This window comes from Halegenticoccus soli (assembly GCF_002844195.1).
Taxonomy (GTDB): Archaea; Halobacteriota; Halobacteria; order Halobacteriales; family Haloferacaceae; genus Halegenticoccus; species Halegenticoccus soli.
In genome coordinates, this window is record NZ_PEND01000007.1 from 53846 (window position 1) to 107870 (window position 54025).

Here is a 54025-nt window from a genome sequence, read left to right on the forward strand (position 1 = left end):
GGGGTGTTTATCACCTCCGCGCCGAGGGCGCGCATGAGCTGCTGCTTTTCGACGCTGAAGCGCTCGGGGACGACGAACACCGCGTCGAGTCCGAGCCGGCCGGCCGCCACGGCGATGCCGATGCCCGTGTTGCCGGCGGTCGGCTCGATCACCGTCCCGCCCGGTCGCAGCGTCCCCGCTTCGAGCATCCGTTCGAGCATGTACTTCCCAATGCGGTCCTTGACGCTCGCGCCCGGGTTGAACGACTCCAGCTTGGCGTAGACGGGGACTTCCTCCGGCGCGGCGTGAACCGCCACGAGTGGCGTCCTCCCGATCGTGTCCAGCACCGACGACAGCGGCTCCCGGTGGGTCGTCATCGTGCTGGCAAAAGTTGCCCCGGCCCGTTAAGTTTGTTATCCGCTACTCGTCGGCGGTCGTCGGCGCGTCCGTACCCTCCGAGCCGGTCGTCGCGCCGTCGGGGTCCGATTCGTCCGTCCCGGCGGTCGATCCACCCGTTCCGGCGGTCGTCGCGTCCGCGTCCGTCGCCGTCGCGTCCCCCGCTGTCCGCTCCGCCTCCTCGATGTGCGCCTTCGCCTTCACGGCGTCGAGGTCGACGCCCTGTTCCTCCGCGATCGCTTCGAGGATGGCGCGCTGTTCGGCGACTTCGGCTTCGAGGCTCCCGACGCGCTCTCGCGTGTCCGCGACCGTCCGCTGGGTCTCCTTGACCTGCTCGCGGACCTCGTTCAGGCGCTTGTACACGTCCTCGGCCATGTCCGTCACCTTCTGGAGCGTTCTGGCGGTGTTTCCGAGTCCCATATCCCCGCATTCGTCGCCTCCCTTGTGTGCGTTCCGCTTGCCCGTCGACGTCCACCCTCCCTCCGAGAGGCGCGCCAGAGAACTCGCGAGTGGAACGTACGGGTCTTCGAATCGCCGGTCCTTCCAACCGCCGAGACGGGTGAGACCGGAGAGATTGGAGGGAACGGAGAGAGCGGAGAGCGGAGCGCTTTTGCGCGTGCCCCCGGAGTGGGGGACATGGGCAAGCCCCGGATCCTGCTGACGAACGACGACGGCATCGGGAGCGTCGGGTTCCGCGCGCTCTACGACGGGCTCTCGGCGGTCGCGGACGTGACGGCCGTCGCGCCGGCCACAGACCAGAGCGCGGTCGGCCGGGCGCTGTCCCGCGAGGTGACCGTCTCCGATCACGAACTCGGCTACGTCCTCGACGGCACGCCGGCCGACTGCACGGTCGTCGGACTGGAGACGCTCTGCTCGGACGTCGATCTCGTCGTCGCCGGTTGCAACAAGGGGGCGAACCTCGGGGCGTACGTCCTCGGCCGGTCGGGGACGATCAGCGCGGCGGTGGAGGCGACGTTCTTCGGCGTCCCCGCGATCGCGGTCTCGCTGTACGTCCCCGGCGGCGACGTCTCGTGGACCGAAGCCGCGACCGACACCGAGGACTACCGGGAGGCGACGGACGCGACGGCGTACCTCGTCGAACACGCACTCGGCGCGGGGGTCTTCGAGGAGGCCGAGTACCTGAACGTCAACGCGCCGATGCCGAACGAGACCCCCGCGAGGATGGCCATCACGCGCCCCTCGACGCTGTACGACATGACCGCCACGCGCGAGTCGGACGGCGTCCGACTGCGGGACCGCGTGTGGGATCGGATGCGCGAGGGCGACCTGCCGGACCCGGACGGCACTGACCGCCGGGCGGTCGTCGACGGGAACGTGAGCGTCTCGCCGCTGACCGCGCCGCACACGACGAAACACCACGACTCGCTGGACAGGCTCGCCGAGTCGTACCGGTCGGAGTCGAGGGAATAACGCCGAACCGCCCGCACCACCGGGCGCGCCGCTGCGAATGAGATACGCCTTTTACCGTGTACTGATACCCTCCTCACCGTGAACGGACTCCTCGCCTATCTCGTTCTGGTGATCGCCGCGACCGCCGTCATCTGGAAGGGCAGCGAGCTCCTCGAACGGTCCGCCGAGCGCCTCAGCAAGTACTACGGCTTACCGGTCGCGGTCCACGGAGCCGTCGTCGTCGCGGTCGGATCGAGCTTCCCCGAACTCAGCTCCGTCGTCATCAGCACGCTCCTCCACGGCGAGTTCTCCCTCGGGGTCGGAGCCATCGTCGGGAGCGCCATCTTCAACCTGCTCGTCATCCCGGCGCTCTCTGCGCTCTCCAGCGAGGAGCTCGAAGCGACCCGCGACATCGTCCACAAGGACGCCCAGTTCTACATCATCAGCGTTCTGGTCCTGTTCATCACGTTCTCCCTCGGCGCGACCTACGTGCCCGGCGGGACGAACACGGCGGCGATCCTCACCCCGGCGCTCGTCCTCATTCCGCTCGCCACGTACGGCATCTACGTCTTTCTGCAGTACCAGGACACCCGCGACCACGTGACCGCCGAAGCCGTCGACGTGGATCCGCGCCGCGAGTGGGGAACGCTCGCCGTCTCCCTCGTCGTCATCGCCGTCGGCGTCGAGGGGGTCGTCCGCGCCGCCCTCGGCTTCGGCGAGCTGTTCGGCACGCCGAGCTTCCTGTGGGGGCTGACCGTCATCGCCGCCGCGACGAGCCTGCCCGACGCGTTCATCAGCGTCCGCGCGGCCAAGAACGACGCGAGCGTCACGAGCCTCACGAACGTCCTCGGGAGCAACACGTTCAACCTCCTGGTCGCGATCCCCGTCGGCGTCCTCCTCGCGGGATCCGCCACCGTCAACTTCCTCACGGCCATCCCGATGATGGGCTTTCTCGCGTTCGCGACGCTCGTGTTCGTCGTCTTCACCCGCACCCACCTGGAGCTCACCGACCGCGAAGCGTACGCGCTCCTCGGGCTGTACGCGGCGTTCCTCGCCTGGATGACGCTCGAAACGGTCGGCGTCATCGACACCGTGCGGGGCGTCTGACGGGTCCCGGGTCCCCCGCGTCAGCCCCGATCGAACGGGCCTCACTCCCGGCCGCGGGTGTCACTCGCGATCGAGCGGGCGCTACTCTCGTTCGCGCACGTCCCGCTTTCGCTCGGGTAGTGAGGATGTGAAGACTGAACTTCCGAGTCGGCGACGGTCACTTATGGGCGAAAAAGAGGCCATCGAACGGGTGGCCGACCCGGCGACCGTCTCGTCGCTCGCGGCCGATCTCCGCGATCTCGGGGTTCGGGAGGGCGACGCGCTCCTGGTCCACTCCTCGCTGAGCGCGCTCGGGTGGGTCTGCGGCGGCGCGCAGGCGGTCGTCGACGCGCTGCGGGAGGCCGTGACCGATTCAGGGACGCTCGTGATGCCGACCCACACCGGGCAGTACACCGATCCGGCGGGCTGGTCGAACCCGCCCGTCCCCGAGGCGTGGGTCGACGTGATCCGGGACGCGATGCCGCCGTTCCGCCCGGACGTCACGCCGACGCGGGGGATGGGCGCGATTCCGGAGTGCTTCCGGAACTACCCCGACGTCGTTCGAAGCGAACACCCGGAGGTCTCGTTCGCCGCGTGGGGGGCGGACGCCCAATCGATCGCGACCGGTCACGGGTTCGACTACGGACTCGGAGAGAACTCGCCGCTCGCGCGCGTCTACGAGCGCAACGGCGACGTTCTCCTCCTCGGCGTCGGGCACGACAGCAACACGTCCCTCCACCTCGCCGAGTATCGGGCCGACGTTCCGAAAGAGACGGCCGAGTGCGGCGCGCCGGTTCTCGAAGGCGGGCGACGCCGCCGCGTCGAGTACGAGGACATCGAGACGAGCACGGACGACTTCCCCGACCTCGGGGCCGAGTTCGAGCGGCGAATCGGGCTCGCGGAGGGCCGCGTCGGCGACGCGGACGCCAAGCTGGCGAGCCAGCGGGCGCTCGTCGACTTCGCGGTCGAGTGGTTCGAGGCGAACCGCTGAGAGACCGGTGCGCGGTTTACGGGGTCGCGGCGGACGGTCAGCGGGACGGAAAGCGAGCCCCTCCATCCCGTCGTCCGGAGAAATCCGCCCGAATCGCGGAAACACCAAGACGTATGTCGGAGCCTCGTTTCTGCACCGGTATGCATCGGGCATTCGTGGAGCTACTCCGGAGCAACGCGAACCACGCGAGCGAGTTCGAATCCCGGTTCGACGACGTGCAGGACGCCCAGCACCCGGACGTCGTCACCGTCTGTTGCTCGGATTCCCGCGTCCTCCAGGACCACATCTGGGTGAACGACGAACCCGGACGCGTCTTCACGTGCGGCAACATCGGGAACCGCGTCGTGCAGCGGACCGACGCCGGCGAGGCGGTCTCCGGAGACGTGCTCTACCCGGTCGAACACACCGGGACGGACACCGTCGTCGTCGTGGGACACACGGGTTGCGGTGCCGTCACGGCGACGTACGACGATCTGACGCGCGGAATTTCGGAACCGGCCGGGATCGAGCACTGCCTCGGGCTGTTGAAACCCCGCCTCGAAGCGGGCGTCGACTCGCTCCCCTCGGACGTGAGCCGAGCGGAGGCCGTGAACCGGCTCGTCGAGTACAACGTCGATCGGCAGGTCGAGTTCCTCGTTGAGAGCGACGACATCCCCGACGACGTCGAGGTCGTCGGCGTCGTCTACGACTTCCAGGACGTGTACTCCGGGCGTCGGGGGGAAGTCCACGTCATCAACGTCGACGGGGAAACGGACGTCGAGACGCTGCGAGACGAACACCCGGAAATCGACTCGCGGATCGAGCGGCTCTGGGAGTACTGACCCCGGAAGCGCCCTCCCTTCCGGAGGTCTGCCATCGACGGAATATGAACAGGACAGTCAACGTGGCGATCAAACGGAAATTCGGTGCGGTCGTGCGGTCGTGCCGCTGGTGGAAGCAGTTCCGCGAACACGTCCTCAAGTGCGTCGTTCACAACCTGGAACGAAGCCTCCTCTCTCACACGAAGACTACCAATGTCAGTGGTCTGAGATTCTCGGGCTGCTGGATGCAGAGTGGTGTATTCAGCAGCGACTCGTCTCAGTTCATCCCGCGCCCGAATCGACGAACTCCCCCAGGTCGGCGACGAAGACCTGGCGCCCACCGTTCGGACAGGCGTTAACCGTGACAAAGCGGTGCTCGGGGTCCCAGACGGGATGGGGATCGACGCGGAGTTCGTCGTGCGGCCCCGTAAACGGGGGGTCGGTGCGGATCCTGAGGGCAGTCCGTTCCGTCTGTGCCGCCACGTCGACGAGTCGTAGCGGGATCGTCCCGTCGCCTTCGGCGACGTCTTCGTGCTGATAGGCGTCGGTGACAAACGTGTGGCCGTCGGCGTGGGGGGCTGGATGGCCGCCGCCAACGATTGTATCGCTGAGCACCTCGTAGCCGCCGCCGTCAGGGTCGACCGACACGAGTCGCATCGGGCCGTCCTCCTCGAGCCGCAGGTTCATCGTGATGCGCTCGCCGTCCGGCCGCCAGCAGATGTGATGGCCGCCGCGGTTCCAGGCCTCGACCGGGAGACAGAGCCGGACGTTCGACCCATCGGCGTCGAGTGTGACCAGATGCGGGACCCAACGCCAGTAGCCACCCTCGTCGGGCCAGTAGCGGAAGTTCAACATCAACTGGTCGCCGGCGGGATTCCACATCACATGGAAGACGTAGTAGGTACCGGGACCGAACGCCGAGCCGTCGAGGTCGAGCGCCTCGACGATGTCCGCGACGGATGCGACGAGTTCGCACTCTCCGGTTTCCGTGTCGGTTACGTAGACGCCGTCGTCGTCGTCGGCTTCCTCGTAGCGGGACAACGCGTCGTCAGGGACGACGACCCCGTAGCCGTCCTGTGTCACGCGCGTCCCCAACAGGTTGGGACTGGCCGCCTTCGACCCGTCGGCAGTCACGTCGTAAATCGTCCCTTCGAGCCGAGTTTGGTCACCCGTGGTAGGGTCCAGTTTCACGCCGTACGGTGTCCAGGTGTCCGTGTTCATGTCATTGAAAAACAGCTGCGCGTCCGATTCGCCCCACTGGAGGTGGGCGCCCATCTGAGTATCCCAGCCCGTAGTCTTCGCAACCGTCTCGCGCTCGCCGGTCAGGAGGTCCACGACGGAGATTTCCGCGATTTCGCCCGGGTTAGGGAGCCGGTCCTCGCAGGGTAGTTTCGTGACCGCCAGGTATCGTCCCGAGGGACTGATCGGCGAGGTCTCGAAGAAGCGGTGGATGTAGCCCGTCTCGTCGGGCGTGACACACCAGGTCGGGACCGCCGGGTCGAACTCACGGTAACGGGGAAAGTGTTTGTCGAGGGTCTCTCGGTCAGGTGTCGGCATACCCGGGGTATGAAGACACGGGCTAAAATGGTTGCATTCTTGCGGCAATCCGGATCCTGCGAATCTGCTCGCAGTCCGAGCCCCAGAAATACCGCCTCCCGGAACGCCACCGACAGTTTATGGAAGTTACAAGGCTAAAACCCCGCCCTTCAGGGCGGGGATACAGCCGACAATTTCTACACAACCCGCCGTCGCTGTCACTGTCGGATATTCCACGTCTCAGTCGTTACTTTTAATACAGTAATTCCAATAAGTGCTTATGAATACTGTTCGATGCTGGAAACAACCCGTACATATCGAGCGAAAATCGTCAACCACTCTCAAGTGAGTGACGATCTCGATGACTGCGGGCACTCGGCATCCAAACTGTGGAACGTCGCTCGCTACCACATCCAACAAGAATGGGATGATACTGGCGAGATTCCGTCTGAGGCCGACCTCAAGCGCGAATTAAAAGACCACGAACGATACAGTGACCTGCATTCTCAGTCAAGTCAGCGTGTTCTCGAAGAACTCGCTGAGTCGTTCACCGGCTGGTTCAAAAAGCGCAAGAACGGCGACACAGACGCCAATCCACCCGGCTACCGCAAGCGAGGCGACAACCACCCACGCTCCACCGTGACGTGGAAGCAGAACGGCATCAAGCACGATTCCAAGCACAACCAACTCCGTCTGAGCAAAGGCTTCAACCTGAAGAACCACCGCTCAGACTTCATCCTCGTAGAGTACGAGACTCGACCGGACGTGACCGTGGGGAACATCCAGCAGGTGCGAGCCGTGTGGAACGGCGACCGCTGGGAACTGCACCTCGTCTGCAAGGTCGAGATTCCTGTTGAGGACGCTCCCGGCGACAACACCGCGGGTATCGACCTTGGCATCAGCAACTACCTCGCTATCGCCTACGACGATGGGGACGCTGAGTTGTATCCGGGGAACGTTCTCAAGCAGGACAAGCACTACTTCACCCGCGACGAGTACGACACTGAGGGCAAAAACGGCCCCTCTCGTCGTGCGCTTCGTGCCCGACAGAAGTTGTCTCGGCGGAAAGACCACTTCCTGCACGCTCTCGCTAAGCACGTCGTAGAGCGGTGCATCGACCATAAGGTCGGTCGCATCGCCATCGGTGACTTGGGCGATATTCGTGAGGATGAGAACGGTGACTCGCGGAGCTGGGGCAAGCGTGGGAACAAGAAACTCCACGGCTGGGAGTTCGACCGTTTCACGACCTTGCTCGAATACAAAGCCGAAGAACACGGTATCCTCGTTGACCGCACAAGCGAGCGAGATACAAGCAAGACGTGTTCGTGCTGTGGTCGAAAGCGTGACGCGAATCGTGTGGAGCGTGGCTTGTACGTCTGTGAGTCATGCGGTGTGACGATGAACGCGGACGTGAATGGAGCGGTGAACATTCGCAGAAAGATAACTCAGAATCCTCCAACAGGGGATATGAGTAACGGTCGTTTGGCACGGCCAGTAGCCTACCTGTTCAATCAAACCTCGGGGCGTTTCGCACCGAGCGAACAGGTGGGTTGCGAACCTTAATATCCCAACGCTCGGGAATCCTCGCCCTTTAGGGCGGGGAGGATGTCAACTGCCCCCTGTACCGAGCGATTCCTCAGACTGTTTCCGGTGACCCCCTGGGAACCGATACGCGCTCTGTATTCAGCAGATATCTCGACACCTATCACTGACCGAGGGTTTCAACAAGGCCGCGGGAATGGTTCTCCTCACGCGGCTGGTTTCTGCGTGGCTTCTTCCGGACGCCCGAGCCTCGATTTCGGCGAGCGCGTGACGTGTTCCCACGGCGGGATGGGCGCTCTTTACTCATCTCGAAGATCGATCCCCGACGACGAACGTTGCGTTCGCCCGCGTTGACACCGCTGGTTTGCGGAGCGTGAGCGGGCCGAGCGGGAAACGGACGGACGCGGGAAGCGGGTCCCGACGTCAGTACCCGGACCTCTCGATGGGTTACGCCCGACGCTGTCGAAGGCGCGGGTTACGTCGTGACGACGCGTTGCTCGGTTGATCAGCACCGCTCGGACGGCTGGAGCGCCAGGGTGCCGTCTGGGAACTCAAAACGTCCGATTCCGGTACCGACGGAACGAGCGCACTAATCGCGTCACAGCGGTGTTCGGCGACCGGGAAGACGCCGCTGAGCGCCGCATTGCCGATCCCACCTACGTCCCGTCCTCTCCCGGAACCCGCCCCGCCTCCTGTTCTTCAGCCCATTCGAGGATGGGATCTAATCGCTGACACAACTGTTCTCCGGACGCGGTGAGGTCGTACTCGACCCGCGGTGGGATCTCCGCGTACTGCTCCCGAGAGAGGTACCCGGCCTCGACGAGTTCATCGAGGCGAGTTGACAGCGTCGAACTGCTCACCCCGCCGAAGGCGTCCTCTATCTCGCTGTATCTAGCTGGTCCGATCGCCCCCACGACGCAGATCACCTGCATCGCGTACCGGCGACTGAGGATGTCCATCACCCCACCTAACGGACAGTAGCAGACGATCTCGCGGTTCTGCGAATTCGGGGCGTCAGTTGACGTGTCGGGTGTTTCTCCCATAGCTTTCGTTCACCGCACTTCGTTCGATACTTCGGACTTGACAGTATAAACAGTCCCGTATTCAAAGTAACAGCGTCCCATGAGTCGGAACGATACGTCACGAGATGTCGCGTGCACGCTGACTGAAGAACAGGAACGAGAGCGGAGCGAGGAGGTCCGCTCTCGTCTCATCGCCAACTACGTCGGATTCGAGGAGTCCGGAGACGGCTTGAGAATTCGGTTCGACGGAACTGACGAGTCGCTCCTGGCGGTCGCTCGATTCGCGTCTTCCGAGTTGAAGTGCTGTGCGTTCGCCGAGTACGGGATCACGGTATCGCCGCCGTACGAGGAGACGGTTCTGACGATCGCCGGCCCCGAAGGGACGCGGCAGACGTTCCGCGGCGGTCTAGTCGACCGGCTGGAGGCGGGAGCCCCGTAGACGCCATCTCGTGCGGAAACGCGGTTTCGATTACGGAAAGTCACCGACCTCGATTCCGAACCGACGGACGACATTTCCCTTTAGCTTCGGGGTCGTATGCGGAAGGGTAACATGGTTCGCCGGCGTAGTCTTCGGGTCGAAGAATAATGGAGACAATCACTTCAGCGGACGGGACTCCCATCGCGTTCGAACGGACGGGGAGCGGACCGCCGCTCGTACTCGTGCACGGAAGCGCCGGTGATCACACGCGGTGGGAACTGTCGGAAGTCCGTTCCGCCTTCGCGGAACACTTCACGGTCTACGCGGTCGATCGCCGTGGCCGCGGAGAGAGCGGTGACGCCGCCGAGTACGAACTGGAACGGGAGTTCGAGGACGTGGCTGCGGTCGTCGGTTCGATCGACGACCCAGTGGTCCTGCTCGGCCACTCCTACGGCGCCCTCTGCTGCCTGGAGGCGGCCCTGCGAACCGATAATCTGCGCAAACTCGTCCTGTACGAACCGCCGCTTCCGGTCGGCGACCACGAACTCTACTCCGAGGACGTGCTCGCCGAACTGGCGGCCCTCTTGGACGACGGTGAGAACGAGCGGGCGCTCGTTCTGTTCCTGCGCGAGGTCGCCGAGATCCCGCCGGCGGAAATCGACGTGCTTCGCTCGGCACCGAACTGGCCGGACCGCGTGGCCGCGGCCCGCACACTGCCCCGCGAGACGCGGGCGCCCGCCGAGTACGAGTTCGATGCTGCTCGGTTCGCGGATCTGGTCACACCGACCCTGCTGTTGTCCGGTGGCGAGAGCCCGAAGTGGTTCAGGGAGGCGACAGACGCGGTTAACGACGCGCTCCCGAACAGTCGGATCACTATCTTGGACGGTCAACAACACGTCGCGATGAACACCGCGCCGGACCTCTTCATCGACGAAGTACTCACGTTCGTCCGTGAGGCGAACTGACGGATCAACAATCGGTCGCCCACCAGTTCATACACTCGTTTTGAGACGAGCGGCCTCGACTGGCTGGTTTAGCGCAGTCTTTCTCAAACGAAGGGATCCCTCGAGAGATATTGTTTCTCACCACTCGCGTGTCCGTGATGACCCTCTGTAACACAACTCAGTGGAATAGAACCATTCTGGAGGAGTCATACCATCTAAAACAAGCGCCAGAGGCGATTTCACGAGCCCACATTTAAATGAGCGGTGGCCACCGGTGGTGACCCTCGTCGAAATTCTCCGTCGGTGAGGTATCACGCGGTGACACTGAATACACGGCGTATATGGAGTAGCCTTCTTCCATCGCTGTTGTGGAAGACCGAGAGTGAAAACTGGGCGCCCAACATTGATTGACCGACCCGCAGAAAACCGTACGATGGTTCAAGGCAGCCCGATTGTTCAAATTGGTGTAATTCTTCTCTCAATACTGGGATTGTGGATTGGCGCACGGCTTCTGGTCGACGCAGTTGTGCGGCTGGCTCAACGGTTCGGACTCTCAGACCTTACTATCGGACTGACGATCGTCGCGATGGGAACGTCAACACCTGAACTGGCGGTTTCGGTCGACGCTGCGCTCAAGATGTCGGGTGATATCGCGGTCGCTAACGTCCTCGGTTCGAACATCTACAATCTGGCGTTTATTTTGGGCATAATCTCCCTATTGAAGGTAATCCCGATTGCAGAATCACTCGTTCGTCGTGATGGCATCGCTCTACTGGCAAGTACTCTCATCGGCGGAATCGCGATTTTCGATCTTCGGGTTACGAGACTCGAAGGCGTACTCTTGGCAGGAGTGTTCGTCGCCTATACGGCCTATCTACTCCGCGCCAACCAGTCTAATTCGACGGTAGCCACCAATCAGTCACTCGGTGGACGAGGAATAACTCGCCCAGTGACCGAACGGGTGGCTTTCCGCGGGCGCGATGTCGGACTCCTCCTGGGCGGATTAGCGTTGGTACTGGTGAGTGGCGACTACATGGTACTGGCCGCTTCGGAGTTAGCCCGCAGCGTCGGCATTTCCGAGTGGATCATTGGCGGGACGATCGTCGCAGCAGGCACTTCGACGCCGGAATTCGCCGTCTCGCTGGTGGCGATCCAGCGGAGGAGCCTCGGTGTCTCGGTCGGTAACATCATCGGCAGCAACATCTACAATATCACGGGAATCCTTGGCGTTGCGGCGGTCGTTCGTCCACTCCTAGTGAGTGGCCTGGCACTGGAGACATTGGCATGGTTGGCCGGAATCTCTCTGCTGATGGTCGCTGCCCTCTGGACGGAACGAGTACTTTCTCGTTTGGAAGGCGCCTTATTTGCTACCTCTGAACTTATTCGGTGGATTCTGGGTATACTTGGACTGGTCGGGTAGCCCATTTACACCCGTGGCGCATTGAGCGGGTAGCGGTTCCCGCTCGTAAACGGACCCGCGACCCCGGACGGCTATGAAACCGTGTCATCTGTACCGACCGAGGAACGAAAGCGCAACTGCCGGAAGAAGAGCTCGCTACCCGACCAGCAACGAAGGCTCTGAAACAGCCGAAGTCGGCCCCCGACTCTCCGCTGTCCCACCTTGTTTAACTAGGTGAAATTCGCCATATGAAACTGCGCACTTTACCGCTTCTTTTGTTCCGTCGAGAACGTCAGCGTTACATCGTGTCGGCTGATTCGATGAATTCGCCGGTTGTGAACGCTGGAACGGAGCTCTGTTCGTCGAAGTGGGAATGGCGTTCCATCATCCGAACGAAGGTTTTTAACTGTACACACACAAGTGTGTATTGACATGGCGACCAAGACCATCTCGCTCGACGAGGAAGCGTACGAGCGATTGAAAGCTCGAAAACGGGAAGGAGAGAGCTTCAGCGAGGTCGTCAAACGGCTCGCCGGAGAGCGGTCGTGGAAGGAGGTTGCCGGGATCCTCGACGAAGAAGAAGCGGACTCCCTCGAAGCCGCTATCGAGGAGGGCCGCTCTCGGTCTCGAAAGCGGAGCGACCGACTCGCAGGCGAGTTCGACGAGGCCGTTGGGAGCGACGAGAACGCGGAATGATTCAGGACACGTCGTTCATCATCGACCTCCTGCGAGGTAACGAGGACGCCGAGATGCTCCTCAATACTATAGAGAAGGAATCACGCCCGCAGAAGGTGTCTTCCGTAACGGTACTCGAACTCTACGAGGGTGTCGCTCGTTCAGGAACGCCGAGTGAGAAGCAAGAACGGATTCTCGGCGTACTGGAGAGCAAATTCGTCGTCGCCGCCGACAACGCCGTGATGCGGAAAGCGGGGAAACTTTCGGGTGAGCTGATCACCCGTGGAGAACAGATCGAGCGGGAGGACTGCATTATCGCCGCTACCGCTCTCCTGAACGACGAAGCAGTCGTCACGAGGAACACCAAGCATTTCGAACGCATCGAAAACCTCGAAGTGCGGTCGTACTAGTCAGGGGGAGGCGAACCGACGCTTACTCGATGCGCTTGCGTGCGCCTCGTTGATTTCCGTCTTCCGCAGCTCATCGATCCCGAAAGTTCGCCGAATCTTATCGAGAATGCCATCTCTATTCTCTGAGGAGCGGCTAGAAGGTCTGCGTAGCGCGTCTTCTCAGAGGAAGTATCGGAGCCAGCTGGAGGTTCCAATGCCCGTCCTTGGGCGGCGTCTCTCGGTTCTTCGTCGAGAATCGCTGAACTCCTCCGATACTCCCTGTCAGTTACCTGCTCTCCCGGAACTTCACCTCGTTCAACTCGGAGAAATCCACCACGTTGGACGGCGCAATTTACCGCTCTTTCATTCGCTTCGAGAGGTGTCTATTCACCTCGTGTCGAACGACTCAACCACCCCACTAGTCGTGAACATCGGCACGAGGTCTTGCTCATCGAAACCAGAATCGTCGCTCCACACACCTGCGTCACGAGCGAGCGCGCAGGCCACGTACAGCACGTCGTTGGGGTCGGTATCGCCTATCGCTTCATCCGCTTCCTTGATGTACGGGTAGAACTCGCTAGCTGGTACTGTCTCGATGTACTGGAACAAAAGGTCCATGAACTGATGGACTCTTTCCGCATCCATCCCCGATTTCGTCGTGGACGACTTCGGGCGTCATTAAGTCGAGTTCGAGCGTGACGATGAGTTCCCGGGTTTTCGAATCAGCGATGAGTGCGGAGATGACGACGTTCGCATCGACGACCAACTTCATCCGTCAGAACTACTCCGACTCCTCTTCGATGCGTTTCAGTGCGCTCTCGTTGATTTTGGCGGCGATTTCGTCCACGTCGGCTTCGGAGAGTTCGCTATCGGCGGTCAGTTCGTCCATCAGTTCGAGCTTCTCGATTTTGTCTCGGATGGCCTGCCGAGTGACCTCGCTCCAGTTGATTTCCGGGTGCTTCTCCATCCGCTCTTTGAGCGCATCGTCTACGTTGACTGTGATGGTTGGCACAGAAGAACTGTGGAAGCACAGAATACTGTGTCTTCCGGTGGGCGGAAACTACGGGATAGAACGAATCTGTTACGGCCTCAATCCGTGGGCAATAGAGAGGTCTGCGGATGGCAGTTCGAGGCCACCGGGAGGAAAAATATTTTTTACTGAACTTGAATCGAAAGAATATTTTAAAGGCTAAAGGGGCGTCATACGGTCTGTATCGACAGATTACGGCTACCGCTTGCCCCTTTGCTCGACCTTGTTCAGGTCTCGGACTGACGTTACAGATTCCGTCTCCTTTGCCGCTTTCTCCCCGACACAGAGGAACGACGATCGTTTACCACCGACCCACGAATAGGTCGGTAGATGAACTCGAAGAGATGGCTTCAACGGCATCAAGTCGTCGTCTACGCAATCTTTGTTCTCCTCGCCGTCGGCGTCGGAATCGGTCGTCCGGACTCGGCCACCTTCTTCGAGCGACTCATCGACCCGGTGCTGGCCGTCCTGCTCTACGTCACCTTCCTCGAAATCCCGTTCGTTCGGCTCCGTCGCGCGTTTCGGAACGGACGGTTCATCGCAGCGGCACTGGGGATTAACTTCCTCGTCGTCCCCGTCGTCGTCTGGGGACTCACACGATTCCTGCCCCGACGACCGGTCATCCTCGTGGGTGCGTTCATGGTTCTCCTGACGCCGTGCATCGACTACGTAATCACCTTCGCCGAACTCGCAGGCGGCGACTCCGAGCAGATTACTGCGACCACCCCCGCCCTGATGCTCGTCCAACTGCTGTTGCTCCCGGTGTTCCTGTGGCTGTTCATGGGTTCGGAGGTCGCGGAGGTTATCGAGCCGGGACCGTTCGTCGAGGCGTTCCTGATAATCATCGCGCTTCCCCTGACGCTCGCGTGGCTTACCGAAATATGGGCAGAACGGTCGTCAAAGGGTGAAGCGTGGCAGGAGACGATGGGATGGTTACCTGTGCCGATGATGGGTGCGACGTTGTTCGTCGTCATCGCGTCGCAACTCCCACGGGTACAGAACTCGATCGAGCAGATCGCCGTCGTCGTTCCAGTGTACGTCGCCTTCCTCGTCATTATGCCGATACTCGGGCGACTCGCGGCGGAAGTCTTACGGATGAGTACCGGTGAAAGCAGGGCACTCGTCTTCACATCAGTCACTCGTAATTCGCTGGTCGTCCTGCCGCTCGCACTTGCGCTTCCGGCAGACTACCGACTGGCACCTGCCGTCGTCGTGACACAGACGCTCGTCGAACTGGTTGGGATGGTTACCCTCGCACGGGTCGTCCCGGCGTGGCTCGTCCCGGAGTCGCCGAAGCGAATCTCGCTTTCCGACCTAGTGACTCGAGAGTAATGTCTCGGTCGAAACTGTTTTTATGGCCGAATTGAGTTTTAATCCCGATTTGAACGCTGGTGTACTTTGTTCAGTTCGATCAACAGCCGAAAGATCGCCTTCACGAGGTTGGCGTCGACCTCGAACCGCTCGGCGTTCTCCCCCGCCCGTTCCATCACGCGCTCCTCCTGCGATTCGTCCGTCGTCGGGAGGTCGCGCTCGACTTTCACCCGCGCGATGGTGTCCGCGACGTACGTCCGTCTGGCGATGAGTTCGACGATGTCCCGGTCGATCTCTTCGATCTCCTCGCGCAGTTCGTCGAGCGTCATGCCCTCGGGTATCGGTCGGTCCTCGCTCATGGGTTGTGCGTCTCCTGATTCGCGTCGTTCATAGCGTTCTTGCCCCGTCGTTTCGGGTCGTCGTCAACCACGTCTGCCCCGGTCGCTCGTCCCAGCGTTCGCGGACCCGCGCCAGATCCGACCGCTCGCCGACGGCGACGACGCTCGGGCCGGTCCCGGACAGCGAGACGCCGTCGGCGTGGGGCATCGCCTCCACCGCCGGGTCCGTCGGGTACCCGAGCGCGGCCGAGAAGGCGAGGCCGTTCACGGTCATCGCCTCGCCGTAGCGCCCGTCGAGGGCGAGTTCGGCGACGAGGCGGGCCATCGGCGCGACCAGCTCGCACCGGCTCGCGTCGGCGTCGGCGCTGAACGCCCGCTCCGGCGGGGTCCAGACGAGCGCGTCCCACTCGACCGCCTCCCGGCTGAGTAGCGCGTCCTCCGCGTTGTCCGTGACCGTGACGCCGCCCAGCATGCTCGCGCTGGCGTCGTCGAACGCGCCCGTCACGGCGACGCCGGTCTCCCTTGCGGCCCGGACGCCGAGTCGGCACGCGTCCTCGCGGGTGATCCCGGCCGTCTCGCCGTCGTCGGCCGCGCGACCGGCGTCGTTCGCGTCCGACGCCTCGTCTGCATCGGACGCGTCGGCGACCGGAACGCCCAGCGCGTCGAGGGTCGCGAGCACCGTCGCGTTCGCCGCGGCGCTCGAACTCTTGAGCCCCGAGGCCATCGGCACGTCGCTCTCGGTCCGAACGCGTCCGCCCTCGCCGTCGCCGTACCGCTCGGTGACGAGCGAGACGCACCGCTCGATCAGCCGGGTGTCCGCGTCCGGCGCGCCGTCGATCTCGCCGGTCACGTCGCCGCCCGGCGTCAGCTCGACCGTCGCCCGCGTCTCCGCGTCGATGGCGAAGGCGGACCCGACGCCGGTCGCCAGGGCGTTCAGCACGGTGCCCGCCCCGAGGGCGGCGGCGCGGCCGTTCATACCTGGTGAGGAACGACGAGCCGTTTAGGTGTAGCGATCGCCGCCGATTTCGCTCGATTCCGGGGCTGATCGACGCGCCGGGATCGGTAGGCGCGCTGTCCTGGTCGACGCGCTGGAGGGTGGCCGAGGGCGACCGATGCCGATCGCCGTTGATCGCCGTCGACCGCCGCCGACCTGCCGATCGCGGCCGCACCCGCCGAACGCCCGCGAGACGCGACCCTTTTCCCGCCGCCGGGGGTAGGTGCGACCATGAGCGCGCGCAACGACGTGGCGCCGAGCACGCTCGGCGTCGAACTCCTCGAGTACGGCGTGCAGGTGGAGTACCTCGACGGGCGGCGGACGGTGTACCGCGGCGTCCCCGAGAAGGTGAACGGCACCCTCACGACCAGACCGGGCAAGGAGACGCACGTCCTCGTCACCGACCCGACCGAGACGGAGGGCGTGATGGTGTACGTGAACGACCTCAAGACCCACGACGAGATCCTGGAGGACACCGGCGTGGGCCGGATCATCCTGCGACAGGGCGAAGCGGAGGAACTGTTCCCCGGGGTGACCGTCCGCCGCGTCGGCGGCGAGCGGAACGAGGTCGAAGCCGACCCCGAGGTGGCTCGGGGCCGCGTGTTCGTCTTCGTCGAGGACGACTGGGGCGAGGAGAGCTTCGAGTTCGTGAGCGGGGGCGGCCCGGGCGAGAGCGGAGCGGTGTCCGAGGGCGGCGACGCGAACGAGGGCGACGACGCGGACCGCAGATGAGCCTCCGCAAGCGGTGGCGCGATCTCGACGGGGCGACGGTCCGGCGCGCGCCGGACCGATACGGCGTGTACGAACTCGGCGACGAGGAGGGGACGGTCGTCGACCTCGGCGTCGGCGTCCTGCGGGACGAACTGAAGGACGCGCTGGCGTACGGAACGGCCGCGAAGGTCCGGTGGGAGGAGGCCGCCTCGAAGGAACACGCCGAACGGATCGCGGACGAACACCGGTGAGCGATCGTTCGACGCCCCCGTCGCGTCGCAGGCCGAGCCGGCAGACCGATGCCCGCCCGAGACGACCGGGGTTCCGCCGATCGAGCTGGACCGGTCGAGTTCACGCCGAACGGCTCACGCCGACTGATCCTCTACGGGGCTCGGCTCCCGCGTCGGCAGCGCGTCGATAACCTCGTCGACCGCCTCCGTGACGATCTCGTAGGCCGTCCGGTACCGCTCGACGTCGGTGCTCGGATACGGATCCTCGATCTCGAACGCGTCGACGACGGCGGGGGCCAGGAAGTACGCCTTGTCCGCCGCCGACTCGAAGTCGCGTTCGAGCCGCCGGTAGTTCTTCACGTCCATGAGGAACACGACGTCGCTCCGACGGAGCTGTGCGGCCGTCACCCGCCTCGAAGCGTGGTCGGAGAGGTCGACCCCGTACGACCGGGCGGCTTCGACCGCAGGCTCAGGGCTCGGTCGACCCTCCTCCCTGACGAATCCGGCTGACTCGACCGACACGTCGGCCCTGCCGGCCTCGGCCAGCCGCGCTCTCGCGTACCGTTCGGCCATCGGACTCCGGCAGATGTTCCCGAGACAGAGAAACAGGAGCGTGGCGTCCGGCGGGAGGTCCCCGAGCGCCTCGGTCCCGCGGAGCGGCCGCGCGTCGGGGTCGAGGCGAAATCTCGCGCGGAGCAGTTCCCGGCGCAGCCGCTCCCCGGCGAGACGGGCGTACCGTTCGCCCCGCTCCGACGCGTTCCGAAGCGCCGTCGGGATCCGAGTTGCGACCCGCACGATCACTTCACCCGCCGATCGACGAACTGGTAGCCCGTCCGCGCCAGGAAGCCGACCGCGGGGCCGGGATCGGAGGCGGAGAGGATGTCGAAGCTCCGCGGTCCGGGGGCCGGTTCGAGGATCTCCCGGACGGCGACGCCGGGATCGGGGCGGTTGAGCACGTGCGCGAGTTCGCCGAACGCGCGGCGGGCCTGAACGCCCTTGCGGTACGAGAGCGTCCGGTCGCAGTCGCCGTCGACCGCGAGCTGGTACAGGAGGTACGGAAACTCCACGCCGGCGGCGACGGAGAGCGCGAGGCTCCCCCAGAACCGGGGGTTGATCTCCATGAGCTTCGGCACGCCCGAGTCGGCGTCCCGTCGGAACTCGACCATCGCGACGCCCTGCCACCCGATCTCCGACAGGAGCGCGTCGGCGTACTCGACGAGTTCCGGGTCCTCGTACGTCTCGCGGAGGGTGCTCGGTCCGCCCTCGGGCGGGTTCGAGCGGAGCCGACGCTGGACGGTGATGCCCGCGAGCTCCGAGGACCAGTCGTAGATCGTGTACACCCCCGCCTCGCCGCCGTTCGGGACGAACTCCTGGACGAGGAGCGGTCCGAACTGCTCGCGCGTCCGCTCGAAGGTCGATTCGAGTTTCTCGGCGGTTTCGCAGACGGAGACCCCCGACCGCCCCGCGGCGCGCTGGGGCTTTACGACCACGGGGTAGTCGAGTTCCGCCTCGACCTCGTCGAGATCGAGTTCGTCGCGGGCGAGCGTCCGCGGGACGGGGACGCCGGCCTCCCGGGCGGCGTCGATGGTGCGAGCCTTGTCGAACCCGACGTCGAGGATCCCCTTCGGGGGATACGGAACCTCGACGTCGGGTTCGAACCGATCGCGGTGCTCGACGACGGTCGGAACCGTCACGTCGGTCATCGGAACGACGGCGTCGTAGTCGCGGGCGCGCAGCTCCGCCTCGACGGCGTCGAGAAACCCCGACTCGTCGGTCCGAGGATCGGGGTACCGCAGGCGTCGGGCCGCGTACCTGGACAGGCCGCCCGGGTTGACGTGCCTGTCGGAGGCCGCGGTGACCCGCAGGCCGTGCCGGCCGAGATTCCTGACCGCGACGATCCCCTGTCTCCGTTCCGTCTCGAGCACCAGGACGCGCTGCGACGTCAACGGGCACCTCCGCGCGACGATTCGCACGAGGGCGACCGCTCGCCGCTGCCGTCGGCGTTTCTCTCGGACGACCGCGATCGACGTACCACGAACGCACACATGGATCGGGGTACCCGGTTCGCCTACCTTGTTAATCAGCCGTTATCACCGAGTACGGACACGCTACCGACGGGAGGCGTTCGGGCGCGCTCCCCGGTGGAGGCACCCCGCCGACCCCGTGAAGCCGGCAGCGCCCTACTGCAGGTACGAGGGCGAATCCGTATCGCAGTTCGCCTCGTGCTGTTTCGCGTCTTCGCGGTCGTCGAACAGCAGGCCGCACTTTTCGCACTCGTACCACGTCATCTCGTCCCGACGCGTCGTGGTGACCATAGTTCGAAGTGTGTTGCCGCGGGATAAATCGGTTACTCCGAACGCGACCGCCCCGCGCTTCGCGTGATTCTTGACGGCGACCCGCGCTCGCGGACGCCCGAAGGAAGCGTAAAGGTCCGCGCGCCCGAAGCGCGTGACATGAGCGACGAGACGGGCCTCGAACTCGCCGTCCGCGGCGCGGAAAAGCGCGACGCGGGGCGCGGTATCGCCCGCCTTCCCGAGTCCGCCCGCCGACGGCTCGGCGTCCTGAGCGGCGACACCGTCGTCATCGCGGGGGCGCGCGAGACCGTCGCGAAGGTCTGGCCCGCCCGGGGCGACGCCGTCGACGGCACGATCCAGATCGACGCCGACACGCGGACGAACGCCGGGGTGAGGATCGGCGAGGCGGTCCGGGTCTCGAAGGTGTCCGTCCGCGAGGCGACCGCGGTGACGCTTCTCGCGCCCCCGGGGCTCGGGTCCGCCGATATCGGCCGCGAGACCGTCGTCGACGCCGCGAAACGCGACCTCCTGGACAGGCCGGTCCGCGAGGGCGAGCAGGTCCACCTCGAACGCCTCGGCGGGAGCGCCTTCGTCGTCTCCGAGACGGTGCCGGACGGAACCGTCCGCGTCGTCGACGACACGGACGTGAACGTCTCCTTCCGCGAAGAGAGCGACGCCCCGGCCCCGAACCGAGGCGTCCGGGCGACGGTCGGCCGGCCGAACGCGGACGCCCGAACGGGCGTCACCTACGAGGACATCGGCGGCCTCGACGACGAACTCGACCTCGTCCGCGAGATGATCGAACTGCCCCTCTCGGAGCCGGAGGTGTTCGCCCGCCTCGGCATCGAGCCGCCGAAGGGCGTGCTCCTGCACGGCCCGCCGGGCACCGGCAAGACGCTCATCGCAAAGGCCGTCGCCAACGAGGTCGACGCGACGTTCCTCACGATCTCCGGCCCGGAGATCATGTCGAAGTACAAGGGGGAAAGCGAGGAGAAGCTCCGCGAGCGATTCGAGGAGGCGGCGTCGAACGCCCCGGCGATCGTCTTCTTCGACGAGATCGACTCCATCGCGGGCAAGCGCGACGAGGGCGGCGACGTGGAGAACCGCGTCGTCGGGCAGCTGCTCACGCTGATGGACGGCCTCGACGCCCGCGGCGAGGTGATCGTCATCGGGGCGACGAACCGCGTCGACGTGCTCGACCCCGCGCTCCGCCGGGGCGGGCGGTTCGACCGCGAGATCGAGATCGGCGTCCCGAACGAGGGCGGACGACGCGAGATCCTCGACGTGCACACGCGGCGGATGCCGCTGGCAGGCGACGTCGACCTCGCGCGCGTCGCCGCCCGGACGCACGGATTCGTCGGGGCGGACCTGGAATCACTGGCGAAGGAGGCGGCGATGACCGCGCTCCGACGGACGCGGCGGGACGGCGAGCGGGTGCCCCTCGAAGACCTCGAAGTCACGCGGGCGGCCTTCGAGGCGGCGCTCGCGGCGGTCGAGCCGAGCGCGATGCGCGAGTACGTCGCCGAGCAGCCGACCACGACCTTCGAGCAGGTCGGCGGGCTGGCGGAGGCGAAGGCGACGCTGGAGCGGGCGATCACCTGGCCGCTCACCTACGGCCCGCTGTTCGAGGCCGCGAACGCGTCGCCGCCGTCCGGCGTGCTGCTGTACGGCCCGCCGGGCACCGGCAAGACGCTCCTCGCGCGCGCCATCGCGGGCGAGAGCGGGGTGAACTTCATCCACGTCGCCGGCCCCGAACTGCTCGACCGGTACGTCGGCGAGTCGGAGAAGGCGGTCCGGGAGGTGTTCGAGCGCGCCCGGCAGGCCGCCCCGTCGATCGTCTTCTTCGACGAGATCGACGCCATCGCCGGCAACCGGGACGCGGCGAGCGGCGACTCCGGCGTCGGCGAGCGCGTCGTCTCGCAGCTGCTCACCGAACTCGACGGGCTCACCGACAACCCGAACCTCGTCGCTCTCGCGGCGACGAACCGCCGCGACGCGCTCGACCCCGCCCTGCTGCGCCCCGGACGGCTCGAATCGCACGTCGAGGTGCCGGCCCCGGACGAAGAGGCGCGGCGGGCGATTCTGGGGGTCCACACCCGCGACAAACCCGTCTCGGAGAACGTCGACCTCGATTCGCTCGCCGTCCGGACGGACGGCTACTCGGGGGCCGACCTCGCGGCCGTGTGCCGCGAAGCCGCGATGCGGGCCATCCGCGAGGTGGCGGAGTCGTACCCCGGCGCGGAGGCGAACGACCACGCCGACGAGGTGCTGCTCCGCTCGGAGCACTTCGAGGCGGCCCTGGAAACGGTCGAACCGACGCTCGGGTGAGGTCGACCGCCGGCTACCGCCGTCTCCGTCTCCGTCTCCACCGCTCCCGTTCTCGCTCCGGCTCCCCGATCGGTGTCACCTCCACTCCCCGACCGGTGTCACCTCCACTTCCCGACCGGCGTCACTCGCGCGCTTCGATCGGCGTCCACTCCCGCCCCGTCGCGCCGACGTAGCTCGACCGCGGTCGGATGAGGCGGTTGTCCTCCAGCTGTTCGAGGCAGTGAGCCGTCCAGCCGCCGACGCGGGCGACGCCGAACGTCGCCGAGAACAGCTCCCGCGGGACGCCCACGCCGTGGAGGAGGACCGCGGTGTAGAACTCGACGTTCGTCTCCAGGTCGCGGCCGGGTTTGTACTCGGCCAGCAGGTCGACGGCCGCCTCCTCGGTCTCCAGGGCGGTTTCGAAGAACGCCTCGTCGCCGCTCGAATCGGCCGCGTAGAAGCGCTCGGCGGCGTCGGAGAGGACCGCCGCCCGCGGATCGCGCACCCTGTACACCCGGTGGCCGAAGCCCATCAACCGCTCGCCGGCGTCCAGCTGCTGCCGGAGGTAGCTCTCGGCGTCGCCCGACTCGTGGACGTCGAGCAGCGTCTCCAGCACCGGTCCCGGCGCGCCGCCGTGGAGCGGCCCCTTGAGCGCGCCGACCGCGCCGGTGATCGCCGAGACCAGGTCGGACTCGGTCGAGGCGATCGTCCGGGCGGTGAACGTCGACGCGTTCAGCCCGTGGTCGACGACCGCGTTCAGGTACGTCTCAAGCCCGCGCACCTCCGCCTCGCTCGGCTCCTCGCCGGTCAGCATGTACAGGTAGTTCGCGGCGTGCGAGAGGTCGGGACGGGGATCGACCGGCTCCCCGCCGCTCCGGACGCGCCAGTAGGCGGCGACGATCGTCGGGAAGGCCGCGACGAGCAGCAGCGAGTCCGCCTCCGGGTCCTCGTCGTCCCGAGCGAGGCTCAGCGACGCCGCGCCGATCCGGAGGGCGTCCATCGCGGACTCGGATTCGTCCTCGGCCGCCGCCCGCACCGCGTCGAGCGCGGCGTCGGGGATCGACCGGAGCGACGCGAGGCGCTCGCGGAACTCGTCGAGTTCGTCGGCGGTCGGGAGCCGATCGTTCCGGAGCAGGAACGCGGTCTCCTCGAACGTCGCGTTCGGCGCGAGTTCTTCGAGCGGGTAGCCGCCGATGAGCAGTTCGCCCGCCTCGCCGTCGATCCTGCTGAGCCGCGTCTCGGCGACGACGACGTTCTCCAGCCCCTCTCTGAGTTCGTCCGTTCCCATACCCGGTATCGTTTCCGAAGGAAGGAAACAGTTCGCGTGGCAGCCCTCCCCGGTCGGTTCGACGGCGGCGTCGACGGGGTCACTTCGGGTCGGACTGTCGGCCCCGTCGGTTATATGTGGGTGGCACCCGGTGGCACGGACGATGGAAAACGGGTTGCTCACGCCGCAGGCGAGGGACAGGCTCACGCGCACGTGCCGGACGGCAGCGGGGGACAGCCTCCGGTCGCTCACGTACTTCAACCGGTTCGACTACGAGCAGGTGTACCTCCGCGAGGATCTGGAGCAGGACGCCGACCTCAACTCCTTCATCGGCAACGAGTGGCACGACTTCAAGACCACCCAGGACGCCTACCGCGGCTCCGAACTCGGCGACTACCGCTACACCATACGGGTGTTCGAGAACGGTTACCTCGTCCGCATCACGATCGAGGACTCGGGCGTGTTCGTGACGACCGACGGGATCACGATGCAGGACTTCGAGGCGCTGTCGGCGGCGGTGACGGAGGTGCTCGAAAACTGGATGTACTCCGACTGAGTCGCCGGGCGCGTCGCGGCTATCGGAGGAATCTGAGGAGACTCCTCGCCGCTGCGACCGTCCGAACACCACCGATCCCGCGGGTCCCCTTGATTCTCGTCTCTGCCAGCTGGGCAGCCGACGCAGGCGGAGCTTTCGACGTGAGGTATTCCCACTTGGCACGGAGGCTGGCTCGTCGGTACCGAAACGCCGCCTCCGAATCGTCGTCCGACCATCGAACCGACGGCGCGAGCCGTCACTCGGGGCCGACGATTTCGACCTTGATCCCCTCGGGATCCTCGCAGTAGAGCGCGTAGTAGCCCCCGGCGAAGGGGTGGCGGTCCTCGTAGAGCACGGTCGCGTCCTCGCGTTCGCGGACACCGGCTGTGATATCGTCGACCCGCTCGCGGGAGGCGGCGTGAAACGCGAGGTGGTTGATACCGGGAGCCCGCCGATCGAAGGGTAGATCAGGGCTGCCGGCCTGCACGAGCACGAGGTACGTGGGTCCTCGGACCCACGAGCGACCCCCCTCCCACTCGTCCTTCGGTTCGTACCCGAGTTCGCCAAGGAGCCAGCCCCAGAAGTCGGCCGACGCGTCGAGATCGGAGGCGTACAGTTCTACGTGGTGAAGGTGACCCGCGTGTTCGGGATCTGCGTGGTCGTAACTCATGGTACCAGTTTGACGGCCCTGCTACAGAAGTAGCTCCCGACGTCGAACGGTCCGGGACTGGACTCCGGGCAGGCTCGGCGCGGAACCGCCGAGCTTCGGCGGCTGCTACGCCTCAATCCCAGAACGACTGCGTCCGGGCGTACTGCCGCTCCTGTTCGAGGATGTCCCGGTAGAAGTCGTCCTCGTCCTCGCGGAGCCTGGCGATGATACGCGCGGCGTTCTGCGGGCCGACGCCGCGGGCGGCCATGGCGATCACCGCCCGCTTGCCGTGGCTCTGGACGAGGTTCGCGGACCTGTACGCCCGGCGGGTCAGCCGCTCCTGCTCCTCGTCTTTGTCCGGCGATCGGACGGCTTTCACCGTCTCCTCGTCCCACGGGTTCAGTGCGGCGATGCGCGTCGACCCGCACTCGGGGCACTCCGGGCGCTCGCGGACCCGCCGCACCTTCGTCTTGCGCGACCAGTCCTTGCAGTGGAGACAGAGGAGGATCACCCGGTCGTTCTCGATGCGCTCTCTCACGGTCTCGATGACGCTCGCGTCGGCGTTCTCCGGGACGAGCAACTCCCGCCCGCTCGACCGCCCGCCGCTTCCGATCGGCGTCCGGTCGCGGGCGACCGCGAGTTCGATCTCGCCCGCCCGGATCCGCCGGAGCACGTCAGCGGCCGCCTCGACCGCGAGGTCCCTGTGGAACACCTCGCGGACCGCCTCCTCGTAGACCGGCGTGTCAGAGAGCGCCGCGAGGAGGCGGTCCGCGCCGAACCGACCGCTGCCCTGGTACCGCTTCAGCGCGCCGAACTTGGCGGCGACCTGCGCCAGCGTGAACTTCAGCGCGTCGGAGTTCTTCAGCGCCAGTTCGAGCAGCGCCCCGACGTGGTCCGGCTCCGTCGTCTCCAGCGCCTCGACGAACGCCGCGACGCCCACTTTCGGCGGGACCTCGAACTCGATCCGGTACGGGTCGACCTCCATCGCGACGGACGACCCCGTGCGCTGGCCGATGAGCGCCGACAGGAGCCGACCGAGCGTTTCGTTCACCTGGTGGCCGAAGCAGGCGTTGACGACGACGGTCCGCCCCCGCCCCTCGACGACGATCCGGTCGCGCGTCGGCGTCGGCGCGCCCGCCTCGACCTGCCGCTCCAGCGGCTTCAGCGCCTCGGCGATCGTGTACTCGTCGGTCGGGTAGCGGCCGACGAACTCCCGCGCGACCGACTCGACGTCGTCGCCGCGCTCGAACTGCGGCGCGGCGACCGCCCGCATCTCGCCGACCTCGCCCGCGACCGGCTCCGGCACCGGGATCTCCCGACCGACCCACGACGGCACCTCGCCGCCGGGGTCTTCGATCGGCGCGACGTTGACCCGGCCCTCGTCCTCGTCGATGTCGTTGATCCGCCACATCTCCCCGCGCTGGACGAACACCTCCCCCGGCTCGGCGAAGTTGACGACGAACCGCTCGTCGAGGGTGCCGATCTGCCGCCGGGAGGACATGTCGTGGACGTCGTACGTCTCCTCGTCGGGGATCATCGAGAGGTTCGCGTAGAAGTACTGCCACGTTCCGCCGGACTTCTCCAGGAGGTCCTTCTCCTCGTCCAGCCACAGGAGGCGGTTGCCGGACAGCTCCCGGACCACCTCCCTGAACCGCTCCTCCGTCAGGTCGCGGAACGGGTAGGCGCTCGTGACGAGTTCGTACGTCTCGCGGGCGCTCACCTCGCCGCGGTCCATGACGACGCCGACGATCTGGTTCGCCAGCACGTCGAGGCTGCCGTGGTGGATCCGCGCGGGTTCCACCTCGCCCGCGGCCCCGCGCCGGGCGATGGCCAGCGCCTCGAAGGTGTCGTCGGGGTGGCTCGTGACGATCGTCCCCTCGCTCGTCACGCCCCGTCTGTGCCCCGCGCGACCGACGCGCTGGAGCAGGCGGGCGACTTCCCTGGGGCTGTTGTACTGGACGACGTGGTCGACCCGGCCCACGTCGATGCCGAGCTCCATCGAGGAGGTGCAGATGAGGCCGTCGAGTTCGCCCGCCTTGAACCGGTCTTCGACCTCGATGCGGGCCTCCTTCGACAGCGACCCGTGGTGGACGCCGACGGGCTCGCCGAGCGCTTTAAAACGCGACCCGAGCGCCTCGGCCGTCTGCCGGGTGTTGACGAACACGAGCGTCGAGGTGTGCTCGCGGACGAGGTCCCGGATCGCCCGGACGTGGCTCGCGATCTCGGCGTCCGTCGCCAGCTTCCCGGCGAGGCGCTCGTCCTCCTCCGTGACCCGCGGCTGGCGGACGGCGAAGTCGACGCGGCTCCCCACGTCGACCTCGACGATCTCGAACGGTCTGCCCCCCGTGAGGAACTTCCCGACCTCCTCGGGGGAGCCGACGGTCGCCGACAGGCCGATCCGCTGGTACGGGCCCGCCAGCCGACGGAGGCGCTCCAGCGCGACCGTCAACTGCGCGCCCCGCTTCGAGGAGGCGAGCTCGTGGACCTCGTCGACGACGACGTGCTCCACGTCGGCGAGCGCCTTCCGGAGCTTCTTCCCCGTCAGCATCGCCTGGAGGGTCTCCGGCGTCGTCACCAGCACGTCCGGCGGCTCCTCCGCCTGCCGCTGCCGTCGGTACTGCGTGGTGTCGCCGTGTCTGACGTCGATGTCGAGGTCGAGGCACTCGCCCCACCACTCCAGCCGCTCGCGCATGTCGCGGTTGAGCGCCCGGAGCGGGGTGACGTAGAGCGCCGAGACGCCGAACCGCGGGCCGGACTCGACGATGGAGTCGAACACCGGGAGCATCGCCGTCTCGGTCTTGCCAGTCCCGGTAGGGGCGATGACGAGGGCGTTCTCCCCCGACGCGAGCGGCGGTATCGCACGCCGCTGCGGCTCCGTGGGCGTCGAGAAGCCGCGCTCCGAGAGCGCGGCGCGGACCCGGTCGCCGAGGTGCGTGAACGCCGCCGCACCCGACGCGGGCTCGCTGTCTGCCATCGTTCCGTCTACCGGCGCGAGCGGATTAAGGACTCCGTTCTCCCCGCGGAACCGGGCCCGCTTGGCCCGCGATCGGCGGCCCCGTCGACGGAGCCGCGGGACGCGCGGCTACCGCCCGAGCAACCTGGCGACCCCGCCCGCGAGCAGGACCGCACCGCCGGCGACGAAGGTGCCGGGAATCGGAAGCACGAACAGCGCGAGACCGAGCACGAGTACGATAGTCGAGAGGCGCATCGTGTTCGATCCGACTCCCGGCTGTCGGGTAGGGGTTGCGGCCGAACGGTCCGACCGGACGTTCATTGCCCTCCGCCGCGTACCCTCCCGTTCGCCATGCCCGTCATCCCCGTTCTCCGGAGGGTGAAGCCGCACGACTCCGTCGAACTCACGCTCGACACGGGCGACACGGTCGCCGCGCGCGTCACCGACGTGGACCGCGCGCGCGACGAGCGGATCCGCGTCGGTCTCGCGTCGCCGCGGTTCGACGGCCGGCTGCGAGTGACGGCGACGCGCGGGTTCGGAGAGTGGCGGCCGGCGTACCTCCAGCGGAACGCGCTGGCGGAGCCGGCCGAGGAGTGGTCGCCGGTCGGCGAGGTGGTCGAGGCGGAGATCGTCGGGACCGCGCCGGCGTGACGCGGCCGGCCGTTCAAACGCGTCGGTAGTCGCCGAGGCGTGTCCCGTCGAGCAAGTACGCCTCGCCGCGGTCGAGGCCCTCGGGGAGGAACGGCGCGAGGAACTCCTGTCCCTCGACGTTGATCCACGTCCCGCCCGAGCGCTCGTTGAACGCCGGAAACACGATCAGCTCGGGGTCGCCCCACGGCAGGTCGGCCGGATCGACGCCGCGGGCCTCCGCGAACGCCTCGCGCCGGAGCGGCCCGCGGAGCCACGCCCGCTCGACGCGGCTGCCCCCGACCGCGTCGCGGAGCTTCACCGCCGGGTGTTCGTGGCCGACGCAGACCGTCCCGGCGGCGAGCACGTCCGGGGCGGGCCACGTGTGGCCGTGGGCGAACCCGGCGTCCCCGATCAGCGCGCCGTCGCCCGGCGTCACCTCGATCCGGTCGCCGAACGCCTCGTCGACGCCGCCGTCGTGGTTCCCCCTGACGAGCGTCAGGGGGACGCGCGCGGTCACGGCGTCGACGAGCGCCTCGATCTCCTCGCGCTCCGCCCCCCTCGGCCCGCCGATGCGGTGGCCGAGGTCGCCGAGGACGATCAGCCGATCCGGGCGGGTCCGATCGAGCAGCGAGAGCACCCGCTCCCGGCGCCGGTCGGCGTCGCTCGCGAGTTCGACGCCGCGCTCGTAGCGGAGGGCGTCCTCGATGCCGGCGTGGTAGTCCGCGATCACGAGCGCCCGTTCGACCGGCGGTTCGGGCGCTTCACCGCCCCCCGCGCGCAGTTCCGCGACGGCGGCCGGTTCGCCCGGAACCGGCTCGACCGCCGGCATCAGATCGCCTTGAGACGACCCTCGCCCGGTTCGTAGCACTTGCCGCTCATCAGGGCGTCCTGGATCGCGTCCTCGACCGCTCCCGGGTCGGCGCCGTGTCTGTCGACGAGCGCCGCCACGACCGCCTCTCGATCCGCACCGTCGCCGTCGTCGAGTTCCTCCATCGCGTCGACCGCGGCGTCTTCGAGGTCGACGTCAGCCGCCGGTTCGGCGGACTCGGCCGCGGGGTCCGGCTCCGTCGCCGTCGACCCCGTCGCTTCCGGCTCCGACTCCGACTCGGCGTCGGCGGAACCGGACGGGGACTCCCCCTCGGCGGGTTCGGATCCCGGCTCGGCCGCCGTCCGGTCGAGCCCGTCCGATTCGGAATCGGCTTCGAGCGGTTCGCCTCCGGGTTCGTCGCCGGCGATCGCGGGCTCGGCCTCCGTCACCGACTCCCCGGCGTCGCCTCCCTCGGCCGACTCGGCGGCCTCTGCGCCCCCGTCGAGCTCGTCAGCGCCGGGCACGTCGATGTCGGCCTCGCCGGGCTCGCCGACCTCCGACCCCGTGGAGAACTCGGTTCCGAACTCCTCTCTGACCTCGCGGCGCTCCTCCTCGTCGAGCTCGTAGAGGTCGCCGTCGTCGAAGTCCCCGAGCCCCTCCGCGGAGTCGAGGTCAGACCCGCCGCCGTCGAAGTCGCCAAGCCCGTCGTCTTCGGCGGACGACGGGGTCGGGTCGGCTCCGTTCGATTCGGTCGACGGTTCGCTCGTCGCGTCCGCCTTCGCCGTCCCTTCCGTCTCGCTCGCCGCGTCCGCATCGGTCGTCGCCTCGGTGTCGGTCGTCGCCGCTTCGTTTTCGGTCCCGGCGGCCGCGGTCACTTCCGCACCGGCGTCGGCCGCGGCGACCTCGGTCGGCTCCGACTCGGCGGCTTCGTCGTCGAAAGCGGGTTCGGCTTCGCCCGTCGCTTCCGCCTCGGCCGCTTCGGTCGCGGTCTCGGTCCCGGTCCCGATCTCTGTCTCGGACTCGATCGCGGACTCGGACTCGGTCGCGGCACCCGTCGGATCGTCGTCCCGGTCAGCGGTGGCCGAGCCGAGATCGAACTCGGCGGTCTCGGGGAGCGGTCCCAGCGTCGCCTCGCCGCCTTCGTCCGGCGCGAGTTCCAGCGGGCGGACGCCGTCGCGTTCGCCGGCCACGACGGCGAGCGCGTCCGCCGCGAGTCGCCTGACGGCCTCCAGGTACGCCGTGGTCGTCCCGTAGTGCTCGATGGCGAGCGGGATCCCCGCGGCGAGCGGCGCGGGAACGCCCCGGTCGAGGAGCGCCTCCCGGAGGTCGTCGCCGCGCAGGTCGGCGTCGAGCGCCGCGGCGAAGACGCCGACCCGGCGGAGCGTCGCCTCGGCGGCGGAGACGACCCAGCGGTCGCGCGTGCCGGCGTCGACCGCGTTCAGGCTCTCCGGGCGGACCGACGTGTACACGCGGTTCGAATCCTCCGGCTCGAAGGTCCGGGCCTTGCCGGTCAGCGCGACGAACGCGGGCGGCGACGTGCGGTCGAGGAAGGCCATCGCCTCGGGCTGGTACTGCCCGGCGTAGGTGACGAACGCCCCGGTGGGGTCGACGACGCGGCCGCGGAGCACGTCCTCGCTCACCGATTCGACCTCCGTCAGCACGCCGACCGCGAACAGCCGGTTCACGCGCAGTCCCGTCGGGGTGACGACGTAGTTCGGCGCGCGCTCCTCGTCGCTCTCGGAGTACGACAGGGTGGCGTCGTCGTACTCGGCGGCGAACAGGCGGTAGGCCACCTCGCGCCGCCCCGGGCCGCTCCCGTCGGCGCTCACGCGCCCACCTCCCGGTCGCCGACCGCCGCGAGGAGTTCCCCGGCGCGTTCCGCGGCGTCCTCGTCGGACTCCTCGAACTCGGTCGTGTCGAGGTTCGCGCCGTACTCGTCGACCGAGAGGTTCCCGCGGACGCGGAACTCCCGGCCGACGATCGTCTCCGCGATGTCGTCGGTCACGACCTCCTTGTCCATCGCCTCGCGGGCCGCCTCCTTGGCCTCCGAGAGGGTGCCGCCGTACACCTCCTCGGTGAGGTCGGCGTCGAGGACGACGGTCACGGTGTCGGTGCCGTCGTCGAAGATCGCCTTCACGCGGAGGTCGTCCTCGCCCTCGACCGCGCCGTGGCTCCGACACTGGCCGTTCTGGATGACGCGGCCGCACTCGGGGCAGCGCTCGATGAGCCCGGAGCCGTCGCGGACCTCGAGCACGTTGCCGACGAGTTCGACGTCGAACATCCCGCCGCTGCCGACCGCCTCTGCGACGGACAGCCGGGGCGCGGACTCCCTCACGTCGACCGGCTCGGACAGCGGCGTCACGGTCGTGAACTCCGAGAGGTTGACCGACGGGACGCCGCGGAACTCGCGGACGTACACGCCTTCGAGCCGCAGGTCCGCGCCCTCGGTCACCTCGTCGTGGGGGTTCCAGTCGGTGAACGGCAGCCGCGCGGTCCCGTCGGCGACGACGCCGGAGAGGATCTCCGTCTCGCCGTCGCGGCCGTCGATGGTCCGCCGTTCGACCTCCAGCACCCGGACCTCGACGTTCCGGCCGCGGTCGCCGGGTTCGAGGTCGAGGAGCGTCGAGTCGCCGCCGACGGGGTACTCGACCTCGACGGGGTCCGACTCCATCGCCACGGAGGTGCTCTCGCCGAGGTTGAGCTCCGGTTCGCCGTCCCACTCGCGGACCGAGGCGTTGCCGACGGTGATCGAGTCGCCCGGCTCGAAGCCGAAGTCCTGCCACGCGGTGTAGGAGATCTTGCCGGTCGGATCGGCCAGTTCGCCCTCCCGGATGACCCGCTCTTCGCCCTGGTACCGGATGGAGCGCCGTCCGACGGTGAGCACGCGGGCGGTGACGGTGACGTTGCCGCTCTCGGGCGTGATCTCGGCGACGTCCTTCGTCGACGGCGCCGCGCTCCCGGAGCTTCCGCCGCCGTGCTTCCGGCGGACGCTCTGTTTGGCTTCCTCGATCGGAACGCTGTACTGCAGTAGGTTCTGTAGGTCGCGTTTGACCTCCTCCTTGTCGACGCCGAGGTCGGAGGCGAGTTCCTCGGCATGATCGTCTACCTGCATCGCTTCGTGTTTCGTCGCCGCCGTTTAAAAAGGATTGCGCGCCGAAGGAGCGCACGCAGGCCGAAGCGACGCGGGCGTCGCCGAGAGGGGCGTCGGTCGACGCCGCCGGCCGAACCACCCACCGCGCTACTCGTGTCCCGGTTCGCTCCCCGCTTCGGGCGGCGCGACGAGGCAGACCACCCGCGCCGGCTCCCCGCCGAGCACCTCGTAGCTGTGCGGGACGCCGCCCGGCGTGACGATCGTATCCCCCGGTCCGGTCTCGCGGATCTCCCCGTCGACCCCCCAGCGCATCCGCCCGGAGCGCACGAAGACGACGTGGGTCTCCTCGTGGGTGTGATCGCCCCGCGCTTCGCCGGCGTCGTGGTGGACGACGTGCACCTCGCAGCCCCGGAGCCGGACGCGCTCGCCGGGACTGTCGGGCGTGATGAACTTACTGTAGTTCGTACGGTCGGTCTGACTCATTCCCGATCACTGCGGAAGAGACGGCCCGTCCGGCGTTAACTCTTCTCGCGGAAAACCGACCGTTTCCGTCGCGGTCGGCGCGGCGCTCAATCGGTGCTGGACGCGACGGCCTCCGGCTCCCGCGCGCGGAGGTCCGCCCCGACCTGCGCGGCGCACGCGAGCGCGAGCAGGCCGACGAGCGCGACGGGCGGCAGCGATCCGCCGACGAGGGCGACGAGCAGGACGAACCCCGCGGCCCCGAACCGGTACAAGCTGGCCCCCGCGCCGGGCCGGAGGTCGCCCGCGCATTCGAGCGTCGTCCGGTGAAGCAGCCCCAGCGTGGCGAGACAGAGCGCGAGCGAGCCGCAGAGCAGCCAGCGCTCGGCGGGCGGCAGCGGCGCGGCGAGGTCGCCCGAGAGGACGTGAAGCACCCCGACGCCGGCGGCTGTGAGGCCGACGACGAGCGGGAGGTGGAGGTAGAGCCACTCCTGGTACGTCCAGATCCGACCCTCGGCCTGCGCCGCCCGGACCGCCGAGCCGTCGTGGTTGTCGAAGTAGATCCACCAGAGGCTGAACGCGATCGCCGTGCCGAACGCGCCGATCAGGACCGAGGTCGCCGTCCACTCCTGGGCGGCGATTCCGCCGACGACCCCGACGATAGCCTCACCGAGCACGATGATCGTGAAGAGGCCGAACCGCTCCGGCAGGTGCGAGGGGTGCGGCGGGAGTTCGGCGTGGAGGGTGCCGGCGCTGATCGGCGTTCCGAAATCGACGGCCAGGCCGATCGCCCAGAGCCCGAACCGGTACGGCACTGGGACGAACGCCGAGGCGAACCAGATCAGGGCGGCGAGGCCGAACCCCCGCGCGAACCGCGTCGTGAGCGGGCGAGCCTCCGGGATGTGCCGCATCGCCCGGTAGTACTTGAAGACCAGCACGCCGCGGACGCCCGCGTAGGCGAGCGCGAACCCCGCCGAGGTCGATCCGAGGCCGTCGTGGATGTTGACCGCCAGCGCGATCACGCCGAATATCTCGACGGCCGTCAGCAGCCGGTACTCGACGTCGTCGGTGTCGAAGCGCGTCGCGTAGAAGGTTGAGCCGATCCACGCCCACCAGACGGGGACGAACAGCGCGACGAACCCCAGGACGCCCGCCACCGAGAGATGCGCGCTCAGCGTGTGCGCGAGTTCGGCGACGGCGACCACGAACACCAGGTCGAAAAAGAGCTCCAGCCACGTCGCGTGGCGGTCGTCGTCGACCCCCTCGCCCGACCGCAGCCGCGGCGGGCGGAGCCACCCGTCGAACGTTCGCATGTGCGTACCAGGGCGGCGACCGAGTTAGCGCTGCCGTCGGATCACTCGCCGCCGTCGGTGCTCGGTTCGCCCTCGCGGTCGACGTTCGATTGCCCGCGTCCGGCGGCGGCCGCGAGGTTCAGGCGTTGAACGAGATCGACGCGTCGATGTCGAAGTACGAGAATTGGTTCGATCAGTTCACACGCCTCGAAGGACGGTACGACCCGACTCGCGGTGAGATGAGCGTCGAGACGCATTGACGTGCTCAGGGTGCCTTGACGTACCCGAACCCCTCGCTCTGAAGGCGGGCGAGTTCCCCGACTCCCGAAGGGACCGCCTCGACGCCCTCCAGCAGGTCTTCCGCGGTCTTTCCCGCCCCGCGCAGGGCGTTCGAGCAGGCGCGGAAGGCGATCCCGCGCTCCGCGAGCGCGGCGACCATCTCCGGGTCGGCCGCCGCTCCCTCGACGAACATCCGGACGCCCCCGCCGTTGGCGACGACGACGATCTCGTCGCCCGGGGCCGAGACGGCGTCGTCGGCCCAGAGGTTCGCGGCGTTCGCCAGCGCGTGGCGCTGATCGCCGGGATCCGGACTCGACACGTGAAACACGGTCTTCATGGGAGAGAGGAGGCGAACGCGGGGCTAAACGGTTGCGTCGACGTATCAGCGGGCGGGAAAGCTAAGTAGCGGGGCGGCCACACGGTCGGTATGACCGAGGAGTTCGACTGCACGACGCACATCGAGGAGGGGCGCACCGAGATCACCGTCTCGGGGTCCCGCGAGGTCGCCGTCGTCGTCCGCTCGGCGTCGGGCGAGCGCATCTACCTGCCGCCGGAGGGGTTCGACCGCGATCGCGACGCCGACAGCCCGTATCAGTCCGCCCGCGACGACAGCCCCTACCAGTCGGTGAAGAGCGACAGTCCGTACCAGTCGGTCAGCGACGACAGCCCGTACCAATCCGTCCGCGACGACAGCCCCTACCAGTCGCTCACCCGGAGTCCCGGCGTCACGATGACCGAAAACGGGTTCCGGATCGTCCACCCGGAGGCGGTCGACGAGTTCCAGGTGTTCAGGTAGCGAAAAGCAGGACGCGGCGACGATCGGGAGGGCGTTCGAGAACCCCGCCCCGGGGCGTCACGCCCGGTTTGCGACGTCCTCGTACACGTCTATCGTCTCCTCGACCACCTCGTCCCACGTCCGCGGTTCGTACTCCGGCGGGCCGTCGCGGGCGAGCGCCGTCCGGATGCCGTCGGCGATCGAGTCCGAATCCGGTTCGACCTCGACGAGACAGCCCTCCGGGAGGCACTCGGCCACGCCGCACTCCGTCGCGACGACGTGGGTGCCGGCAGCCAGGGCCTCGGTGATGGTGATGCCGAAGGGCTCCGAGAGCGACGGCGAGACGAACACGTCGGCCGAGGCGTAGTAGTCGCCGAGTTCCTCCTCGGGGATGTAGCCGACGAACTCCACGCAGTCTTCGATCCCGAGCAGTTCGACGAACTTCTCCAGCTGCGCCGTCAGGTGCCCCTTGCCGCCGACGACGAGCGTCACGTCCGGGTCGCGGAGCTTCTTCATCGCGTACAGGAGGTGCGTGATCCCCTTCTGGTCCGTGTGACGGCCGACGAAAAAGAGCATGCTCCCGTCGATGCCGAGGTCCGCCTTCACGTCCCGTCCCTCGATGATCGGCGTCGAGAAGCCGTTGTGGACGACGTGCGCCTCCCCGCCGTACTGCTCGCGGAGGTTCCCCGCGAGGAGGTGGCTCACGGCGACGAGGTAGTCCGAGCGCTCGACCACGCGGCGCTCGGTTTCGCGCTCGCGCCGCGGCGGCGAGACGTTCCGGTCCGAGCTGAGCGAGTGAAACGAGGTGATCCACCGCACGTCGGCGTTCGACTTCGCGCGCGAACCCGGGCCGTAGCCGAACCAGTCGTGGGTGTGGACGACGTCGAATTCGCCGGCCCGCTCCGCGAACCGCTTGCTGATGCGGCCGATCCGCGTGATGATGTCCCCGTCGCCGGTGGGCACGCCCTCGATCCCCTCGCGCCCCTCCGGCGCGTACTCGGCGGGCAGCATCAGCTCGACCTCGACGCCCGCCTCGCGCAGCCCGTCGAACAGCTCGCCGACGTGCGTGTCCAGTCCGCCGGTGACGTTCGGCGGAAATCCCCACCCCAGCATCAGCACTCTCGGTGGCATACCAGTTGAATTTCTCCAGACCCTACTTATGACTTGTCGCTGGCACAACGTCGGGTGCCTGGCACCGAAAGCCACATCTCCCGCCCGCCCGACGCGGCGGATAGGCCATGCACGTCCTCGTCAACGCCGCGGTGAGCGTCGACGGGAAGCTCTCGTCCCGTCTGCGCGAGCAGGTGCGGATCAGCGGGCCCGACGACTTCGACCGCGTCGACCGGATCCGCGCGGCGGCCGACGCGGTGATGGTCGGCGTGGGGACAGTCCTCGCCGACGATCCCCACCTCACGATAGACCTGGAAGACCGGCGCGTTCAGCGCCTCCGGAGCGGCCGGCCGGCGAACCCCGCCCGCGTCGTCGCCGACTCCCGCGCGCGGACGCCGCCGGACGCGCGGATCCTGGACGACGAGGCGACGACGCACGTCCTCGTCTCGGAGGCCGCCCCCGACGCCCGCCTGACGCCGCTCCGCGAGGCGGGCGCGGAGCTCGTCGTCGCGGGCGAGGAGCGGGTCGACCTTCCGGCGGCGCTGTCGGCGCTCGAAGACGCCGGAATCGACCGCCTGATGGTCGAAGGCGGCGGCGAACTGATCTTCTCGCTGTTCGAGGCGGGGCTCGTCGACGAACTCTCGGTCTACGTCGGCTCGATGCTCGTGGGCGGCCGCGACGCGCCGACCCTCGCCGACGGCGAGGGGTTCGTCGAGGGGTTCCCGCGGCTCTCGCTCGAATCGGCCGAGCGGATCGACGACGGGATCCTGCTCAGGTACGCGGTCTGAGCCGGGTGCGTCCGGCCTCGGCCGGGTGCGCTCCCGGCGGAATCCGCCGTCGAACGCGAGGCGGTTCTCGCCGAGGGCGGCGCCGGATCGAGGCGGCGTCGACGCGGTCGTGCGCTCGGCGGGCATAGCTGATCAATAGTTAAGCCGCTCCCACCACTACGGTGGTCCATGAGCACGCCCGAAGCGAAGACCGGCGAGCCGATTCACGTCGAGAGCGAAGACCACCTGGCGGACCTCGTCGCCGAACACGACGTGGTTCTCGTCGACTACCACGCTGACTGGTGTGGGCCGTGCAAGATGCTCGAACCGACCGTGGAGGAACTCGCCGCCGAGACCGACGCGGTCGTCCTGAAGGTCGACATCGACGAACTGCAGGATCTGGCCCGCAGCGAGGGCGTCCGCAGCGTCCCGACGCTGCAGTTCTACGAGGGCGGCGAGCGCGCCGAGCGCGTCATCGGCGTCCAGGACAAGGCCGACCTCGCCGCGATCGTCGAACGGCTCTCCTCCTGAACTCTCGGTCGCGTCCCGCCCGAAACCGTAGTCGAGCTCGTCACTCCGTCGCCGTTCCGAACGCCTCGACGAGCGCGTCGTGCGCCTCGCCGTTCGACGCGACGAGGCCCGTCGAGTCGTGCCGCCACGGCTCGCCGCGGGCGTCGGTGACCGTCCCCCCGGCCCGGCGGACGAGGTGGACGCCCGCGACGGTGTCCCAGGGGTCCAGTCGGACGGTCGACACCGCGGCGTCGAGTTCGCCGGCGGCGACCATCGAGAGCGCCGCCTGTCCGCTCCCGACGTGCCGGAGGTCGCCGAACTCGTCGATGGTCGTCTCGACCGTCCGGGAGAGCTCACCCCGCGAGTGAGCGTCCAGCCCGAAGATCGCGTTCACGGTGAACTCCGCCGGCTCCGCCCGGTCGCTCACCGAGACCGCCTCGCCGTTTCGGGTCGTTCCGCCGTCGTCGGCCGCGTAGGTGTCCCCGAGAGCCGGGAGGTGATTCACCGCGGCGACCGGCTCCCCGTCGCGGACGGCGGCGACGCTGGTCGCCCACCGGCGGTTGCCCGCGACGAAGTTGTTCGTCCCGTCGATCGGGTCGACGATCCACGCCGGGCCCTCGGGCGGGACGCGCTTTTCGGCGTCGTCCTCCTCGCCGACGACCGGGTCGTCCGGGTACGACTCGCCGACGCGCTCTACGACCCGCCGCTGCGCCGCGCGGTCGGCCGCCGTGACGGGGTCGAGCGGTCCCGCCTTCGTTTCGACGGGGACGTCCGTCCGGAAGGAGTCGAGGGCGGTCGCCCCGCCGTCGCGCGCCGCGTCGAGAAGAACCGACAGCCTGCTGTCGGAATCGTCCATGCCCCTTCACTCGGAGGGCCGCCACCAAAGCTTTCCGCCTGTTCGATCCGGGCGAACGCGACTCGGTGCTCCCGCTCGGCCGCGTGCTCGTCCGCCAGCCGCTCGGCGGCCGTTCGCGTCCCGACCAGCGACTCGGTCCGACAGTCACGACACACCACGTGGAAGACGCCCTCGTCGGTACTCGTGTCTCCTTCGTCTGCGCTCGTCTCTCGGCGGCTACGAACCGCCCGCTCATAGTTACGAACCCGCTACAACGGATCTTAACGGGGTCAAAACCGGATTTCCGGTTCGCCGCGGGGCGTGCGCCGCCCGAACGCTCTCGCCGCCGGTCGAAAAACCGGCTCTCAGAACGGCACGTCGGAGAAGTCGTCGGACCCGTACCCGTAACCGTAGTCGTCCCCGCCCGTCGAGGCGTGGACGATCTCGATCTCGTCGAACTCCGCGACCATCCGCGCCTTGAGCGCCTGGATGGTCATGGGGGAGATGCCGCAGCCGCTGCAGGCGCCCGCGAGCGAGATCCACACCTCGCCCGTCTCCTCGTCTATGGCGTCGATGCCGGCGGTGCCGCCGTGCATCTGGATCTGCGGGAAGTTGCGCATCATGAACAGTTCGATGCGCTCCTCCAGGCTCTTTTCGGCGGTCGCGCTCATAGTCGTCCGGTGGCGGTCGACGGATATAGCGTTTCGCTATCGCGCGTCGGACGCGCGGCCTGCGCGCCGAACCGCGACGACGGCGACCCGGTCCTGTCAGGATCGGGGAGGGCTTTTAACGTCAGGGGTGTTACCCCGTCGTATGATTTCGCTCGACGAGGCCGTGACGGCCCGGCTCGAATCCCACGGCGCGCGGTTCGAGGTGCTCATCGACCCCGACGCGGCGCTCGCCATCAAGCGCGACGAGTTCGACGGCGACCTGACGGACGTGATCGCCGCCGAGGACGTGTTCGAGGACGCCTCGCGCGGCGACCGCCCCGCCGAGGACGACCTGGAGAACGTTTTCGGCACGACCGACCCCCTGGAGATCATCCCGGAGGTCGTAACGCGGGGGGAGATCCAGATCACGGCCGAGCAGCGCCGCGAGATGCAGGAGCAAAAGCGCAGGCAGCTCATCGACCGGATCGCCCGCAACGCGGTCAACCCGCAGATGGACGACGCGCCGCACCCGCCCGAGCGCATCGAGCGCGCGCTGGAGGAGGCCGGCTTCCGCGTCGATCCGATGCAGCCGGTGGAGACGCAGGTCGACGACGCCCTCGACGCCCTCCGCCCCGTCATCCCGATCCGGTTTTCGGAGGTGACAATCGCGGTCCAACTGCCGGCCGAATACGCCGGCAGCGCCCAGGCGCGCGTCCGCCAGTTCGGCGACCTCGAACGCGAGGAGTGGCAGAACGACGGCTCCTGGGTCGGCGTCGTGACGTTCCCGGCCGGGATGCAGAACGACTTCTACGACCTGGTGAACGAACTCACGAGTGGCGAGGCCGAGACGCGGGTGATCAAGGACAAAGACGAGTTACGGAGGCGGTAGGCGGGACGGAGGAGATCCGAGCACGGCGGGGCGAGAGCGCTCTGCTCACCCCTTTCTGAATCCGAGCAGGAAGCCCGCGGTGAACCCGCCGGAGATGGAGAGCGTCGAGAGGATCGTCATCGCCCAGTCCGGCGGCGCGCCGTCGGCGGCGTTTCGCCCGGTCTTCGCCACCCCGGCGGTGAGTCGCTCCCAGTCGACGCTGAGTACGCCGCGCGCCTCGAGGAACTTGAACAGGGCGAGTTCGAGGCCGACGAGGACCGCGAGCACCTTCGCGACTTTCTTCGCGGCGAAGCCGACGACAGCGCCGATCAGCGCGCCCGATCCGGCCTCGATGCCGAGCTGACGCAGATCGACCGTCGCGAACGCCGGGACGATCGTATCGAACATACGATGACTGAGATACCAGATATTATGAATTTTTAGTTCGCTGTCATTTGTGTCGGCGGAAACGCCACAAATACGGTTTTAAAGGATCAGAAAACCCCTTCCGATCCGGCCGTCGTGGTCGAATCCCCCACACTTATCAAAATTAGATACTAACGGTGACGGAACCGACCGCCCAGCCAGGAACGTTCAAGAGTGCGCGCGTCTTACGTCCGCCCATGCGGTTCGAGGTGCAACGAGAGGTGAAGAACCCCCGCCCCTGAGGGGACGCGACGGCGATCCGCCCCGGACGTCGCGGAGGTCGTCGGAGTCGACATCAGCGGCCGACACGAGGAGGACGGCGGGTACCTGATGGTCGCGGCCGCGGTCCACGCCGCCGTCGACTCGGCGCGCATCCGCAGCGTCGAGGGGATGGGATTCGCCGTGAGCCGATCCCGGCCGACGCTCGACGCGACCCTCTCCGTCGTCGCGGAGGCCGTCGGCGAACTTCCGGCACTCCCCGCCGGGCCCGTCGTGGCCGAGCGGGGGGAGTTTTACGAACGACCAGCATCGACAGTGTCACTCGAATTTCAACCCGACTTCAAGTACATAGAGAGCATAGCCGAGCGCGAAACAGTGCGGATCGCACACCACGCCGCGTACGCGGCGCGGGAGCTGGTACGATGACCGAAAAGCGGGCCATCGTCGCCAAACGCGCGGATTTCGGGGCCGCAGATCTGAGCGAGATCGCGGACCTCGCGCGTTCCGCCGGGTACGAGGTCGTCGGCGAGCTCTCGCAGTCGCGCGAGGAGGACGCCGCCTACTACTTCGGCGAGGGAAAGGTCGACGAACTCGCGGCTCTCGTCGCCGAACGCGACGCCGACTGCGTCATCGTCGACGGCCGGCTGGGGGCGTATCAGACGTACAACATCGGCCAGAAGCTCCCGGACGGGACCGAAGTCGTCGACCGCTTCACGCTCATCCTCGACATCTTCGGCCAGCGCGCGCAGACCCGGAAGGCGCAGCTGCAGGTGGAGCTCGCCGAACTCAGGTACGAGCTCCCGCGCGCAGAGGCGAAGGCGAGCCTCGCCAAGCGGGACGAGCGCCCCGGCTTCATGGGGCTCGGCGAGTACGACGAGAGCCGCGAACAGGACATCAAGGCCCAGATCGCGAACATCAAGCGGGAGCTGGACTCCATCGCCGACAAGGAGGAGACCCGCCGGGAGCAGCGCCGCGAGTCCGGGTTCGATCTCGTGGCGCTCGCGGGCTACACCAACGCCGGCAAGTCGACGCTCCTGCGCCGGCTCGCCGCGGATCTCGACGTGGAGCAGAACGAGGATCTCCACCCCGACCTCGACGCGACGGCGGAGTCGGAGGACCGGCTCTTCACGACGCTCGGGACGACCACCCGCCGGGCCGACACCGGCAAGCGGAACGTGCTGCTGACGGACACCGTCGGGTTCGTCTCGGACCTGCCGCACTGGCTCGTCGAGTCGTTCAGGTCCACGCTCGACTCCGTCTACCGGGCCGACCTCGTGCTCCTGGTCGTGGACGCCAGCGAACCCGTCGAGGAGATACGCGAGAAGCTCGTGACGTGCCACGACACGCTCTACGAGCGCAACGAGGCCCCCATCGTGACGGTGTTCAACAAGATCGACAAGGTGGGCGACGAGGAGCTGGCCGAAAAGGAGGCCGCGCTCACCGCGCTCGCGCCGAGCCCCGTCGCGGTGTCGGGGCTGACCGGCGAGAACGTCGACGAACTGAGCGCCCGGATCGAGGCGGAGCTGCCGCCGTGGCGCGAGGAGCGATTGATGCTCCCCATGACCGACGACACGATGCGCGTCGTGTCGTGGATCCACGACCACGGACACGTCGAGCGCGAGGAGTACGAGAACGACCACGTGCTGCTCGAATTCGAGGCCAAGCCCGACGTCGTCGAGAAGGCCCGGTCGAAGGCGGCCGATCTGGCCCCCGCGGAATCGGCGTAGCTACGCGGACGCGCCGGCGAGCCGATCGAGCGTTTGTTCCGTTTCGTCCACGAGGTCGGCGACGATCCGGCCGGCCGGTCGCGCGTCTCCGACGAGTCCGGCGCTCTGTCCCGCGAACAGCGCCATTGCCTCGACATCGCCCGTCACGTCTGGCGTCGCCAGCGCCTCGTCGTACCGCTCGATGGCGTTTCCCTCGGCATCCGTCGCGACGACGCCGTCCTCGTCGGGTCGATCACCCGGAGCCGGTTGCCCCGCGGCCTCCCACCGCTCGACGGTGCTGTTCCTGAGAACCCGGTGCGGCATCCCCGGCCAGCCTTTATCGAACAGATCGGAGTAGTACGTCCCCGTCTCGTCCGTCTCGGCGACCCGGCGGCGGTACCTCCCGTGAACGACCGCCTCCTCGCTCGCCACGAACCGCGTTCCGAGCCAGGCCCCGTCGGCGCCGAGCGCGAGCGCCGCCGCGACCCCCCGGCCGTCCGCGATGCCGCCGGCCGCGACGACCGGAGTCTCCGGAACTGCGTCGACGACGCGCGGAACGAGTGGCATCGTCGCGACCTCACTCTGCACGTGACCCCCGGCCTCCCAACCCTGTGCGACCACGATGTCTACCCCGGCGTCGACGGCCGCCCGCGCCTCCGCGGCGCTCCCTACGGTCTGCAAGGCGACGCCCCCTGCGTCGTGGACCGCGTCGACGTAGGATGACGCGTCCCCGAACGAGAAGGAGAATATCTCGGCTCCGGCGTCGAGACAGGCGTTGAGGTGCGTCGCGGTGTCGATCCGCTTCGTGCGCTCGTCGAGGACAAGGTTCACCCCGAACGGACTGTCGGTTCGTTCCCGGGTGCGACGGATGACCGCCTTCGTCTCGTCAAGCTCGCGCCACGTAACCGCGAGCGTACCGAGCCCGCCCGCGTCGGAGACGGCGGCGGCGAGTTCGGGACACGTCGCGCTCCCGATGGGCGCTTGGACGACGGGGGAATCGACTCCGAGCGCGTCGCAAAATGGTGTATCGAGCGCTGTCACGGGACGGCGTTCGCGCCAACCCGAGTTAGCTTCTCGGTTCGTCGCCGCCGACGCGAGCGATCCCGTCGGGGGCGAGGGTTCAAGTACCGAGACGGGACCACTCGGTCCCGTGCGGTGAACGCGGCCGCGAAGCGCTCCGCGGGAGTACGGCACGCCGCTTCGCGCGTGTCGAGTGCCGTCTGTTCGCACCGGTTCTCCCTCGGACAGGGACGCGACTCGGAATCGGCGACGGAGCGGCCGGGCTACTCCGGCGTCCGTTTCTCCTTCTCTACGACCCGAACGTCCGAGATTCGCGTGCCCGGATACTGCCCCTCGTCGTCCTTCTCGGCGGCCTTCACCATGTCCCACACCACGTTCAGGCCGGTCGTGACGCCCTCCAGCGCCTCCATCTCGCAGCCGGTCTTCCCGGTCGTCTCGACCGCGACGGTGAGGACGACCCGGTCGTCCCGCACCTCGAACTCGGTGTCGACGTTGGTGATCGGGATCTGGTGGCACATCGGGATCGTCTCCCAGGTGTGTTTGACCGCCTGGATCGCGCCGATCCGGGCCGTGGCGAGCACGTCGCCCTTCTCGATCTCGGCGGCGGACGGCGTTTCGCCCACCCTCCCGTCGTTCCGCTTTACCGCCTCGATCGTCTCGGGCCGCAGGCGGATCTCTCCCCGCGCGACGGCCCGCCTGGCCGTGTCGGGCTTCCCGCCCACGTCGACCATCTGGACGTTACCGCGGTCGTCGGTGTGAGTGAGCTCCGCGTTCGGCTCAGAGTCGCCGGACTCCGTCCCCTCAGACATCAGTCTCACCTCCGAGCGCGAGGGGGAGTTCGTCCACCATCTGCGACGCGGTGAAGCCGTAGCCCCGCTTCTCGAACGCGAGATCCCCGGCGCGTCCGTTAGCGTAGGAGGCGATGGCCGCCGCCTCGAACGGTTCGTGCACGGCGGCGAGTGCGGCGGTCGCGCCGGCCAGCACGTCGCCGGTTCCGCCGACGGTCATCCCCGGGTTGCCGGACCGCGAGACGCGGGTCCGCTCGCCGTCGGAGATGACGTCGTAGGCGCTCTTCACGAGCAGAACGTGTCCCAGTTCGGCGGCGAACGCCTCGACCAGGTCCGTCCGCTCGCGCCAGTCGTCGCTCGTCTCGCCGCCCATATCCCGGAGTTCGCCCTGGTGCGGCGTACAGATCAGCTCCGCCTCGGTGCTGACCTCGGGGACGACCCTGAGCGCGTCGGCGTCGACGACGGCCGTCCCGTCGAACTCCGAGAGGAATCTCCGGACGGCGTCCGTCGTCTCGGCGGCGTCTCCGAGTCCGGGGCCGATGACGACGACGTCCTTTCCGTCGGCCATGGACAGGAGGCTCTCAACGTGGTCCGGGACGAGGTGGTCGCCGTCGAGCGGATGGACGATGAGATCCGGCTCGTAGCCCTTGATCGCCTCGGCGACCGACTCGGGGCAGGCGACGTTCGCCAGGTCGCCCCCCGCACGGAGCACCGCCATCGCGGACAGGGCGGGCGCGCCGGAGAACGGACCGCCCCCGATCACGAGCACGTCGCCGTTTTCGCCCTTGTGGCTCTCCGCCTCTCTGCCGACGCGTCGGAGGTCGCCGGGACCGACGAACAGCTCCGCGGCCGCCGGGATGCCGATGTCGGCGACGGTGACCTCCGCGTCGAGGTCCGCGAGTCCGGGTTTCGCGTCGTGGAACGTGACGACGCGATCCGCTTCGACCGCCGCGCCGTCCGCCGCGCCGGTGTCGGCGTCGACGCCCGAGGGGACGTCGACGGAAACGACGGTCGCGTCGCTTCCGTTGATCGCCGCCGCGGCGGTCGCCTCCGGCTCGCGGAGGGATCCTTTCACCCCCGTCCCGAGCATCGCGTCGACGATCACGTCGGGGGAACCCAGGTCCAGGCTCCGCGAATCCGTGACGGTGCGGAGGTCGTACTCGGCCCGCTCCAGCGCGTCCCAGTTCTCGCGGGCGATAGTCGTCGAGATCGTCTCCGGGCGGCCGAGGAGGTGAACCGTCACGTCGTACTCGTCGAGGAAGCGGGCCGCGACGAAGGCGTCGCCGCCGTTGTTTCCCCTCCCGGCGACGATCGCGACGTTCGCACCCGGCTCGGCCGCGTCGCGGATCGCGCGGGCGACGGCGTTGCCGCTCGACTCCATGAGCTGCTTCCGGGGGACGCCCAGCGCCTCGGCGTTCTCGTCGACCGCGGCCATCCGTTCGGAGTGGATCATACGCGATCTTCTACCGGGCGGGCGTTAACGTATGTGGTGGCGGTCGACGACCGATCGCCGCCGGGCCGATTCGCAACGCTTGAACACCCCGTCGACGAACGACCGAGCGTGACACGACGGCTCTTCGGGACGCTCTGCGGGCTCGTCTTCCTCGTCAACTTCGGGCGGACAGCGTTCGCGCCGCTCGTGGAGACGTTCCAGGGCGCGTTCGGCGTGGGGCCCGCCGCCGTCGGCCTCGTCACGACGCTCGTCTGGGTGGGAACCGCCGTTCCCCGCATCCCGGTTGGATACCTGCTGACGCGCGTCCCGCGACACCACGTCGTCCTCGGAACCGGCGCGCTGCTCGCGGCTGCTGCGGCGTTCACCGCCGCGGCGACTTCGCTGTTCGCGCTCCGCGTCGGCGCGTTCGCCATCGGCGTCGCGTCGGGGGCGTACTTCGTCGCCGCCGTCCCGCTGGTCGGCGAACTCTATCCCGACGCGCTCGGTCGGGCCGTCGGCGTTCACGGCACCGCGAGCCAGCTCGCGGCCGTCGTCGCCCCGGTCGTCACGGTCACCCTGGTCGCGTCGTACTCCTGGCGCGCCGTCTTCTGGCTGCTCGCCGCCTTCGCGGTGCTCCTCACGCTCGCGCTCGTCGGCGTGCTTCGGGCCCGCGGCGGGGCCCCGGCTGAAGCCGCCGCTGACCGCGATTTCGTCGGCGCGCTCGCGCACTGGCGGATCATCCTCCTGGGCATCGTGATGGTGGGCGCGATGGGGTTCGTCTGGCAGGGTCTGTTCAACTTCTACGTGTCGTACATGGTGGACGGGAAAGGGCTCTCGGGGGCGGCGGCCGGAACGCTTCTGACGGTGATTTTCGCGGCCGGCGTGCCCGCGTTCTGGTTCAGCGGCCGGCTCGCGGATCGCCTCCCCCACGTGCCGTACATCCTCGCGATCCACGCCGCCTTCGTCGTCTGCCTGTTCGCGCTCACGAGCGCCTCCTCGTTCGCCGCGCTCGCCGTCGTGACGGCGATCACGGGGTACGTCGTCCACAGCCTGTTTCCGGCCCTCGACACGTACATGCTCGATTCGCTGCCCGCGTCGAACCGCGGCGCCGCCTACGCCGTGTTCAGCGGCAGCGCCCTCCTGATCGAAGCCAACGGGAGCGGCGTCGTCGGCGTCCTCCGCGGACTCGGATTCGCGTTCGACGACGTGTTCGCGGGGTTCGCGGTCTGTCTGCTCGTCGTCCTCGCGGCGCTCACCGGGCTGTACCTGGCGGGTCGGATCCCCGAGACGCGCGCCGATCAGCCCGACTCGGACGCGCTGAACCCTTGAGCTCGGACGCCTCGACGCAATTATTGTCAGCGTTCGTCAACTATTTCCGAAGGGTTTAGTACGCCTCGGAGGAACGATCCAATATGTCAGGGCTGCTACCGTCTGACACGGACACCACGCAGTCGCAGGGCGGCGATCTCCGCGTGCTCTGGCTCGACGACGAGGAGTCCGAACGGCTCATCAGTTCGCTGTCGTCGGACACAGCCCGATCAATCCTCACGGCCCTCCACGACCATCCCGCGACCGCCTCCGAACTCGCCGAGGAGATCGACACCTCGCTTCAGAACGTCCGTCACCACCTGAAGAACCTCCAGGAGGCGGGGCTCGTCCGGATCGCCGACACGCGCTACTCGGTGAAAGGACGCGAGATGAACGTGTACGGTCCGGCGGACGACTCGCTCGTCGTGTGCGTGGGCCGCGAGGACGATCGGTCGACGTTTCTCGACTCGCTGCAGCGGCTCATCGGCGCGGTCGCCCTGCTCGGAATCGCGAGCCTCGTCGTTCAGGCCGCGTTCGGTCCCGCGGTCGCAGATCTCGGCGGGCCCGGGACGGCGCCGCGCGTCGGCGACAGCTTCGGATCCGCCGCGGACCCCGTGCTGGGGCTCCTCCCGCCCGGCGCGGCCTTCTTCGCCGGCGGGCTGCTCGTGCTGGCGCTCGTGGCCGCCTGGGACGCCTTCCGACGGTGACGCGATGACAGTTCCCGTCCGCTCCGCCGCGGAGGTGCGGCGATGAGCCGTCGGCGCGGATCGATCGCCGTCGCGGTCGACCTGGCGTTCGTCGCGCTGCTCGTCGCGGCTTCGGTCGTCACGGGGTTCGGCGGCCTGATAGTGTACGCGGTGCCGACCGAACCGGCGGGGGACGGGTACGGGCTCGACTCGCTGTACGTCCTCGAACCCCCCGGCGCGGACGGCGCGACCGTACCGCCGCCCGGAAGCGGCGGGAATCCGGGCGCGGAGCGGCGGTTCGTCGCCGGCCTCGAAGCGATCGGGGCGACCGAGCTCCACGAGCGCGGCGTCACCGGCGAGGGCGTGAAAGTCGGCGTCATCGGCAGCGGCTTCGATCCCCGACACCCGTCGATTGCGGGCAACGTGGCCGCCCGCGATCGTATCGACGCGGACGCGTCGGACGCGGCCGACGAGACCGCCCACGACACGGCCGTCGCCGAGATCGTCTCCCGGACCGCGCCGGGCGCGGACCTCTACCTCGTGGAGATCGGAACGGAGCCGACGCCGGAGCGGTACGCCGCCGCGATCGAGTGGCTCCTCGCGAACGACGTCGACGTGATCGTCGACTCCGGGAGCTACTTCCCCCCGACGATGGAGGGGATGGACCGGATCACCGACGCCGCCGACAACGCGTCGGCGCAGGGAGTCGTGTTCGTCACCTCGGCCGGGAACTACGCCGAGCGACACTGGGCCGGGACGGACGCCGGGGAGGGATGGGCGTCCTTCGCTTCCGGAATCGAGGCGAACCCCCTCGCCGGCGGCGATCCGGTTCGGGGACGCGTCTCGCTCCGCCTCTACTGGAACTCGTCGGCGGATTACGACCTGTACCTCTATCGCCACGTCCGGGGCGGAGAGGACCCCGTCGTCGCGAAGTCGACCCGGCGGCAGTCCCGAAACGACAGCCTCCCGGCCTCCGAAGCGATCGACGCCGCGGTGCCGAAGGGGACGTACTACGTCGCCGTGTACGCCCGCGCCGGCGCGGCGAACGACACCCACACCCACCTCCGCCTGTTCTCGACGCGCCACTCGCTCGGATACGCGACGCCCGAGGGGAGCCTGGTCGCGCCGGCGACGAGCGATCGGGTCATCGCGGTCGGCGCGTTCGACGCCGACGGCGGCGCGACCCGCGCTTACAGCTCCCGCGGCGCGTCGGCCGGCGAGGTCGACGTCGGCGCGCCCGACGGCGTCGAGACGGCCGTCGCGGGACGGTTCTACGGCACGTCGGCAGCCGCGCCCTTCGTCGCCGGAACCGCGGCGCTGATGGAGGCGAGCGCCGGCGATCTCTCCCCCGAGGAGACGCGGCGAATCCTCCACGAGACGGCCCGCGCGTCGGACGGCGCGAAGCGGATCGACGCGCTCGCCGCCGTCGAGGCGGCGTCGGGTGCGGTCCGGCGACCGGCCGAAGCGTACGACGCGACGTCCGACGGGAACGGGACCGCCGCCTCGACGGCCGCCTCCGACGGGAACGAGACCACCGCCTCGACGGCAGCCTCCGACGAGAGCGAGACCGCCGGCGCGAACGCCGACGCGAATACCGCGGACGGCGCGCCGGAGAACGAGTCAGCCCGCGATTCGGCGAAGACGACCGCAGAGCGGCGGGCGTCCGCGGGCGAGTCTGCCGCCCCGGAGCACGGAACGGGATGCGACGGAACGGCGGCGTCCGGCTGACCGGTCCGCGAGTTTATACCCGATGACGGGACCAGTCTCCGACACCGATAAGCGTGACCGGGAGCGAGGACTGGACGTGAGCTGGCGCACCGTCTTCGGACACGGAGAGCCGTATCCCGAGCAGGCAGACGGCATCGAAGCCGCGATCGAGGCCGCCGACGCGGGCGGATTCGTCGTCGTCGAGGGAGCCTGCGGGACCGGCAAGACGATGCTGGCGCTCACCGCCGGCATCGACCGCGTGCGCGACCCGGAGTCGCCGTACGAGCGGGTGCTCGTGCTGACGAGCGTCAAGCAGCAGCTGCGCCAGTTCGAGGACGACCTCCGGACGATCAACGGGAACTTGCCCGACGACTGGCGGCCGGTGTCCGGACTCACGCTCGTCGGGAAGGCGGACGTGTGCCCGTACAGCCGCGAGCGGACGGCCGGCGTCGACGAGTCGACGGTGTACGACCGGTGTGAGGGGCTCCGCGAGCGCACGCGGAATCTGACGGGCGAGGGCGGATCGACGACGGCCGCGGCGCTCGCCTCGCGGGCCCGACGGGCGCAGACGGGACTCGCGGACTCGGGCCGCGGAGGAGGGGTGACGTACCTCGAAACGGCCGGGGAGCCGACGCCGTACCTCCCCGAGACGCCGGAGCACGGCGACGTCGAGTACTGCCCTTTCTACGCGCAGTTCCTCGACGACCTGCCGGAGGACGGCGACCCGGTCGAGGCCGTCCCGTTCGACGTCGAAGAGCGGGGGCTCCTCGAACCGGACGACCTCGTTTCCCTCGCGGCGGGCCGCGGGACGTGTCCCCACTCGGCGATGGGCGCGGTCCTGCCGCACGTGGAGGTCGTCATCGGCAACTACTACCACGCGTTCGACCCGACGACGGTTCGGACGTTCACCGGCGCGCTCGCGGACGAGACGACGTTCGTCGTCTGCGACGAGGCGCACATGCTCGAACCGCGCGTCCGCGACCTCGTCAGCGACGGCGTGGGGGACGCCACCCTCGGGGACGCCGAGGCCGAACTCACACGGGTGATCCAGCCGGTCGAGTTCGACGACGGCGGCGGGCGGACCGCGGCCGACGCCGACGAGATCCGAAGCGAGCTCGCGGACTCCGACGTGACGCTCGCGGAGCTGAAGGAGACGCGGCGCTTCGTCCGCGACCTCCGAGAGGAGCTCGACCGCCGCGTGAAGGCGCACCTGGACCGCGTCCGCCCCGACTGGCGGGCCGAACTCGCCGGTGATGAATCGGCTCGCTCCACTGATCACACCGGTGGTGGATCGGCTCGGACAGGCGATCTCGCCGGCGATGGGCCGACTCGTGCCGGGAATCCCGCCGACGAGCCCCCGGCCCGTTCGGCGGGCAGCCCCTCGCTCGAAGACGCAGAAATCCCGCTGCGCGACCCCGAACAACCCGGCCCGGACGCGCTCTCGGAGTGGGCCGTCGAGGCGGGGTACGACGGCGGAACCTGGGCGCGGGCCGAGGCCGTCGGATCGCTCGTCGCCCGGGTTCTGAACGCGGTCGAAGGGGAGGACAGGCGGCGGGCAGCCCCGGCCGTCGGCCGCTTGCTCGGCGAGTGGTACCGGCTGGACCACGAGCGCTACTTCCGGGAGATCGAACTGGAGCGGACGTGGGACCGGACGGAACCGCCTGACTCCTGGCGGCGGGCGTACAACGCCCGCCTCGCGCTGCACAACTGCGTCCCGAGCGACGCCATCGGGGAGCGCCTCGCCGAGTTCGGCGGCGGCGTCCTCATGAGCGCCACGCTCGCGCCGCTCGACGTGTTCCGGACGGTGACCGGGCTCGACTACCTCGAATCCGAGGGGCGTCCGGTCGTCGAGCGGACGTACGGCCTCTCGTTCCCGGCCGCGAACCGCGCGAGCTTCGCAGTCGATGCGCCGAAGTTCACCTACGGCAACCGAGGCCGCCCGGGCGAGGACACCGAGGCGCGGCGCGTCCACGCGGACGCGGTCGTCGCCGTCGCCCGCTCACCCGGCAACGTCCTCGTCGGGATGCCGAGCTACGGCGAGGCCGAGTGGATCGCCGGCGTCCTGGAGCGGCGGATCGACAAGCCGGTCCTGCTCGACTCGTCGAGCGACGACGGGGAGACCGAGTCGCTCAAGGCCGACTTCTTCGGCGGCGGGGACAAGGTGCTCGTGACGAGCCTCCGCGGGACGCTGACGGAGGGCGTCGACTATCGCGGGGATCGGCTGAGCGCCGCCGTCGTCTGCGGCGTCCCGATCATCAACACGTCGAGTCCGCGGACGAAAGCCGTCCGGACGGCGTACGACAGGGAGTTCGGGTCGGGATTCGAGATCGCCCTGACGATTCCGGCGGTCCGGAAGGCGAGACAGGCCGTCGGCCGCGTCATCCGGGGTCCGGGCGAGGTCGGCGTCAGGGTGTTCGTCGACGCCAGGTACGCCCGCGAGTCGTGGAACGGCGTCCGGGAGTACTTCCCGGAGGAAGAGCGGGAGGAGTTCCAGCCGGTGAGTCCGGACATGCTCTCGTTCGGGCTCGAACGGTTCTGGGAGACGCACCGGGAGTCGGAGTCCGAATCCCGGTCCGAGTGACGCCGGGATCGCCGAACGATCAGCCGTCGTCCTCGCCCTCTCCGTTTCCCTCGCCTTCGCCGTCCCATCCGTCGCGGCACTCGTCGCCGCAGAAGTGGCGGTGACGGACCCGTTCGTCGTCGATCCAGGTGACGACCCGGTGGGTCGGCGACTGAACGATCTTCTCCCCACAGGTCGCACACTCCGGAGCGCTGCTCTCGTCTACGTCCTCGCCGAGATCCGATGTGGGGTCCACCATGTTCTCTGCATCTCTTCCCCCGCGGCACTTCAATCCGTCTTCCTCGGCAGGTGTGACTCTCGACGGGCGGCCGGCATCGGCGGGGCGTCTCGGCGGTCGGCGCTCCGCTCCGTGTCCACGAGTCGGTCCGCTTCGGGCGGCTCGGTCGGGGTGACGGACTCAGTCGGGTCGACGGAACACATATCGAAGGCCGCCGCCGCCCTTCACGAGAATCGAGCCCCCGGCGTGATCGAAGCCGAGGGCGTCGATCCCCTGGTGGCCGAACTCGTGCAGCGGCATGCCGGCGTCGACGCTGCCCTCGCGGGTGACGGCGAACGTCGCGCCGCCGGTCCGGCACTCGAACCGCTCGTCGGTGACCGCGAACTCCCCCTCGCAGAAGCGTTCGAGGTGCGCGCCGACCTCGTCCCAGTCGTCGAGCGACACCAGCGTGTACCCGCCGCCGTCTCCGTCTTCGCCGCCGTCGCCGTCGGATCTGTCTTCCATACTCGGATCCGCGTTCGGCCCGTTTCGGCAAACCTCCTGCGGCCGCCGGCGACAGAGGGGGCCGTCTCGGCGCTCCGCCGATCGCTCGGCCGTTCGGCCGTTCGGCCGTTCCGTCGTCCACCCCGTCAGTCGCGGACCCGCTCGACCATCCCTCTGAGCTCGTCGCTCAGCCCCAGTTCCTCGATCTCGGCGTCGACGTCGAGCGCCGCGAGGGCGTGCTTCCCCTCAGGCGTGCGCTTCGTCGTCAGCGCCCGGTACAGGTACGACAGCCGGAGCAGCCACCGCGCCCGCTCCACGTCGGCCTCCGACGCCACGTGGAACGTCGTCCACCCCGACTCCGGAACCACGTGGTGTTCGCCGGTTTTCCCCGCCGCGATCAGGGCGTCGCGCATCCGCCTCGGGAAGTTGATGTCGACGATCCCGACGCAGTGGACATGGCCGACCTCCCGCGGCCCGAGCAGGAACTCCGTCCCCCCGAACCGGTGCGGCTCCGCGTCGATCCCGGTCCACGCCGACACCTGGTCGACGATCCGGTCCACGTACTGTTCTCTGTCCTCTTTCGTTGTCGTCGTCATCGAGCGCTCCGTTCGTGACGGTACGGGGGCCGACCGACGCGATCAGAACGTCGTCTCGCCGGCCGCCGCCGTCCGTCCGCCTCTATATATTCGAGACGCCGTGGCGGCATAAGCGCGCCGTCGGAAGTGTTCGACTGACGGAATACCGACGAGAACGGCGGCGAAAGCGGAGATTCCTGACGATCGGGCGGTCGCGCTCGAGCGCCCCTCTCGCGCGTCTGCCGATACGATCACTCGCGACCGGTATGTTGAGCTATGGAGCCCTCTTAGCAGGCGTTATGTATTCGACACCTCATCTCAATACCTGACGGTCACCATGTCAGAAGTCGACGTCAACGCCGGGTCGCGGTCACGCGGTGAACGGGCGAGCGAACGCCGGATCGACGGGCGAGACTTCGATCTCCACAGCGTCGTCGTCAGTTACGAACGGGGCCCGGACCGGTGCACGATCTACCCCCGTTACAAGCGCTGTCACGAGCGCGTCGAAACGTGGCTCACGGCGAACCTCGACGCGTTCGTCGGCCTGGAGGAGATGCGGTAGTCCCCGCCGTCTCACCCCCGAACCCCCATTTCCGCTACTTCGGCCGGATCGACCGCGATCCGGTGGGCGTCCCACGCGTGTTCCATCAACGCCTCGACCGGCGTCCGCTCGTCCTCCGACCCCGTGGCGGAGTCGCCGCCGGGCCGACGCGGGACGCGTCCCGTCACTGCGCTTCTCGTTTCCGGGCCCACGAAGACTGACGCCGTCGCAGCCGTTTTCGCGAAAACGGGGCGGTTTTCGACGATACAGACGGCTCCGACGGCCGTCTCGTCTACGCTACCCTGCCTTTCAGGGACGCCAGCGGGCGTCGGACAGCGTCCGCTGCACCGCCTCCTCGCCGACGGCCGCGGCGAGCGCCTCGAACCCCCCTCGCTCCGCCCTGTTCCGCGCGTTGGCGACGAGCCGCGAGACGATGAACTCCGGCGTCGACTTGCCGACCGTTCCGAACCGCGGCTGGAAGTCGACCCGGAGTTCGAGCTCCGGCGTCAGCCCCTCCGCGAAGATGCCGTCGATCCGCGCCTGCGAGGGCAGGGGGCTCAGGTCGTCCGCGAGGTGGGTCACGTAGACGCCGAGCGCGCCGCGGTCGACCGTGAGCCGGACCAACCCGTTGAGCAGGTCGGCGGCCCGCCCCGGCTCCGTGATCGCCTCGAACTCGTCGACCAGCATGAGCACCCGCCCCTCGCCCGTCAGCGGCGGGACGATGGATCGCAGCGTCGATTCGAGCACGCCCGCGTTGAAGCTGGCGTGCCGGCGGTGGAAGACGACGGCGTCGAACCGGCCGACCTCCGCGCGGTCGGCCGGGACCGGAAGCCCCATCGCGGCGAGCAGCGCCGTCTGACAGAGCGTCTCCAGGAGGGTCGTCTTGCCCCCGGAGTTCGCCCCCGTGAGCACCGCCACGCGGTCGCCCGACGGCGGCGTTTCCGCGCCCTCCTCGTCGCCCGGCGGCAGCGAGTGCTCGCCGACCGCGTAGGTGACCGGCTGGACCTCGCCGCTCAGAAAGAGGTTCCGAGCGCCCGAGACGGCCAGGCCGTCCTC

Annotated in this window: 59 protein-coding genes and 2 pseudogenes (2 of these 61 cut by a window edge); 28 read left to right on the plus strand and 33 right to left on the minus strand. The window is 68.3% G+C overall.

What is annotated here, in order from left to right; all coding sequences use genetic code 11:
• Positions 1 to 356, minus strand: partial view of a PLP-dependent cysteine synthase family protein gene (locus CNO20_RS18195; RefSeq protein WP_101297631.1) — the start only. 625 nt of this gene lie to the left of the window's left edge; the window shows 356 of its 981 coding nt (coding positions 1-356); the start codon lies at positions 354 to 356; the stop codon falls past the left edge of the window.
• A 43-nt stretch (positions 357 to 399) separates the two neighbouring features.
• Positions 400 to 795 carry a DUF5798 family protein gene (locus CNO20_RS23935; RefSeq protein ID WP_233204248.1) on the minus strand — a complete coding sequence of 132 codons (396 nt, stop codon included), beginning with the start codon at positions 793 to 795 and terminating at the stop codon, positions 400 to 402.
• 216 nt (positions 796 to 1011) lie between these two features.
• Between CNO20_RS23935 and surE the strand changes: the two genes are divergently transcribed.
• The 5 genes and pseudogenes from surE to CNO20_RS23940 form a co-directional block, all read left to right on the plus strand.
• A complete protein-coding gene (surE, locus tag CNO20_RS18205) occupies positions 1012 to 1806 on the plus strand; it encodes a 5'/3'-nucleotidase SurE (protein WP_101297632.1) in 795 nt (264 codons plus the stop codon).
• A gap of 78 nt (positions 1807 to 1884) precedes the next feature.
• The gene (locus CNO20_RS18210) at positions 1885 to 2892 is read left to right on the plus strand and encodes a sodium:calcium antiporter (protein WP_101297633.1); all 1008 of its coding nucleotides are present in this window, start codon (positions 1885 to 1887) and stop codon (positions 2890 to 2892) included.
• A 163-nt stretch (positions 2893 to 3055) separates the two neighbouring features.
• Positions 3056 to 3862, plus strand: a complete 807-nt coding sequence (locus CNO20_RS18215; protein WP_101297634.1) for an AAC(3) family N-acetyltransferase — start codon at positions 3056 to 3058, stop codon at positions 3860 to 3862.
• Between the two features lie 140 nt (positions 3863 to 4002).
• Positions 4003 to 4683, plus strand: a complete 681-nt coding sequence (locus CNO20_RS18220; protein WP_101297635.1) for a carbonic anhydrase — start codon at positions 4003 to 4005, stop codon at positions 4681 to 4683.
• A gap of 47 nt (positions 4684 to 4730) precedes the next feature.
• Positions 4731 to 4853, plus strand: a pseudogene (locus CNO20_RS23940) (IS5/IS1182 family transposase); the annotation flags it as partial.
• A 91-nt stretch (positions 4854 to 4944) separates the two neighbouring features.
• Here CNO20_RS23940 and CNO20_RS18225 read toward each other — a convergent pair.
• Positions 4945 to 6219: a TolB-like translocation protein gene (locus tag CNO20_RS18225; protein WP_101297636.1), complete on the minus strand. Its 1275-nt coding sequence runs from the start codon at positions 6217 to 6219 to the stop codon at positions 4945 to 4947.
• A gap of 273 nt (positions 6220 to 6492) precedes the next feature.
• On the opposite strand from CNO20_RS18225, the gene CNO20_RS18230 reads away from it, so the two are divergent.
• Positions 6493 to 7761: an RNA-guided endonuclease InsQ/TnpB family protein gene (locus CNO20_RS18230; protein ID WP_101297637.1), complete on the plus strand. Its 1269-nt coding sequence runs from the start codon at positions 6493 to 6495 to the stop codon at positions 7759 to 7761.
• 635 nt (positions 7762 to 8396) lie between these two features.
• Here the strand turns inward: CNO20_RS18230 and CNO20_RS18235 are convergent.
• Positions 8397 to 8783, minus strand: a complete 387-nt coding sequence (locus CNO20_RS18235; RefSeq protein ID WP_233204249.1) for a winged helix-turn-helix transcriptional regulator — start codon at positions 8781 to 8783, stop codon at positions 8397 to 8399.
• A gap of 79 nt (positions 8784 to 8862) precedes the next feature.
• On the opposite strand from CNO20_RS18235, the gene CNO20_RS18240 reads away from it, so the two are divergent.
• The 5 genes from CNO20_RS18240 (at position 8863) to CNO20_RS18260 (ending at position 12608) form a co-directional block, all read left to right on the plus strand.
• Complete coding sequence (locus CNO20_RS18240) at positions 8863 to 9201, plus strand: Zn-dependent oxidoreductase (RefSeq protein WP_101297638.1); 339 nt, start codon at positions 8863 to 8865, stop codon at positions 9199 to 9201.
• Between the two features lie 146 nt (positions 9202 to 9347).
• Entirely contained in the window at positions 9348 to 10145 is a 798-nt protein-coding gene (locus CNO20_RS18245; protein ID WP_101297639.1) for an alpha/beta fold hydrolase, read from the plus strand.
• 412 nt (positions 10146 to 10557) lie between these two features.
• Positions 10558 to 11544, plus strand: coding sequence for a calcium/sodium antiporter (locus CNO20_RS18250; RefSeq protein WP_101297640.1), 987 nt, complete (start codon positions 10558 to 10560; stop codon positions 11542 to 11544).
• A gap of 411 nt (positions 11545 to 11955) precedes the next feature.
• Positions 11956 to 12219 (plus strand): antitoxin VapB family protein, encoded by a 264-nt coding sequence (locus CNO20_RS18255; protein WP_101297641.1) that lies wholly within the window; start codon positions 11956 to 11958, stop codon positions 12217 to 12219.
• A complete protein-coding gene (locus CNO20_RS18260) occupies positions 12216 to 12608 on the plus strand; it encodes a type II toxin-antitoxin system VapC family toxin (RefSeq protein ID WP_101297642.1) in 393 nt (130 codons plus the stop codon). The genes CNO20_RS18255 and CNO20_RS18260 overlap by 4 nt, the downstream gene beginning before the upstream one ends.
• A 366-nt stretch (positions 12609 to 12974) precedes the next feature.
• Here the strand turns inward: CNO20_RS18260 and CNO20_RS18265 are convergent.
• A pseudogene (locus CNO20_RS18265) lies at positions 12975 to 13359 on the minus strand (PIN domain-containing protein).
• Between the two features lie 9 nt (positions 13360 to 13368).
• The gene (locus tag CNO20_RS18270) at positions 13369 to 13599 is read right to left on the minus strand and encodes a hypothetical protein (protein WP_101297643.1); all 231 of its coding nucleotides are present in this window, start codon (positions 13597 to 13599) and stop codon (positions 13369 to 13371) included.
• A gap of 348 nt (positions 13600 to 13947) precedes the next feature.
• Here CNO20_RS18270 and CNO20_RS18275 point away from each other — a divergent pair, with 348 nt between their 5' ends.
• On the plus strand, positions 13948 to 14949 hold the full coding sequence (locus tag CNO20_RS18275; protein ID WP_101297644.1) for an arsenic resistance protein: 1002 nt from the start codon (positions 13948 to 13950) through the stop codon (positions 14947 to 14949).
• Between the two features lie 38 nt (positions 14950 to 14987).
• Here CNO20_RS18275 and CNO20_RS18280 read toward each other — a convergent pair whose 3' ends face one another.
• Together CNO20_RS18280 and CNO20_RS18285 are read right to left on the minus strand one after the other, a co-directional pair.
• Positions 14988 to 15287, minus strand: a complete 300-nt coding sequence (locus CNO20_RS18280) for a chorismate mutase (RefSeq protein ID WP_101297645.1) — start codon at positions 15285 to 15287, stop codon at positions 14988 to 14990.
• Positions 15288 to 15315: 28 nt separating this feature from the next.
• Positions 15316 to 16242, minus strand: coding sequence for a shikimate kinase (locus CNO20_RS18285; RefSeq protein WP_101297646.1), 927 nt, complete (start codon positions 16240 to 16242; stop codon positions 15316 to 15318).
• Positions 16243 to 16491: 249 nt separating this feature from the next.
• Here CNO20_RS18285 and CNO20_RS18290 point away from each other — a divergent pair, with 249 nt between their 5' ends.
• A complete protein-coding gene (locus CNO20_RS18290) occupies positions 16492 to 16992 on the plus strand; it encodes a DUF5796 family protein (RefSeq protein WP_101297647.1) in 501 nt (166 codons plus the stop codon).
• Positions 16989 to 17222, plus strand: a complete 234-nt coding sequence (locus CNO20_RS18295) for a DUF7508 domain-containing protein (RefSeq protein ID WP_101297648.1) — start codon at positions 16989 to 16991, stop codon at positions 17220 to 17222. Before CNO20_RS18290 ends, CNO20_RS18295 begins: the two co-directional genes overlap by 4 nt.
• Positions 17223 to 17336: 114 nt before the next feature.
• Here the strand turns inward: CNO20_RS18295 and CNO20_RS18300 are convergent, their stop codons facing one another.
• The 3 genes from CNO20_RS18300 to CNO20_RS24155 all read right to left on the minus strand — a co-directional run bounded on the left by CNO20_RS18300 (position 17337) and on the right by CNO20_RS24155 (position 19516).
• A complete protein-coding gene (locus tag CNO20_RS18300; RefSeq protein ID WP_199174922.1) occupies positions 17337 to 17996 on the minus strand; it encodes an arsenate reductase/protein-tyrosine-phosphatase family protein in 660 nt (219 codons plus the stop codon).
• A gap of 2 nt (positions 17997 to 17998) precedes the next feature.
• Positions 17999 to 19147 (minus strand): carboxylate--amine ligase, encoded by a 1149-nt coding sequence (locus CNO20_RS18305; protein WP_101297649.1) that lies wholly within the window; start codon positions 19145 to 19147, stop codon positions 17999 to 18001.
• 234 nt (positions 19148 to 19381) lie between these two features.
• Positions 19382 to 19516, minus strand: a complete 135-nt coding sequence (locus CNO20_RS24155; protein WP_269844157.1) for a DUF7128 family protein — start codon at positions 19514 to 19516, stop codon at positions 19382 to 19384.
• A 138-nt stretch (positions 19517 to 19654) separates the two neighbouring features.
• On the opposite strand from CNO20_RS24155, the gene CNO20_RS18310 reads away from it, so the two are divergent.
• Positions 19655 to 21823 (plus strand): CDC48 family AAA ATPase, encoded by a 2169-nt coding sequence (locus CNO20_RS18310; protein WP_101297650.1) that lies wholly within the window; start codon positions 19655 to 19657, stop codon positions 21821 to 21823.
• A gap of 121 nt (positions 21824 to 21944) precedes the next feature.
• Here the strand turns inward: CNO20_RS18310 and CNO20_RS18315 are convergent, their stop codons facing one another.
• Positions 21945 to 23090 (minus strand): citrate synthase/methylcitrate synthase, encoded by a 1146-nt coding sequence (locus tag CNO20_RS18315; RefSeq protein ID WP_101297651.1) that lies wholly within the window; start codon positions 23088 to 23090, stop codon positions 21945 to 21947.
• A gap of 142 nt (positions 23091 to 23232) precedes the next feature.
• Between CNO20_RS18315 and CNO20_RS18320 the strand changes: the two genes are divergently transcribed.
• Positions 23233 to 23625 carry a DUF7522 family protein gene (locus CNO20_RS18320; protein WP_101297652.1) on the plus strand — a complete coding sequence of 131 codons (393 nt, stop codon included), beginning with the start codon at positions 23233 to 23235 and terminating at the stop codon, positions 23623 to 23625.
• A gap of 235 nt (positions 23626 to 23860) precedes the next feature.
• On the opposite strand, the gene CNO20_RS18325 is transcribed toward CNO20_RS18320, so the two are convergent.
• From CNO20_RS18325 to CNO20_RS24160, 3 genes are all read right to left on the minus strand, one after another.
• Complete coding sequence (locus CNO20_RS18325) at positions 23861 to 24274, minus strand: VOC family protein (protein WP_101297653.1); 414 nt, start codon at positions 24272 to 24274, stop codon at positions 23861 to 23863.
• Between the two features lie 112 nt (positions 24275 to 24386).
• On the minus strand, positions 24387 to 27227 hold the full coding sequence (locus CNO20_RS18330) for a DEAD/DEAH box helicase (RefSeq protein WP_101297654.1): 2841 nt from the start codon (positions 27225 to 27227) through the stop codon (positions 24387 to 24389).
• 108 nt (positions 27228 to 27335) lie between these two features.
• The gene (locus CNO20_RS24160) at positions 27336 to 27461 is read right to left on the minus strand and encodes a hypothetical protein (RefSeq protein ID WP_269844158.1); all 126 of its coding nucleotides are present in this window, start codon (positions 27459 to 27461) and stop codon (positions 27336 to 27338) included.
• 96 nt (positions 27462 to 27557) lie between these two features.
• On the opposite strand from CNO20_RS24160, the gene CNO20_RS18340 reads away from it, so the two are divergent.
• Positions 27558 to 27857 carry a hypothetical protein gene (locus tag CNO20_RS18340; RefSeq protein WP_158237445.1) on the plus strand — a complete coding sequence of 100 codons (300 nt, stop codon included), beginning with the start codon at positions 27558 to 27560 and terminating at the stop codon, positions 27855 to 27857.
• A 13-nt stretch (positions 27858 to 27870) separates the two neighbouring features.
• On the opposite strand, the gene CNO20_RS18345 is transcribed toward CNO20_RS18340, so the two are convergent.
• The 6 genes from CNO20_RS18345 to CNO20_RS18370 form a co-directional block, all read right to left on the minus strand.
• Positions 27871 to 28665: a metallophosphoesterase gene (locus CNO20_RS18345; RefSeq protein ID WP_101297657.1), complete on the minus strand. Its 795-nt coding sequence runs from the start codon at positions 28663 to 28665 to the stop codon at positions 27871 to 27873.
• Entirely contained in the window at positions 28665 to 30473 is a 1809-nt protein-coding gene (locus CNO20_RS18350) for a hypothetical protein (RefSeq protein WP_101297658.1), read from the minus strand. Before CNO20_RS18350 ends, CNO20_RS18345 begins: the two co-directional genes overlap by 1 nt.
• Positions 30470 to 31756, minus strand: coding sequence for a Single-stranded DNA binding protein (locus CNO20_RS18355; RefSeq protein ID WP_101297659.1), 1287 nt, complete (start codon positions 31754 to 31756; stop codon positions 30470 to 30472). The genes CNO20_RS18350 and CNO20_RS18355 overlap by 4 nt, the downstream gene beginning before the upstream one ends.
• A gap of 126 nt (positions 31757 to 31882) precedes the next feature.
• Positions 31883 to 32218, minus strand: coding sequence for a cupin domain-containing protein (locus CNO20_RS18360; RefSeq protein WP_101297660.1), 336 nt, complete (start codon positions 32216 to 32218; stop codon positions 31883 to 31885).
• Between the two features lie 86 nt (positions 32219 to 32304).
• Positions 32305 to 33507 carry a low temperature requirement protein A gene (locus CNO20_RS18365; protein WP_199174923.1) on the minus strand — a complete coding sequence of 401 codons (1203 nt, stop codon included), beginning with the start codon at positions 33505 to 33507 and terminating at the stop codon, positions 32305 to 32307.
• Positions 33508 to 33751: 244 nt separating this feature from the next.
• Positions 33752 to 34102, minus strand: coding sequence for a DsrE family protein (locus CNO20_RS18370; RefSeq protein ID WP_101297661.1), 351 nt, complete (start codon positions 34100 to 34102; stop codon positions 33752 to 33754).
• A 90-nt stretch (positions 34103 to 34192) separates the two neighbouring features.
• On the opposite strand from CNO20_RS18370, the gene CNO20_RS18375 reads away from it, so the two are divergent.
• On the plus strand, positions 34193 to 34561 hold the full coding sequence (locus CNO20_RS18375) for a DUF7510 family protein (protein ID WP_101297662.1): 369 nt from the start codon (positions 34193 to 34195) through the stop codon (positions 34559 to 34561).
• A gap of 57 nt (positions 34562 to 34618) precedes the next feature.
• Here CNO20_RS18375 and CNO20_RS18380 read toward each other — a convergent pair whose 3' ends face one another.
• Complete coding sequence (locus CNO20_RS18380; RefSeq protein WP_199174924.1) at positions 34619 to 35671, minus strand: glycosyltransferase family 4 protein; 1053 nt, start codon at positions 35669 to 35671, stop codon at positions 34619 to 34621.
• A gap of 107 nt (positions 35672 to 35778) precedes the next feature.
• Here CNO20_RS18380 and CNO20_RS18385 point away from each other — a divergent pair, with 107 nt between their 5' ends.
• Complete coding sequence (locus tag CNO20_RS18385; protein ID WP_101297664.1) at positions 35779 to 36438, plus strand: 2,5-diamino-6-(ribosylamino)-4(3H)-pyrimidinone 5'-phosphate reductase; 660 nt, start codon at positions 35779 to 35781, stop codon at positions 36436 to 36438.
• Between the two features lie 168 nt (positions 36439 to 36606).
• Positions 36607 to 36948 (plus strand): thioredoxin, encoded by a 342-nt coding sequence (gene trxA, locus CNO20_RS18390; RefSeq protein WP_101297665.1) that lies wholly within the window; start codon positions 36607 to 36609, stop codon positions 36946 to 36948.
• 40 nt (positions 36949 to 36988) lie between these two features.
• On the opposite strand, the gene CNO20_RS18395 is transcribed toward trxA, so the two are convergent.
• On the minus strand, positions 36989 to 37783 hold the full coding sequence (locus tag CNO20_RS18395; protein ID WP_101297666.1) for an inositol monophosphatase family protein: 795 nt from the start codon (positions 37781 to 37783) through the stop codon (positions 36989 to 36991).
• Between the two features lie 344 nt (positions 37784 to 38127).
• The gene (locus CNO20_RS18400; protein WP_101297667.1) at positions 38128 to 38433 is read right to left on the minus strand and encodes a NifU family protein; all 306 of its coding nucleotides are present in this window, start codon (positions 38431 to 38433) and stop codon (positions 38128 to 38130) included.
• A gap of 142 nt (positions 38434 to 38575) precedes the next feature.
• On the opposite strand from CNO20_RS18400, the gene CNO20_RS18405 reads away from it, so the two are divergent.
• The gene (locus tag CNO20_RS18405; protein WP_101297668.1) at positions 38576 to 39301 is read left to right on the plus strand and encodes a ribosome assembly factor SBDS; all 726 of its coding nucleotides are present in this window, start codon (positions 38576 to 38578) and stop codon (positions 39299 to 39301) included.
• 45 nt (positions 39302 to 39346) lie between these two features.
• Here CNO20_RS18405 and CNO20_RS18410 read toward each other — a convergent pair whose 3' ends face one another.
• Entirely contained in the window at positions 39347 to 39688 is a 342-nt protein-coding gene (locus CNO20_RS18410; protein WP_101297669.1) for an FUN14 domain-containing protein, read from the minus strand.
• Positions 39689 to 40000: 312 nt separating this feature from the next.
• Between CNO20_RS18410 and CNO20_RS18415 the strand changes: the two genes are divergently transcribed.
• Complete coding sequence (locus tag CNO20_RS18415) at positions 40001 to 40351, plus strand: DUF2209 family protein (RefSeq protein ID WP_101297670.1); 351 nt, start codon at positions 40001 to 40003, stop codon at positions 40349 to 40351.
• The gene (hflX, locus tag CNO20_RS18420) at positions 40348 to 41652 is read left to right on the plus strand and encodes a GTPase HflX (protein ID WP_101297671.1); all 1305 of its coding nucleotides are present in this window, start codon (positions 40348 to 40350) and stop codon (positions 41650 to 41652) included. Before CNO20_RS18415 ends, hflX begins: the two co-directional genes overlap by 4 nt.
• On the opposite strand, the gene CNO20_RS18425 is transcribed toward hflX, so the two are convergent.
• The 3 genes from CNO20_RS18425 to CNO20_RS18435 all read right to left on the minus strand — a co-directional run bounded on the left by CNO20_RS18425 (position 41653) and on the right by CNO20_RS18435 (position 44874).
• A complete protein-coding gene (locus tag CNO20_RS18425) occupies positions 41653 to 42672 on the minus strand; it encodes an NAD(P)H-dependent flavin oxidoreductase (RefSeq protein ID WP_101297672.1) in 1020 nt (339 codons plus the stop codon).
• Between the two features lie 242 nt (positions 42673 to 42914).
• Complete coding sequence (gene moaC / locus CNO20_RS18430) at positions 42915 to 43460, minus strand: cyclic pyranopterin monophosphate synthase MoaC (protein WP_101297673.1); 546 nt, start codon at positions 43458 to 43460, stop codon at positions 42915 to 42917.
• Positions 43453 to 44874, minus strand: a complete 1422-nt coding sequence (locus CNO20_RS18435; protein ID WP_199174931.1) for an NAD(P)H-hydrate dehydratase — start codon at positions 44872 to 44874, stop codon at positions 43453 to 43455. The genes moaC and CNO20_RS18435 overlap by 8 nt, the downstream gene beginning before the upstream one ends.
• Before the next feature lie 126 nt (positions 44875 to 45000).
• Between CNO20_RS18435 and CNO20_RS18440 the strand changes: the two genes are divergently transcribed.
• The 4 genes from CNO20_RS18440 to CNO20_RS18455 all read left to right on the plus strand — a co-directional run bounded on the left by CNO20_RS18440 (position 45001) and on the right by CNO20_RS18455 (position 51153).
• Positions 45001 to 46200 carry an MFS transporter gene (locus CNO20_RS18440; RefSeq protein ID WP_101297859.1) on the plus strand — a complete coding sequence of 400 codons (1200 nt, stop codon included), beginning with the start codon at positions 45001 to 45003 and terminating at the stop codon, positions 46198 to 46200.
• An 83-nt stretch (positions 46201 to 46283) separates the two neighbouring features.
• Positions 46284 to 46886 carry an ArsR/SmtB family transcription factor gene (locus tag CNO20_RS18445; RefSeq protein ID WP_101297675.1) on the plus strand — a complete coding sequence of 201 codons (603 nt, stop codon included), beginning with the start codon at positions 46284 to 46286 and terminating at the stop codon, positions 46884 to 46886.
• A gap of 42 nt (positions 46887 to 46928) precedes the next feature.
• Complete coding sequence (locus CNO20_RS18450; RefSeq protein WP_101297676.1) at positions 46929 to 48593, plus strand: S8 family serine peptidase; 1665 nt, start codon at positions 46929 to 46931, stop codon at positions 48591 to 48593.
• Positions 48594 to 48669: 76 nt separating this feature from the next.
• Entirely contained in the window at positions 48670 to 51153 is a 2484-nt protein-coding gene (locus CNO20_RS18455) for an ATP-dependent DNA helicase (protein WP_233204251.1), read from the plus strand.
• 19 nt (positions 51154 to 51172) lie between these two features.
• Here CNO20_RS18455 and CNO20_RS18460 read toward each other — a convergent pair whose 3' ends face one another.
• The 3 genes from CNO20_RS18460 to CNO20_RS18470 form a co-directional block, all read right to left on the minus strand.
• Positions 51173 to 51391, minus strand: a complete 219-nt coding sequence (locus CNO20_RS18460; RefSeq protein WP_101297678.1) for a DUF7576 family protein — start codon at positions 51389 to 51391, stop codon at positions 51173 to 51175.
• A gap of 159 nt (positions 51392 to 51550) precedes the next feature.
• On the minus strand, positions 51551 to 51874 hold the full coding sequence (locus CNO20_RS18465) for a hypothetical protein (RefSeq protein ID WP_101297679.1): 324 nt from the start codon (positions 51872 to 51874) through the stop codon (positions 51551 to 51553).
• 125 nt (positions 51875 to 51999) lie between these two features.
• Positions 52000 to 52449, minus strand: a complete 450-nt coding sequence (locus CNO20_RS18470) for a luciferase domain-containing protein (RefSeq protein ID WP_101297680.1) — start codon at positions 52447 to 52449, stop codon at positions 52000 to 52002.
• A 316-nt stretch (positions 52450 to 52765) separates the two neighbouring features.
• Between CNO20_RS18470 and CNO20_RS18475 the strand changes: the two genes are divergently transcribed.
• Positions 52766 to 52990: a DUF7511 domain-containing protein gene (locus CNO20_RS18475; protein WP_101297681.1), complete on the plus strand. Its 225-nt coding sequence runs from the start codon at positions 52766 to 52768 to the stop codon at positions 52988 to 52990.
• Between the two features lie 11 nt (positions 52991 to 53001).
• On the opposite strand, the gene CNO20_RS23110 is transcribed toward CNO20_RS18475, so the two are convergent.
• Together CNO20_RS23110 and CNO20_RS18485 are read right to left on the minus strand one after the other, a co-directional pair.
• Positions 53002 to 53157: a hypothetical protein gene (locus CNO20_RS23110; protein WP_158237446.1), complete on the minus strand. Its 156-nt coding sequence runs from the start codon at positions 53155 to 53157 to the stop codon at positions 53002 to 53004.
• Between the two features lie 121 nt (positions 53158 to 53278).
• A protein-coding gene (locus CNO20_RS18485) for a P-loop NTPase family protein (protein ID WP_101297683.1) crosses the window boundary here: on the minus strand, positions 53279 to 54025 show its 3' portion. 1005 nt of this gene lie beyond the right edge of the window; only the last 747 of its 1752 coding nucleotides appear in the window; its start codon lies beyond the right edge, outside the window; the stop codon is at positions 53279 to 53281.

Bases quoted from the DNA above. Each gene is read 5' to 3' on its own strand.
- CNO20_RS18290 (WP_101297647.1), top strand. From the start codon at position 16,492: ATGAGCGCGCGCAACGACGTGGCGCCGAGCACGCTCGGCGTCGAACTC.
- CNO20_RS18250 (WP_101297640.1), top strand. From the start codon at position 10,558: ATGGTTCAAGGCAGCCCGATTGTTCAAATTGGTGTAATTCTTCTCTCA.
- CNO20_RS23935 (WP_233204248.1), bottom strand. From the start codon at position 795: ATGGGACTCGGAAACACCGCCAGAACGCTCCAGAAGGTGACGGACATG.
- CNO20_RS18345 (WP_101297657.1), bottom strand. From the start codon at position 28,665: ATGCCGGCGGTCGAGCCGGTTCCGGGCGAACCGGCCGCCGTCGCGGAA.
- CNO20_RS24155 (WP_269844157.1), bottom strand. From the start codon at position 19,516: ATGGTCACCACGACGCGTCGGGACGAGATGACGTGGTACGAGTGCGAA.
- CNO20_RS18315 (WP_101297651.1), bottom strand. From the start codon at position 23,090: ATGGGAACGGACGAACTCAGAGAGGGGCTGGAGAACGTCGTCGTCGCC.
- CNO20_RS18245 (WP_101297639.1), top strand. From the start codon at position 9,348: ATGGAGACAATCACTTCAGCGGACGGGACTCCCATCGCGTTCGAACGG.
- CNO20_RS18370 (WP_101297661.1), bottom strand. From the start codon at position 34,102: ATGAAGACCGTGTTTCACGTGTCGAGTCCGGATCCCGGCGATCAGCGC.
- trxA (WP_101297665.1), top strand. From the start codon at position 36,607: ATGAGCACGCCCGAAGCGAAGACCGGCGAGCCGATTCACGTCGAGAGC.
- CNO20_RS18325 (WP_101297653.1), bottom strand. From the start codon at position 24,274: ATGAGTTACGACCACGCAGATCCCGAACACGCGGGTCACCTTCACCAC.
- CNO20_RS18340 (WP_158237445.1), top strand. From the start codon at position 27,558: ATGCCCGTCATCCCCGTTCTCCGGAGGGTGAAGCCGCACGACTCCGTC.
- CNO20_RS18355 (WP_101297659.1), bottom strand. From the start codon at position 31,756: ATGCAGGTAGACGATCATGCCGAGGAACTCGCCTCCGACCTCGGCGTC.
- CNO20_RS18220 (WP_101297635.1), top strand. From the start codon at position 4,003: ATGCATCGGGCATTCGTGGAGCTACTCCGGAGCAACGCGAACCACGCG.
- CNO20_RS18470 (WP_101297680.1), bottom strand. From the start codon at position 52,449: ATGACGACGACAACGAAAGAGGACAGAGAACAGTACGTGGACCGGATC.
- CNO20_RS18285 (WP_101297646.1), bottom strand. From the start codon at position 16,242: ATGAACGGCCGCGCCGCCGCCCTCGGGGCGGGCACCGTGCTGAACGCC.
- CNO20_RS18375 (WP_101297662.1), top strand. From the start codon at position 34,193: ATGACCGAGGAGTTCGACTGCACGACGCACATCGAGGAGGGGCGCACC.
- CNO20_RS18295 (WP_101297648.1), top strand. From the start codon at position 16,989: ATGAGCCTCCGCAAGCGGTGGCGCGATCTCGACGGGGCGACGGTCCGG.
- CNO20_RS18395 (WP_101297666.1), bottom strand. From the start codon at position 37,783: ATGGACGATTCCGACAGCAGGCTGTCGGTTCTTCTCGACGCGGCGCGC.
- CNO20_RS18475 (WP_101297681.1), top strand. From the start codon at position 52,766: ATGTCAGAAGTCGACGTCAACGCCGGGTCGCGGTCACGCGGTGAACGG.
- hflX (WP_101297671.1), top strand. From the start codon at position 40,348: ATGACCGAAAAGCGGGCCATCGTCGCCAAACGCGCGGATTTCGGGGCC.
- CNO20_RS18230 (WP_101297637.1), top strand. From the start codon at position 6,493: ATGCTGGAAACAACCCGTACATATCGAGCGAAAATCGTCAACCACTCT.
- CNO20_RS24160 (WP_269844158.1), bottom strand. From the start codon at position 27,461: ATGCGCCTCTCGACTATCGTACTCGTGCTCGGTCTCGCGCTGTTCGTG.
- CNO20_RS18320 (WP_101297652.1), top strand. From the start codon at position 23,233: ATGGAAAACGGGTTGCTCACGCCGCAGGCGAGGGACAGGCTCACGCGC.
- CNO20_RS18275 (WP_101297644.1), top strand. From the start codon at position 13,948: ATGAACTCGAAGAGATGGCTTCAACGGCATCAAGTCGTCGTCTACGCA.
- CNO20_RS18330 (WP_101297654.1), bottom strand. From the start codon at position 27,227: ATGGCAGACAGCGAGCCCGCGTCGGGTGCGGCGGCGTTCACGCACCTC.
- CNO20_RS18310 (WP_101297650.1), top strand. From the start codon at position 19,655: ATGAGCGACGAGACGGGCCTCGAACTCGCCGTCCGCGGCGCGGAAAAG.
- CNO20_RS18445 (WP_101297675.1), top strand. From the start codon at position 46,284: ATGTCAGGGCTGCTACCGTCTGACACGGACACCACGCAGTCGCAGGGC.
- CNO20_RS18260 (WP_101297642.1), top strand. From the start codon at position 12,216: ATGATTCAGGACACGTCGTTCATCATCGACCTCCTGCGAGGTAACGAG.
- CNO20_RS18365 (WP_199174923.1), bottom strand. From the start codon at position 33,507: ATGCGAACGTTCGACGGGTGGCTCCGCCCGCCGCGGCTGCGGTCGGGC.
- surE (WP_101297632.1), top strand. From the start codon at position 1,012: ATGGGCAAGCCCCGGATCCTGCTGACGAACGACGACGGCATCGGGAGC.
- CNO20_RS18405 (WP_101297668.1), top strand. From the start codon at position 38,576: ATGATTTCGCTCGACGAGGCCGTGACGGCCCGGCTCGAATCCCACGGC.
- CNO20_RS18280 (WP_101297645.1), bottom strand. From the start codon at position 15,287: ATGAGCGAGGACCGACCGATACCCGAGGGCATGACGCTCGACGAACTG.
- CNO20_RS18465 (WP_101297679.1), bottom strand. From the start codon at position 51,874: ATGGAAGACAGATCCGACGGCGACGGCGGCGAAGACGGAGACGGCGGC.
- CNO20_RS18410 (WP_101297669.1), bottom strand. From the start codon at position 39,688: ATGTTCGATACGATCGTCCCGGCGTTCGCGACGGTCGATCTGCGTCAG.
- CNO20_RS18255 (WP_101297641.1), top strand. From the start codon at position 11,956: ATGGCGACCAAGACCATCTCGCTCGACGAGGAAGCGTACGAGCGATTG.
- CNO20_RS18215 (WP_101297634.1), top strand. From the start codon at position 3,056: ATGGGCGAAAAAGAGGCCATCGAACGGGTGGCCGACCCGGCGACCGTC.
- CNO20_RS18460 (WP_101297678.1), bottom strand. From the start codon at position 51,391: ATGGTGGACCCCACATCGGATCTCGGCGAGGACGTAGACGAGAGCAGC.
- CNO20_RS18235 (WP_233204249.1), bottom strand. From the start codon at position 8,783: ATGGGAGAAACACCCGACACGTCAACTGACGCCCCGAATTCGCAGAAC.
- CNO20_RS18380 (WP_199174924.1), bottom strand. From the start codon at position 35,671: ATGCCACCGAGAGTGCTGATGCTGGGGTGGGGATTTCCGCCGAACGTC.
- CNO20_RS18400 (WP_101297667.1), bottom strand. From the start codon at position 38,433: ATGAGCGCGACCGCCGAAAAGAGCCTGGAGGAGCGCATCGAACTGTTC.
- CNO20_RS18225 (WP_101297636.1), bottom strand. From the start codon at position 6,219: ATGCCGACACCTGACCGAGAGACCCTCGACAAACACTTTCCCCGTTAC.
- CNO20_RS18450 (WP_101297676.1), top strand. From the start codon at position 46,929: ATGAGCCGTCGGCGCGGATCGATCGCCGTCGCGGTCGACCTGGCGTTC.
- moaC (WP_101297673.1), bottom strand. From the start codon at position 43,460: ATGTCTGAGGGGACGGAGTCCGGCGACTCTGAGCCGAACGCGGAGCTC.
- CNO20_RS18360 (WP_101297660.1), bottom strand. From the start codon at position 32,218: ATGAGTCAGACCGACCGTACGAACTACAGTAAGTTCATCACGCCCGAC.
- CNO20_RS18385 (WP_101297664.1), top strand. From the start codon at position 35,779: ATGCACGTCCTCGTCAACGCCGCGGTGAGCGTCGACGGGAAGCTCTCG.
- CNO20_RS18435 (WP_199174931.1), bottom strand. From the start codon at position 44,874: ATGGCCGCGGTCGACGAGAACGCCGAGGCGCTGGGCGTCCCCCGGAAG.
- CNO20_RS18240 (WP_101297638.1), top strand. From the start codon at position 8,863: ATGAGTCGGAACGATACGTCACGAGATGTCGCGTGCACGCTGACTGAA.